This window comes from Methylobacterium platani, assembly GCF_001653715.1.
GTDB lineage: Bacteria > Pseudomonadota > Alphaproteobacteria > Rhizobiales > Beijerinckiaceae > Methylobacterium > Methylobacterium platani.
The window spans coordinates 56,540-111,488 of sequence record NZ_LWHQ01000016.1; the positions used below are offsets into that span (position 1 = coordinate 56,540).

Genomic DNA, 54,949 nt, shown 5'->3' on the forward strand with positions numbered 1-54,949 from the left:
CGCCTGGACCAATGCGCCCACGACGTTCACGGGGATGATCGGGAGAGGGTGTTCGGTACGATCCGCGCATTCATCACCGCCATGCACCCGCCATCCGCCTAGGGCCGAAATCCGCTCCCGACGCGGTCACGCCCGTCGCATTTCGGCCCGGGCCGGGCGGCGTGAGGCAGGTCCCGCCCTCGGCGGGGCGCGATGCCGGCTCCTGCTGCCGGGTGGACGCGCCGCGGACTTGCCGCCCGGGGGCCGCTCCCGTAAGCTCGCAAGTCGTTGCGTGCAAAGAAGAATTAGTGTGATTCCAAACTACCGGACCGTCGGGACCGCCCGCCGGTGACGCAAGCCCTGGCGACCCGCGGGGCCCCGAGCCTCGCCTCCTTACGGCCGCTCGCCCCGTTCTTCTGCCTCTACGTCACCTTCGGGGCGACGCTCGGCTTCCTGTCGGGCGGGGCGCCGCTGATCCTGCGGGCGCGCGGGCTCAACCTCGCCGAGGTCGGGCTCCTGCAGCTCATCAACCTGCCGGTCGGGCTGACCTTCCTGTGGGCCGCCCTCCTCGACCGGGTGCGGCTGCCGTTCCTCGGCCGGCGCCTCGGCTGGATCGTCGCGGCGCAAGGGATGACGGTCGGGCTGCTCGCGGTCATGAGCCTCGGCGAGCACTGGCCGCTCGGCGCGCTGCTGGCGCTGGCCGTCGCCACCTGCGCGGGCATCGCCACGATGGACATCGCCCTCGAGGCCCTGGTGGTCGAGACCGTGCCGCCGGAGCGGCGGGCCTTCGTCGCCTCGGCCAAGCTCTGCGGCGCCTCGCTCGGCGGCATCCTGGGGGTCGGGGTGCTGGTCGGCTCCTACGATCTCCTCGGCTGGCGGGCGGCGGTGCTCGCCTGCGCGGCCCTCGACGCGCTCTGCCTCCTGCCGATCCTCGCCTATCCGGAGGCGCGGCTGCAGCGCCCCGGCGGGGCGCCGGAGAGCCGGTCCGGCTCGCTCGCGCGGCTGCGGGCGCTCGCCGGCCCCATCGCGGCGCTCGGCGCCTACTTCGCCGCCGCCTACCTTCTCGCCGGCCCCAACACCCTGGCGCTCCTCGATCTCGGGGTGCCGCTGTCCCGGGTCGGGGCGCTGACCGGCACCGTCCTGCCGGCGGTCAACCTCGTGATGGCGCTGGTGGCCGGGGGCCTGGCGGCGCGCTTCGGCACCGTGCGGCTGGTCGTGCTCGGCGGGGCCGGGGTGCTCGCCGCCGGCGGCCTGATGGCGGCGGCCTGCGCGGCCCGGTCGCAGGAGCTGGCGGTGGCCGCCACGGTGCTGAACTTCGTCTTCGGCGGCTTTCTCGGAGTGCCGGTGTTCAACATGATCTATCGCTGGGCACAGGGGCCGCGGCCCGCCACCGACTACGCGCTGCTGTTCGGCGCCGCCTTCTTCGCCGCGATGCCGCTGCGGGTCGCCGCCCCGGCGCTCGCAGCTTGCGCCGGCTGGCCGGGCTACTTCGCCGCCGCGATGCCGCCCTACGCCGCGGCGCTGGCGTGGCTCGCCCTCCGGATCGCCCGCACCCTGCGGGACGACCGGCGATGATCCCGGAGATCGCCGCCGCCGTGCCGGCCTCGCTCGGCACCTACCGCGCCGGCGTGGCGGCGGGCCCGGGCGGGCCGGCGGCGACGCCGCTCACGGCGCTGCACGACCCCGCCGTGTTCGATGCCGCGCTCGCGGCCTTCGAGGCCGGGCTCGGGGCGGCGCCGGGCACGACCGACCGACGCGCCCTCGTCTCGTACTGGAGCCAGTTCTACCTCGCGCCGCTCGCCACCCCGGCGCTGACGGCGCTGGTGCGCCTGCGCCGGCCGCTGCCGCTCGCCTTCGCGACGACGAGCCTCGAACTCGACGCCGCCGGCCGGCCGGCCCGCTTCCTGGTCGAGCCCGAGGCGGCGTACCGGATGCCCGGCCGCTCCGCCGGGCTGATGGGCCTCGTCGAGGACCACCTGCGGCCCTTCGTCGAGCTGTGCCGGGCCCGCTGCGGCATCGCCCCCCGGGTGATCTGGGGCAACGCCGCGGTGATCCTCGACCACGTCGCGCGCGAGCTCGGCGAGCCCGAGACCCTGGCCTGCCCGGAGGTCGCGGCCTGCCTCGGCTGGTGCGGCGGAGCGCCTTGCGCCGGGAATCCCCTCGCCCAGGCCCTGTGCGCGGCCGGCGGCAGCCGGCGCCGCCGCGTCTGCTGCCTGCGCCGGCGGCTGCCGGGGGTGGCCTCTTGCGGGGCGCTGTGCCCGGCCGGGCGATGCCGAGGCTGACAGATCGCCCGGACGATGCCAGGCCGCACCCGGCGGCGCGCGTCATCGCGGCGAACGGTTCAGGAAGATGCGCGTCTCCTCCTCCGTGACGTGCTCGCACAGTCCGAGCACCCGCAGAAAGCTCGGGATCACGGACACCTCCCGCTCGACCGCGTCGTCGTAGTCGATCGACACGACGTGATCGCAGCCGAACCGTTCCCTGAAGGGGGTCAGGCGCTCATCGTAGTCCAGGAGCCATGTATCCTCGTTCGTATAGGCGACGGAGTCACGGCAGTCGCTGCCGGACAAGCCGTGTTTTTCCATTTCGCCCTTGTACGACCGCAGAAAATCGACCCGGTTGCGCAGGTAGACGACGATCAGGACAGGCGCTGGCATGAGGCCCGCCAACCAATCGAATTCATCTTCGTATCGCAGATACGACAGACCTTCAGCCGAGAATATCAATCTATTTTCTTCGTTAGCCGCCGCAAATTCATCGACTCTGCGCCGAACATCATCCTTGTAGGCTTGATCGCAAAGCAACTTTGTCACATGCCGGAACGGGGAGTTGCGATGCGCCCGCATGGCGGAGGCATGGAGTTCCGCATGGTTGTCCCCGATATGCATGCCTTGGTAGAAGGCGTAACCGTGATCGCGCAACCACTCACGACGCTGCCAGAGGAAATTCTGGATCGATGTCGTGCCGGTCTTGTGCGTTCCGATATGCACGATCGATTTGTAGTGTGCCATACTTCACATCCGAGGCGATCCGCAAAACGCCGCGGACGGCGCTTCACGCAAGACCAGGGACCCCTCTTCACGCAAACCGGAAAGACGACGACCGCGACACGATCGTCGTTCACGGCCCGACGGCGTCGTACCGCACGCAGTATCACATAACTAATCCAATGCGATGATTTGATAGATTTCATCGCTAATCTCGGCAACGTCGACGAAAATCGCATGTCGCGTCTGCCGGTCGTAGACATGAATGCCCGGACGTTGCACGGGGTGCTGGCTCTCGCCGCCGGACAACAGGATCTCGCTGTTGGCCAGATTGTTCTTACGGCTGATCGTCCGCCGTCGGCTGCTTCCGATCAGCATGAACCGGTCGGTCATGCAGAAGCCCCTGGCATAGCCATCGACCTTGAGAACGGGTTTCGGCCCGAAGGCCGAGCCTTCCCGAAACTCGATCACGCTCCCCGTCAGCGAATCGACGACGTACACGTTGCCTTCACAGAAGGAGACGCTGTGCGGTTGATTGAGACCGTCAAACAGCACCTCTCCGGTTTTCACGTCATAGACGCAACCGTTTCGGAGGCCGTTCCTGCGACGCGGCCCGAACTTCGAAGCGATCAAGCGGCCATTCGCCCAGCAGATGTCGTTGATATGCTCGATGTCCGATCCGAATGCATCGAAGCTTGTCTGGCAAGAATATAATTCGCAGTTATCTTTAAAAATAAGATTATTTGCCGTAGAAACACAAATCAGATCAGGGCCGTCAAGGACAATTCCATGAATATCCTTAACATCTGGAATATTTTTATATTTCAAAATATTATATGACCTATCGAGGTAGGCGATTTGATCGGAGGAGCCCTGTAGGGCCATCACGATCCGGTCCCCGTCGACGACGACTCCGGTCGTCCCGAGGAGGTCAGGCCGATTCAGTCCGAAGCCGGCGAGCGTGATGTTCACGATCGCCTCCTGCGAGCAAGTGACCGTCAACTCCGCAAAATTGTTTGGCGACCTATGACCATTGTTGCAAAACGTTACCAGAAATTTCGAATCTTTCATCGACGATTTTACCTTAGCACGCTAGATGAGGACGAGTCTTCAAGACGAATTCTGCACTGTTGTATCCCACCTCCGTCCGATGACGGCGGCGGCCCGGCGCATTACGTTTCATAACCGGCTACGGGATGCCAGCAGCAATCATGAGAGGCGTCGGACCGTCCGCCGGGCGCAGCGCACGTCCTTCGCCCCGCCCGAACCGGGTCCAGTGCTCGAAGCAGGAGGTGAGCTCACCTCGTCGCAACGCATCCTCGACATCCGGATTGGCGGTCATGTAGGCGATCTCGTTGAATGACTCCGCATTTGTGTCGATATCGAGGTACGCCTTGAGAAACCCTCGCATCAGCGAGCCGACGACCGCATCCGACACATGTAAGCAATCCTGCGCGTAAACATTTGCCCTCGGCGACATTGTCACAATCTCATACGTAGGGTAATAAACAACATTGTCGTTCGATCTGGCGAAAACTTCTGCGGCAGCACGCAACGTCGATTTAGAATACATATTTGCGACGAATATATCATCCCCTGAAAAAGTTTCACTTAGCGGAACAGGTGATACGGTTACGACGATGTGAGCGTGAGGGTTGATTTGGTTGATCAGCCCATGAATTTCGTGGAGCTCAGACAGATTGTCTGCAAAATCCGTCGACTGCAGCTCGTATCGGTCGGGCTGGCGCCGAACCGCGTAGAAGCTCGGTGCTGCATTGAGATGTCGCCCGAGCGCACGATCGAACCAGACCTCGTTGAGGCCCAGCGTCAGAACAATGACGGATACGCCTCGAACTCTAGAAAAGTACTCATCAGTCAAGTAGGCCCGCCGCTCGATCGCACGCTCCAATGTAACCGGCTTGATTCCCGGTGACAGCTGCAGGTCGACCCATCCGTCCGCGCGCTCCTCGAACATCGTCTCATCGATATGTGGACGATTGATGACCCATTCGATTTCATTCCGGATTGAATGAGTCGTGAACTTGTTGGTAAAGCCGTTGGGTCGCGCCGACCACTCGGTCTTCGGAGAGACGATCCTACGACTCTGGACTGCGATACCGTTATAAATCAGATGCTCTTCTATGTTACGAGCAAAACACGATCCGATGCAGAAAAAATCATCCCCGATGTCGATCTTGAATTTTGCATCGTGACGAATGTCGACCAACGGCTCGGAGAAGCGGCCGATCTGCCCGTGCCATTGCGACGCCGGCGCCTTCATAATATTAGTCCAGGCCGAAATTCCATTCAATTTATGCATGTCAACCAGCGCCCTGCATTGCCAAAATTGCTAAATCGTTCCTGCGCGGCCTAACAAGATTAATCTTGTCAGCACGAGCGACATCTCTACTCATCGCTTATAGGAGATCGTCACGAACTTGTCCACGATTACGCTGCGCAGTTGCCACGGTGCGATGCAATGTGAATTTTGTCGCATATCGAGTTGGCGTCCGGGATTGAAATTTATCTCGATTCATTTGATAAAAATACACGCTCCTCTCGTCCATCGTATTCGCAGTTTTGGCAAGCCAATCGGCAGATTAATCAGACTGCATTGCACTGAACCACTTTAAACAACCGACATCGACCCCAGAATATTTTGACATCTTGCAGTTATTTAGCATAAAAAAATCTGCCTTATAGTTTTTCATGCAGATGTCGTTCGAAAAACTGAACAAATCTTCGATGATCGCGGCTCGAACTCCGAAGTCGTGGCCAGGTGCGATCCGGATCGCCGCCGCTGGACCGGCGGAGCGGCCTCGCCTCATGGTCCGTCAGGCGCGCGCGATGCAGCGCCACATCCGCGACCTCGGCCGCTCTTCGGTGGCCTCGACGGTGTCGGCGTGCCGGCCCGTGACGGCAAGGGCGCATCCACGCCGCTCAGCGACGGGCGGAGAGGGTCGGGTATCGCGCGGGCGATGCAGGCCCGGGCGATGGCGGCGTCGCGCTCCTCACCCCTCGACCGGCGGCAACGCCGCCACCAGCGCCGCCACGAACGCCGCCACCGCCCGCGGGAGGCGCCGGTCGCGCATGGTCTGGACCTCGATGCCGCGGGCGAGGCTGCGGCGGGACCGGATCGGCAGGGCCCGGAATGCGTCGCGCGCGACCTCGCCCTCGAGCGCGATCGACGAGACCAGGGTCAGCCCGCGGGTGCGGCGCACGAAGGGCAGCAGGGCCGAGAGGGCGTTCGCGGTCAGCACCGGCTCGATCGCGATGGTCTCGACCGCGCAGGCCGCGTCGAGGATGGTCCGCAGCGTCGTGTCGCGCGGCAGGAGCGCGACCGGGTAGGCGGCGACGTCGGACAGGCCGATCAGCCGGCGCCCGGCGAGGGGATGATCGGGCGCGCAGAGGGCCACCATGTCGAGGCTGGTGCGGTACGCGACCGCGACGCCGGCGCTCGGCACGAGGCTGAAGGTGATGCCGATGTCGACGTCGCCCTGGACCACCCGGTGGGTGACCTGGGCCGGCGGCAGCACGCTCAGCTCGAACCGGATGCCCGGATGGCGCCCGTGGAACGCGGCGATCAGACCGGGGACGAGGTCGACCGCGAAGGCGTCGGTACAGGCGATGCGCACCGATCCCCGCCACAGGCCCTCCAGCTCGCGGATCTCGGTGACGACCTGCTCGGCGCTCGACAGCACGTGGTGGGCGTGGCGGGCCAGGAGCTCGCCGGCCTGGCTCAGCACCATGCCGCGCGGCCGGCGCTCGAACAGCGGGCAGGCGAGCTCGGCCTCGAGATTGGCGATCTGCCGGCTGATCGCCGAGGGCGCGACGTTGAGGCGGGCGGAGGCCGCCGCGATCGACCCGTCCCGGGCGACCGCCAGGAAGTAGCGCAACGCCGTGGTCTGCATCGCGGGCCCCCATTTGCCTTGCCGTTTCGGCAACGACCCTATCGCCAAATTCGTCTTGCTGCGATCGGATCTGCGCAACATCCTGGCAGGGCGAATTTTGCGGCAGTGCAACATGACGGGCCGAGACGCCCGCGCTGCCCCGGACGAGGCGGAGCCGACATGCCGACACGGATCGACGCGGACCGGATGCGCCGGGTGGGACGGCTCGGGCTGGCGGGCCTCGCGCTCGCGGGGCTCCTCGCCGGGGCGGCCGGCCCGGCGCTCGCCGGCAAGGCCAACGACACCCTGGTCTACGCCTCCGACAGCGAGCCGGAGAATCTCAGCCCCTACCACAACAACCTGCGCGAGGGGGTGATCCTGGCCCGCAACGTCTGGGACACGCTTCTCTACCGCGATCCCAAGACCGGCGCGCACCAGCCGATGCTCGCCACCGCCTGGACCTGGGTCGATCCGGTCACCCTCGATCTCACGATCCGCGACGGCGTGACCTTCCACAACGGCGATCCCCTGACGCCCGAGGACGTCGCCTTCACGTTCAACTACGTGCTGACGCCGGAAGCCAAGATCATCACCAAGGGCAACGTCGACTGGATGAAGTCGACCGAGGTGACCGGCCCGCACGGCGTGCGCATCCACCTCAAGGCGCCGTTCCCCGCCGCCCTCGAATACCTGTCGGGCCCGACCCCGATCCTGCCCGCCGCCTACTTCAAGAAGGTGGGCCTCGACGGCTTCAGCAAGGCCCCGGTCGGCACCGGCCCCTACCGCATCGTCTCGACCGAGAGCGGCAAGGGCGTGAAGATGGTGCGCAACGACAAGTACTGGCCCGGCAACCCGGCGGGCAAGGCGAAGATCGGCAAGCTCGAATTCCGCATCATCCCGGACGGCGACAGCCGGATGGCCGAATTGATGACCGGCGGCGTCGACTGGATCTGGCGCGTGCCGACCGACCAGGCCGAGCAGCTGAAGAACGACCCGACGCTCACCGTGGTCTCCGCCGAGACGATGCGGGTCGGCTTCCTGCAATTCGACGTGCTCGGCCGCGCCCAGGAGAAGTCCCCGCTCAAGGACGCGCGGGTGCGCCAGGCGATCTCCTACGCCATCGACCGCAAGGTGATGGTCGACAACCTGGCGCGCGGCGGCGCCCGGGTGATGAACGCGATGTGCTTCATCGAGCAGTTCGGCTGCACCGACGAGGGCGTGCCGCGCTACGCCTACGACCCGGCCAAGGCGCGGGCGCTGCTCAAGGAGGCCGGCTACGGAAACGGCTTCGACATCGACCTCTCGGCCTATCGCGAGCGCGACTACGCCGAGGCGGTGATCGGCTACCTGCGCGCCGTCGGCATCCGGGCGAAGCTCAACTACCTGCGCTACGCCGCGATGCGCGACGCGATGCGGGCGGGCAAGACCTCGATCGGCTACCAGACCTGGGGCTCGTTCTCGATCAACGACGTCTCGGCCTTCACCGGGATCTACTTCCGCGGCGGCGAGGAGGACCTGGCCCGCGATCCGACCGTGATCGCCGACCTCCAGGCCGGCGATACCAGCACCGATCCGGCCACCCGCAAGGCGAAGTACGCCGCGGCGCTGACGCGCATCGCGGCGGAAGCCTACGCCCTGCCGATGTTCTCCTATCCGTCGAACTACGCCTTCACGGCGGACCTGAACTTCACCGCGCAGACCGACGAGGTGCCGCGCTTCTACGCGGCCTCGTGGAAGTAGGAGGGGCGGCGCCATGCTCCGCTTCGCGCTGCGGCGCATCCTGGTGGCGGTCGGCGTCGCGCTGACCGTCTCGGTGGCGAGCTTCCTGCTCCTCCACCTGTCCGGCGACCTCGCCACCGCCATCGCCGGCCCGGAGGCGACCGGCGAGCAGATCGCGGCGATCCGCGCCCAGCACGGGCTCGACCGGCCGCTGGTGGTCCAGTTCGGCGCCTGGGCCTGGCACGCGCTGCACCTCGATTTCGGGCGCTCGTTCTACTTCCCCGAGCAGGTGACGGACCTCCTCGCCGCCCGCCTCCCCGTCACCCTGACCCTCGGGGTGATCGCGCTCGCCGTCGCCCTGCTGGTGGCGATCCCGCTCGGCGTGCTGGCGGCGTTCCACCGCGACACCTGGATCGACCGGACGGCGCTCGCCGTCTCCGTGCTGGGCCAGGCGATGCCGAGCTTCTGGTTCGGCCTCACCCTGATCCTGGTCTTTTCGGTCAACCTGCGCTGGCTGCCGGTCTCCGGCAACGCGACCTGGAAGCACTTCGTCCTGCCGGCGGTGGCCCTCGGCTACTACGCGATGCCGGCGGTGATGCGGCTCACCCGCAACGGCATGCTGGAAGTGCTGTCCTCGGACTACGTCCGCACCGCCCGCGCCAAGGGCCTGCCCCTGCGCAAGATCCTGGTCCGCCACGCGCTCCGCAACGCCGTGATCCCGGTGATCGCGCTCGCCGCGGTGCAGTTCGGCTTCATGCTCGGCGGCTCGATCGTGATCGAGGCGGTGTTCTCGCTCCAGGGCCTCGGGCAGCTCGCCTGGGAATCGATCGCCCGCAACGACTTCCCGGTCGTCCAGGCGATCGTGCTGGTGCTGGCGATGATCTACATCGCGCTGACCCTCGCCGCCGACCTCCTCAACGCCCTCCTGGATCCGAGGCTGCGCGCATGACCGTCCGGCCCGCCTCCCCTCTCGCCCCGGCCTCCGCCGAGGTCGTCCTGCCCGAGACGGCCCTGCCCCCTTCGCGCTCGCCCGCCGCCATCGCGCTCCGGCGCGGCCTGTCGCATGGCGGGTTCCTGATCGGGGCGGCCATCGTCGGGGTGATCGTGCTCGCGGCGCTCGCCGCGCCGCTCATCGCCCCGCACGACCCCTACGCCCAGGACGTGTCGCGCCGGCTGATCCCGCCGTTCTGGCACGCCAAGGGCAGCGCCGCGCACTGGCTCGGCACCGACAAGCTCGGGCGCGACTATCTCAGCCGCCTGATCTACGGCAGCCAGATCTCGCTGCTGATCGGCCTCTCGGCCGCCGTGATCTCGGGGGTGATCGGCACCACGCTCGGGGTGCTCGCCGGCTATTACGGCGGCCGGGTCGACGCGCTGGTGAGCTACGTCGTCACGACGCGGCTCGCCATGCCGGTGGTGCTCGTCGCCCTCGCCATGGCCTCGCTGGTCGGCGGCTCGCTCAAGGTCGTGGTGCTGGTGCTGGGCCTCCTGCTCTGGGACCGTTTCGCCGTGGTCACCCGCGCGGCGACCCGGCAGGTGCGGGCCCAGGACTTCGTCGCCGCGGCGAAGGCCTCGGGCTTCGGGCCGGTGCGGATCCTCGCGCAGGAGATCCTGCCCAACATCCTCAACGCGCTGATCGTGGTGGCGACCCTCGAGATGGCGCACGCGATCCTGCTCGAGGCGGCGCTCTCCTTCCTCGGCCTCGGCGTGCAGCCGCCGCTGCCGTCCTGGGGGCTGATGATCGCCGAGGGCAAGCAGTACATGTTCTTCCAGCCCTGGGTCATCACCATCCCGGGCGTGGCCCTGCTGGTCCTGGTGCTCGGCATCAACCTGCTGGGCGACGGGGTGCGCGACATCACCGCGCCGGAGGGGCGGAATTGACGGCGCACCCGGCGATCAAGAACTAACAATCACCCCTCCACCCGCGCACAGGAAATCCTCCCCATGTCGCGACGCGACGCCATCGCGCTGGCTCACCGGCACTTCGACGACGGCGGCTTCCTCGCCGTGCTCCGCGAGGCGGTCGGCCTGCCGACCGAGAGCCAGGCCCCGGGCCAGGGACCGGCGCTTACGGCCTACCTCACGCAGTTCATGATCCCCCTGGTGAAGCGGCTCGGCTTCGAGACCCGGATCGTCGACAACCCCAAGGCGGGGGCCGGGCCGTTCCTGATCGCCACCCGGCACGAGGGCGACGCCCTGCCGACGATGCTCACCTACGGCCACGGCGACACGGTGCGGAACTACCCCGAGCAGTGGCGCGAGGGCCTGCACCCGCTCGCCGTCACGGTCGAGGGCGAGCGCTGGTACGGCCGCGGCACCGCCGACAACAAGGGTCAGCACCTGATCAACCTCGGCGCGCTCGCGGCGGTGATGCAGGCCCGCGGGGGCAAGCTCGGCTTCAACGTCAAGCTCTTGATCGAGATGGGCGAGGAGGCCGGCTCGCCGGGCCTGCGCGAGGTCTGCCGGGCGGAAGGAGCGGCGCTTGCGTCCGATCTCCTCATCGCCTCCGACGGGCCGCGGATCGAGGCGGCGCGCCCGACGATGTTCCTCGGCTCGCGCGGCGGCTACACCTTCGAGCTCGTGGTGGACTTGCGCGAGGGCGGCCACCATTCGGGCAATTGGGGCGGGCTCCTGCGCAATCCCGGCACGGTGCTGGCGAGCGCCATCGCGAGCCTCGTCGACGGGCGCGGCCGCATCCTCCTCGACGGCTTGCGCCCGCCGGCGATCCCCGAGGGGGTGCGCGCGGCGCTCGCCGACATCACGGTCGGGGGCGATCCGAACGCGCCGTCGATCGACGAGGGCTGGGGCGAGCCGGGCCTGTCCCCGGCCGAGCGGGTCTTCGCCTGGAACACGCTCGAGGTCCTGGCCTTCAAGTGCGGCGATCCGGACGGGCCGCAGAACGCCGTGCCGCCGTCGGCCAAGGCGACGATGCAGCTGCGCTTCGTCGTCGGCACCGACTGGCAGGGGCTGCTGCCGGCGATCCGGGCCCATCTCGACGCGCAGGGCTTCCCGATGGTCGAGGTGCGCGAGACCCGCACCGAGGTCTTCCGCGCCACCCGCCTGCCGGTCGAGGATCCGTGGGTGGACTGGGCTCTGGCCTCGATCGCGGCGAGCACCGGCAAGCGCCCGGCCCTGCTGCCCAATCTCGGCGGCTCGCTGCCGAACGACGCCTTCTCGGAGATCCTCGGGCTGCCGACGCTCTGGGTGCCGCATTCCTACCCGGCCTGCTCGCAGCACGCGCCGGACGAGCACCTGCTCGGCCCGTCGACCCGCGAGGCCCTGGGGCTGATGGCGGGGCTGTTCTTCGACCTCGGCGAGACCGGGCCGGCGGTGCTGGCGAGGCGCAAGGCGGCGGCGTGATCCGATTGGCGCTTGCCCCATACGAACAAGAATAGAGCACGCCTCCCCTCTCCAGGCGATGCCGGGCTTGCCCGGTATCGCTGCAAGGTGTGGGAGAGGGGATCCCGCGTTTTACTGGTGTCACGGCAAATCCGACTGGCTCGTAACCGACGTGACGTCATGGACTTCGCCTGATCGGCGGGCGCGAAGGGGAAGACGATGAGCGAACCGATCGTCCGGATCCGCAACCTGACCCTCGCCCTGCCGCGGGGCGCCGACCGGCCGCACGCGGTCGAGGACCTGAGCCTCGACCTGATGCCGGGAAAGATCCTCTGCGTCGTCGGCGAATCGGGCTCGGGCAAGTCGATGAGCGCCTACGCCCTCACCGGGCTCCTGCCCGAGGCCCTCGCGGTGGCGGGCGGCGAGATCCGGTTCGAGGGCCGGGACCTCCTTCGCCTCGACGAGCGCGCCTGGCGCGACATCCGCGGCCGGCGGATCGCGATGATCTTCCAGGAGCCGATGACGGCGCTCAATCCGGTGATGCGGATCGGCGACCAGATCGCCGAGATGTTCGAGGCCCACGACCTCCTGACCCCGCGGGAGCGCCGCGAGCGGGCGGTGGCGCTCGCCGGCGAGGTGGGCTTGCCGAACCCGGAGCAGATCGTCCGCTCCTATCCCCACCAGCTCTCCGGCGGCCAGCGCCAGCGGGCGATGATCGCGATGGCGCTGGCGCTGGAACCCGCCGTGCTGGTTGCCGACGAGCCGACCACGGCGCTCGACGTCACGACGCAAGCCCAGATCCTGAAGCTGGTCCGCGACCTTCAGGCCCGCCGTGGCATGGCGGTCCTGTTCATCACCCACGATTTCGGCGTGGTCGCCGACATCGCCGACCATGTCGCGGTGCTCCAGCGCGGACGGCTGGTCGAATCCGGCCCCGCCGAGACGGTGCTGCGCCGCCCGCAGGCCGCCTATACCCGGGCCCTGCTCGCCGCGGTGCCGAGCCTGACCCCGCCGGAGCGGGCGCCGGTCACCGGGGCGCCGGTGGCGCTCGCGGTCGCGGGCCTCGCCAAGACCTACGCGACCGCCGGCGGGCTGTTCGGCAAGCCGCGGGTGGTGGCGGCGGTCAAGGACGTCGGCTTCGACCTGCGCCGGGGCGAGACCCTGGGCCTCGTCGGCGAATCGGGCTCCGGCAAGTCGACCACCGCGCGGCTGGCGATCCGCCTGATCGAGCCCGACCGCGGCACGGTGCGCCTCGGCAGCCTCGACTTCACGGCGCTCGGGCCGACACGGCTCCGCGACGAGCGCCGGCGGATCCAGATGATCTTCCAGGACCCCTTCGCCTCGCTCAATCCCCGCCGCACCGTCGAGCAGATCATCGCCGGCGGTCCGATCGCCCACGGCACCCCGTCCCGCCGGGCGAAGGCGCGGGCGCGCGAGCTCCTCGACCTCGTCGGCCTGCCGCCGACCGCCGCCGAGCGCTACCCGAACGCCTTCTCGGGCGGCCAGCGCCAGCGCATCGGCATCGCCCGGGCGCTCGCCATGGAGCCGGACGTGCTCGTCGCCGACGAGGCGGTCTCGGCCCTCGACGTCTCGGTCCAGGCGCAGGTGCTGGCGCTGCTGGAGGACCTGAAGACGCGCCTCGGCATCGCGATGCTGTTCATCACCCACGACCTGCGGGTCGCGGCGACGATCTGCGACCGGATCGCCGTGATGCATCGCGGCGAGATCGTCGAGACCAACCGGACCGCGGCCCTGTTCCGGGCGCCGGAGCATCCCTACACGCAGAGCCTGCTGGCGGCGGTGCCGGGGGCGTCCTTCGCGGCCGGGCCGGCGTGATCGGAGCCGGACGACCACAGACGCGCGCCCGGTGGTAGACGGTCGGGATCGCCCGGGATAACCGCCCCGAGCCCCACCCCGAACCCGCGAGCCGACCCCATGGTGCCGTCCCCTCCCCCGCCCGCCGCCGCGACGCGGCCGGCCTTCGCCCGGTGGATGGGCACGACGAACCAGGTCACCCGCACCTTCCTGTCGGCCGGGGCGATTCCCGGCCTGATCAACCTCGGCGGCGGCCTGCCCGATCCGAGCATCTTCCCGACCGGGCGGCTCGCCGAGTTCGCCCGCCGGGCGGTGGCCGAGCATCCGGGCGAGGCGCTGGGCTACGGGCCGATCGAGGGGCTGGCGCCCCTGCGCGACGCCGTCGCGCGCCGCTTCAGCTCGCCCGCCCTGCCGCTGACGCGGGCCAACGTGCTGGTGACGACCTCCGGGATGCAGGGGCTCGACCTCCTCGGCAAGGTGCTGCTGGACGAAGGCGGGCTGATCGCCGGCCAGTACCCGACCTATCTCGGCGCCCTCGATGCCTGGCGCCCGCGCGCGCCGTCGTTCCGCAACCTGATGCTGGCCGCGCCGGGCTTCGACGCCGAGGCGGCGCTCGCGGGGGCGCAATTCGCCTACGCGGTGCCGAACTTCTCGAACCCCACCGGCCGCCTCGTCGACCTGGAGACCCGCCGGGCGCTCGTCGCGGCGGCGCACCGGACCGGGACCTGGCTCGTCGAGGACGACCCCTACGGCACGCTGCACTACGACGGCGCGCCGCTGCCGCGGCTGATCGACGTGTCGGCGCAGGCCGCGCCGGGCGAGTCCTATGCCGGCCCGGTGATCTACATGGGCACGCTGTCGAAGGAGATCGCCCCGGGCCTGCGCATCGGGTGGATCGTCGCGGCGCCCGCGATGATCGAGGCGCTGACCCTCGCCAAGCAGGGCTCGGACCTCTGCACCAGCGGCGTGACCCAGCGCGTGGCGCTCTCGGCGATCGAGACCGGCCTCGTCGACGAGATCCGGCCGGCCCTCGTCGCGCTGTACCGCGAGCGCCGGGACGCGCTCTGCGCGGCGCTCGGTGCTCACCTTTCCGAGTGGTTCGACTGGGAGGTGCCGGTCGGCGGCATGTTCGTCTGGGCGCTCGCCAAGGACCCGGGATTCGACACCGACGCGCTGCTGACCCACGCGCTCGCGGCCGGGATCTGCTTCTCGCCGAGCAGCGTCTTCGACGCGACGGGGACGAACCGGCGGGGGATGCGGCTCAACTTCACCCTCAATCCACCGGAGCGGCTCGACGAGGGGATGCGGCGCCTGGGGCTGGCCGTCGCGGCCTATCGGCACGGACGCGACGGCGCCTGAGGGCGCTCACGCCACCGACCGCTCCGGCGCCCGCATCCGGGGCGCCTCGCCCCCCGCGCGGCGGACCTCCGCCTCGCGGCACAGCATCCCGGCGAGCACCCGCGCCCGCTCGGCCCAGTGGTCGCGCTCGGCGCGCAGGGCCGCGAGGTCGTCGCGGCCGACCGCCAGGGCGACCGCGAGGTCGTCGACCTCGGCCGAGAGGGCGTGGGCCCGGTCGCGCTCGCGGGCGAGCGCGGCGCGCAGCACCGCGAGCGCCGCCGATTCCGCCTCCGGCGGGGTGATCTCCGGGCCGGCCGGCGCGGCCGGGGCCGGGGCCGGGGCCGGACGGGCGGGGGCCGGATCGTCCGCCGCCGGCGCGGGCTCGGCCGCGGCGACCAGGGTCGGCACCGCCGCCACCGCGATCGGGGTCCCCTCCTCCTCCAGCACCAGGCCGTGCAGCATCGCGAACACCCCGTCGCCGTCGAGGCGGGCGAGGTCGAAGCCGCTCTCGGCGGCGAGCCCGCACCACAGGGCCTGGCCGCGGGCGGACTGGCCGACGAAGGCCATCGACCAGTCCGGGAAGCCGCGGGCCTCGACCGGGCCGCATTGCAGCACCGTCACGTCGCCGTGGCGCTCGTCGCGCTGGATGCGCTCGAAGGTGTCCTCCACGCCGCTCCGCGGCCCCTCCAGCACCTGCGCGAAGGCGCCGCCGTTGAACATCAGGGCGCCGGTGACGCCGACCCGGCGGTTGTTGGCCTGCGAGGCGGCGAGGATCTGGCGGACCGCCGCCGTGACCTCGTGGTCGGGACCCTGGAGCAGGTTCTTGCTGGCATAGACCAGCCGGTACAGGTCGCTCATGCGCGGGCTCCGGAGAAGGGCGCGTCGGGGGCGCCGAGGAGGCGCAGGAGGTCGTCGGAGGCCAGCGGCTTGCTGATGAGGTAGCCCTGGACGTCGGTGCAGCCCTCGGCGCGGATGCGGCGCAGCTGCTCGGCCGTCTCGACGCCCTCCGCCACCGTGGTCATGCCGAGGCTGCGGCCGAGGCCGGCGATCGCCCGGATGATCGCCTCGCCGTCGGCCTTGGCCTCCATGTCGGCGACGAAGGAGCGGTCGATCTTGATCTTGTCGAACGGGAAGGCGCGCAGGTAGCTCAGGGACGAGTAGCCGGTGCCGAAATCGTCCATCGACACCCGCACGCCCAGGTCCCGCAGGCGGTGGAGGGTGTGCAGGGTCTTCTCGTTGTCCTGCAGCAGCACGCCCTCGGTGATCTCGATCTCGAGCCGCGCGGCCGGCAGGCCGGTATTGGCGAGCGCCGACACGATGGTCTCGACGAGGCGGTCGCTCTTGAACTGCGCCGGCGAGACGTTGACGGCGACCGCCAGGGGCTGCGGCCAGCCGGCGGCGTCGCGGCAGGCCTGGCGGATCACCCACTCGCCGATCGGCACGATCAGGCCGATCTCCTCGGCGAGCGGGATGAAGTCGAGGGGCGAGACCAGCCCGCGCTCCGGGTGGCGCCAGCGGATCAGGGCCTCGCAGCCGACCAGGCGCTCGTCGGCGAGGTTGAGCTGGGGCTGGTAGTGGAGCTCGAACTCGCGCCGGGCGAGCGCCTGGCGCATGTCGAGCTCGAGGCGCCGGCGCGCCTGCATCCGCGCATCCATCGCCGGCTCGAAGAACCGGAACGTGCTCCGCCCGTCGAGCTTGGCGCGGTAGAGGGCGAGGTCGGCGTTCTTCAGGAGGCGGTCGGCGTCCTGGCCGTCCGCCGGCGCCAGGGCGACGCCGACGCTCGCCCCGATCGAGAGCAGCTGGCCCTCGATCATGTAGGTGCGGCCGACGAGGTCGACGACGCGGCGCGCCAGCGCCTGGGCCTCGCCGGGCGTCGACACGCCGGCCTGCAGCACCACGAACTCGTCGCCGCCGATCCGCGCCACGGTGTCGCCGGCCCGGACCATCGCGCGCAGGCGGTCCGCCACCTTCTGGAGGAGCGCGTCGCCGACCGGGTGGCCGAGGGTGTCGTTGACCGGCTTGAAGCGGTCGAGGTCGACGAGGAGCACCGCGCAGCCCTCGGCGTTGTGCTCCAGGCGGGCGAGCGCCGCGTCGAGGTGCTCGCGCAGCTTGAGGCGGTTCGGCAGCCCGGTGAGCGGATCGAGGCGGGCGAGGTCGTGGGCCCGGCTCTCCGCCGCCCGGCGGGCGCTGACATCCTCCAGCACCAGGGCGACGCCCTCGCCCGGGACCGAATGCATCTCGACCTGGACGCGGTGGCCGTCGAGCGCCACGTCGAGGCCGAGCGGGCCGCGCAGGCGGGCGACGATCTCCCACGCGCCGAGGCCGGTCCCGGCGCGGGCGAGGCGCAGGAGCCGGCGGACCGTGGGCGCGCCGGAAAGCCCGGACCGGCGCAGCAGCGCGAGGGCCGGCGCGGAGCCGTGGGCGACGCGGCCGTCGGGATCGACCAGCAGGACCCCGTGCCGGACGGCGTCGAGGCCGCGGGCGAGGCGCTGCGGCGCGGTCGCGTCCGGCCCGCACACCGGCCCGGAACACGGCGAAGGATCGGGCAAGGGGTCCGGCATGACCCGCAGGGCGGCGGAGAGGGAGGCTGTCATAGGAGGCGGGCTCCGCGCGGACGCCGACTCGGCGCCGGTGCGATACTGGATAGGACTATATTGCTGCGATTAATGCTTCGTCTCTCCCAGCCGGGACCGGATCGATTTTCCGACAGATCCGCCGTTGGCTGGGAACAATCCGTGCGATTACGTCACCGCATACGATCGTAACCGCCCGACGCATGAAGGGCTCCGACATCGTGTCGTCACATGACTAACGGATCGCCGACGGACGATCATCGATGAAAGCGATGACCTATAGTCATGTGATCAGACGATCCGGGCGGCTCCACAGGAACGTCGCAGCGGGCAGGTTTCGTCCCCGATCCGAAGACGACCATGCCGATCCGCCCCGCATCGGTTCGCCCCTATCCCCGCAGCACGTCGAGCCGGTACGCCCCGGTCCGGATCTGCCGCTCGACCGCGAGGGGGCCGCGGGTCTCGCGGATGAACAGGTCGGCGGCCTCGTCGCCGGTGAGCGGATAGTCGGTCTCGCCGGTCCAGTGCACCAGGACGACGTCGCCGCCGGGCGCGAGGCCGGCCCGGACACGGGCCGCGAGGCGGGCGACGTCGGCGGCATCGAGATAGTAGACCACCTCCGACAGGAGGATCAGGTCGAAGCGGCCCTCCGGCCAGGCGCCCGGCACCTGGGCGCGGGCGAAGCGGACGCCCGGGAGGTCGCGGCAGCGGGTCCGGGCCCGGTCCAGGGCGGCCTCGGCGACATCGAGGCCCAGCAGGGCGTCGCAGCGGTGGGCGAGTGCCGCCGTGAGCACCCCGATCGAGCAGCCGACCTCCAGGGCGGCGGCGTAATGCGGGCGGGGCAAGGCCGCGAGGGTGGCGGCGTACTTGTCGCGCTCGTAGGGGCTGGCGGCGAAGTTCCACGGGTCGGGATCGGCGGCGTAGGCCGCGTCGAAGTAGCCCGGGGGCAGCGAGGTCGTGTGGCGGCTCATCCGGTCATCCTCGTCTTCCGTCCTCAGGGGGCGACCTCGAGGAAGATCTCGTGGCGCTCGGTGAAGCGGGCGATCATCGCCGGCTCCAGGCGGAAGCCGGCGGGATCGTCGGCGATGAGGTCGGTGGTCTGCGAGCGGTGGGCGGCGATCGCCGCCGCCTTGGCGGCGCGGTGGCGCGCGGCGTCGAGGCGGGCGCCCCGGGGCGGCCCGCCGACCTCGGTCTCCGGCGGCAGGGTCCAGCCCCAGACCGGGTAGGCGTGGAGCCGGATCCCGCCGAGGCGGTCCCGGGCGCGGCCGGCGATGGCCGCGCTCGCCCGGTGGTCGCAATGCGGGTCGTGGGCCCAGGTCACGAACAGGGCGCCGGCGCCGCAGGCCCGGGCCGCCGCCGCGACCAGCTCGGCCGCCGCCTCGGCCGCCGGGCCGGAATCCGGCACGAACCGGTCCGGCAGGCGCAGGAACGTCACGTGCTCGCCGGCCAGCCCGAGCCGGGCCGCCGCCGCCAGGGTCTCGGCTTCGCGCAGAGCCCGCAGGCGCCCGGGCGGGTGGCTCGGGGAGTTCGGGTGCGAGCCGACCCCGTCGCTCACCACGACGAGGCGGACCGGGATCCCGAGACGGCAGGCCTCGGCGATGAGCCCGCCGCAGCCGAGGCTCTCGTCGTCCGGGTGCGGCGCCACCACGACGATCCCGCCCGCCGGCACGATCGCCCGCAGGTCGCGCACCGGCAGCGCCTCGGCGGCGCGGAGGAAGGCGTCGGCCCGCATCAGCGCGGCGCCCGGAAGAGCGCGGCGACCGGCCCCTCGGCGGCGAGGATCGTCGCGGCGGCGCCGGTGAGCGCCCGGTCGGGGGCGGGCTGGCGCAGGTAGGTCGCGAGGTCGCGCGACAGCCGCTCCAGCGGATGCCCGCGCAGGAAACCCTGGAGGCCGACCGAGCGCTGGGCGAGGCCCAGCACCTCGAGCCCCGCCCGCTCGACCGCGAGGCGCGTCAGGTCGACGAAGGCGACGATGCGCTCCGCCGGCAGGGCGCCGTCGGCGACGAGGCCCGCCGCCCGCGCCACGAACAGGCGCGCGCCTTCGAGGGCGATGGCGCCCTCGCCGAGGCGGGCGAGCTGATGGGGATCGTCGCCACGCCCGGTCCGGGCGAGGTGGCCGCGCCAGGCCTCGAACACCGCCTCGATGCCGCCGAGCTGCACCGCCGCGAAGCGCCAGGCGCCGCCGGAGAAGTGCGGCTGGCGGTGGTAGTCGTCCGGGCCGCCGACGAGGCGCAGGGGCGCGAGGCCGGTGAGGTCGACGGTGCCGGTGGCCGAGGCGCGCATCCCCTGCGCGCGCCAGGCCGAGAGGTCGGCCCGCGCGCCTGGCTCGAGGGCGACGACGAGCATCCGGGGCGCCGTCTCGCCCGGGCGGCGCGCCGTCACCAGGGCGCGGGTGACGTGGCCCGCTCCCGACGCGAAGGTCTTGGCTCCGGTCAGGCGCCCGTCCGCGCCGAGGACAAGGCCCCCCGGCGACGGCTCGGTGTTCCAGACCCCGAACAGGTGGCCGGCGCGGGCCTCCGCGAACAGGGCGCGCCGCGCCTCGGGGTCGGCGAAGCGGGCGACGAGCTGGAGCGCGTTGACGTGGCCCTCATAGACCCGGCCGAGCGCCAGGCTGCCGGACCCGACGAGGCGCAGCACCTCGGCGAGGTCGGCGGCGCCCGGCGCGTCGCCGAGGCCGGCACCGCCCTCCCCGGCGGGGACCGGGGCGGCGAGGAGGCCGCCCCAAGCGAGATCGGCCACGTCCTCGGCCGGGAAGCCGTCGTCGCGGTCCTGCGCATCGGCCCGCGACGCGGCGAGGCCGGCGACGCGGCGGGCGGCCGCGACCGGATCGCGGCCCGGCTCGGACGGGGTGGCGGCCGGCCGGGACGGGATCCGGAGGTCCATCGCCGGCAGAGGAGCGCGATCAGGCATTGCGGGCCTCCTCCGGCGCGGCGGCGAGGGCGGGCCGGGCCCGGCCGGCGGCGAGGACGCGCAAAGCCCGGACGGCCTGGACCCCGCACCGGAGGCCGGCGAGCAGCCGGCCGGCGCGCCGGGCCTGCCGGGGCAGCGCGGCCGGGTGCAGGGGCCGGCGGGCGAGGAGCGGGCTCGCCGCCTCGATCGCCGCGAGGCGCGCGCCGAGGGTGGGCAGGCCGGCGATGCGGCGCGCCTCCCCCGCCTCGATCCGCAGCCAGGGTGCCCAGAGCCGGGTGCGGTGCAGCCGCCCGGCGGCGTGCAGGCGCCGCAGCCGGCGGCCCCAGGCGAAGCGGAACACGGCGCGGCTCACCGGTTCGAGGCGCGGGTCGCAGGGGCTCTCGGGCGCGGCGCAGAGCCGGCGCATCGTGTCGGCCGCGCCCCCCGCGGCGCGGCCGTCGAGCCGCCCCGAGGTGACGACGACGATGTCCGGGGCGTGGCGCACCCGGGCATCGACATCCAGGAGGGCGGCGACGAAGGCGCGGTCCTCGCCGAGCGGGATCGCCGGCATGCCGCCCGCGGCGCGGTAGGCGGCGAGGCGGACCGCGAGCGTCGCACCCGAGCGGGTGGCGTGGCGCGGCCAGGGATCGTGCGCGACCGGGTCGACCAGCGCTTCGAGCTCGACGAGCCGCGCCTCGTAGACGTCCTCGAGCCGGCCGCGGGCGTGCAGCGCCTCCGGCAGGCGCGCGGCCTCCGCGTCGTCGAGGGCGATGCGCCCGGCCACGGCGTCGGCGCCCCGCGCCAGGGCGGCGAGATTGCGCGCCACCCAGTCCGGCGGCACGCGGCTGTCGGCGTCGGTGGTCAGGATCACGCCGTCGGACGACGTCTCCTCCAGCCACGCGGCGGCGGCCTCCATCGCCTCGCGCCGGGCCCAGCCGGCATGGGCGTCGGGACGGTCGCGCGCGATCACCCGCAGCGGCAGGCGCAGGTCGGGCGCGAGCCCCGCCACGGCCTGCGCCGTGCCGTCGGTGCAGTTGTTGAGGAACAGCACGATGCCGAGGGCGTCCGGCGCGATCCCTTCCTGCCCGGCGAGGGCGGCGAGGCAGGCGCCGATCCGGTCGACCTCGTTGCGGACCGGCACGGCGACGACCCAGCGCGGCGCGGGCGGGCCGCCCGGCCTCGACCCCGACCCCGGCCCCGGCCCCCGGGGGGGTCGGGCCAGGTCCTTCTCGTCTGGATCGGTCACGCGCAGGCTCCCCGGCGGCCGCGTCGCTCGTCGCGGCGGCCCTCCGGACGGAAGATAGGACATACTCCGCTGGAGTTATTGGGGGTGCGACCAAATCGACCGCGACCGCCGGGACCGGCCGGCCTGCTGCCCGCAACCCGCTGCAGCGGCTCCCGTCCTCCGGGGGCCGGCGCGCGCAGCTCGGCCGTTTGTCTCGCCCGCGCGCCTTCGGCTATCCTGCCGGCATGACCGGATGCGCCGATTCCCGCCTCCTCCGCCGCCTCGCGGCCTGCCTCGCCCTCGGCGCGTGCGCCCTCGCGCCGGAGCCCGGCGCGGCGCAGGGCCTCGCCGGCTTCGGCTTCCTGCCCGTCTTCACCTGGCCGGGATCTTGGCCGGGATCTTGGCCCGGATCTTGGCCGGGATCCCGGCCGGGAGAGCCCGGCGAGGACGGGCGCTGGTCCGGCTCCTACGCCCGGCTGTCGACGGGGTTCGAGGCGGTGTCGTCGCGGCGCTTCGGCAGCTATGCCGGCCCGACCTTCGGCTTCGAGGGCGGGCGGATGTGGCAGGAGGGCCGGTTCGTCTACGGCATCTCCGGCGGGTTCGACTACCTCGCCGCGACCTCCGGCGGCCTGACGCCCGGCTTCGGCGGCCTCAGCTACACCCGCGACTTCGCGGGCGCGGTGCAGGTGAAGGTCGGCACGCTGCTGACGCCGGACGTGCTGCTCTACGCCCGGGCCGGCGCCGCCGCCGTGCACGGCACGCTGCGGGCCGGGGCGACGCCGGTCTCGGGCCCGTTCTCGCGCGACGACATCGCGGTGCTGCCGAACGCCCATGTCGGGGTCGAGTGGGCGATCACCGACCGCCTCTCGGTCGCCGTCGAGGCCGGTGTGGTGGGCGGCGGCCTGCGCTGAGCCCGTCGCGCGCCGGCCGCCCGCTTCGTTGCCGGCAATATCTTGGCGCAATCGGAAACATCGTTCGCAACATTTACATTCAAAATAATCCCACCCTCTCGATAATCATCGACTATCGATCGAAATCGCCGCTAAATCAGAAGCTTGGCCGCGAGCCGGATCATCCGGCAGCCTGACCTTCTCTCGCGACACCGGGCATCTCTGCTCTCTTCCGGGCCGCCGACGCCGCAAAATTGCCTCGTTGGGGTCCGTACTCACGCTCTGGAAGTGGCCCAGCCCGGGCCGCAACCGGTGGCATCCTCGTCTCCCCGGGGACGCCGCTGCGGCGCGGGCGCACGAGGAAGATCGCATGATCCCGGTCGACCGGACGTCGCCGCGCACGATCCCGAGCCGCCTGCCGGGCCGGCGCCGGACGGCGCGACGCGGGGAGCGCTGATCCGCGATGCGCCGCGCCATCATCCATGTCGGCACGCCCCGCACCGGCACCTCGTCGCTGCAGATGCTGCTCCACACCCGCCGGGACGATCTCGGCCGGGCGGGCATCCTCTATCCCGCCCTGACGCCGGCCTCCGCGGCCGCGCCCCATGTCAGCCACCAGCATCTCGGCGAGACCCTGGACGGGCGCCGGCCGCGGCGCGAGCGGGGCAAGCTCCTCGCCGCCCTCGACCGGGCGCTGGCCGAGAGCCGGCACGACGTCGCCCTGCTGTCCTACGAGAGCCTGTGCCTGCTGCCGCCCTGGCACCGCGCGCCGAAGCTCCTCTGCGGCCTGTTCGAGCGCCGGGGCTTCCGGCCCGAGATCCTGATGACGGTGCGCCCGCAGGAGGCCTACCTGCAGTCGCAATATACCTGGCGGATCCAGTTCCTGCGCGAGGCCCGGGCCTTCGCGGCGGCGTTCGAGGCCGAGCTGCGGGCGCGCCGGTTCGACTACACGAGCGGCCTCGGGAGCTGGGCCCGGGCCGCCGCATGGCGGGTGCATCTCGTGCCGGTGCAGGACCGGCGCTCGCCGGCGCCGCTGGTCGAGCGGATCGCGGCCGAGCTCGGGCTCGCCGACCGGCTCCTGCCGCTCCTGACGCCGGCGGACCTCGCCTACCGCACCAACGAGAGCCTCGGGCCGGTCGGCGTCGAGGTGTCGCGCCGCCTGCGCGCGCAAGGGGCCGGCGGGGCGCAGGGCCTCACCCGCGCGGTCACCGCGCGCATCGACGCCCTGGCGCACGAGCGCGGCCTCGACGCCGAGCCGTTCCGGGCCCTCGATGCGGGCATGATCGAGCGGGTCCGCGCGCTCTACGGGCGCCGCAACGACGCCCTCGCCCGCCGGGTCTGGGGCACCGGCTGGGACAGCCGCGTCGCCGATCCGCCGGCCCGGGCGGTGAACGAGCTGGCGCGGCTCGGGCCCGCCACCGGGCCGGAATCGGCGGTGGCGGAGATCCTCGGCCTCGTCCGCCGCGAGTTCGCGGACCGGCTGCCGGCCGGACCGCCGGGCCTGCTCGGCCGGGCGGCGTCGCAGGTCGTGCGGTTCGCCCGGACGCTCGCGTAGCGATCCCCGCCCGGCCATTCTGCGAGCGCCTGGGACCGGATCGGGTCCCGTCGCGTTGAGGGCCGGGCGCCGGCCCGGCGCCCGCGATCCGGGAACAGGCATGACGTCACGTCCATCCGCAATCCGCACCGCCCTGTTGCTCGGCGCGGCGCTCGCCCTGCCGGCCCAGGCACAGAGCCAGGCCCCGAGCCCAGCCCCGACGGCGCCCGCCCCGCCCGTCGGCGCGGCGACGGCGACGCCGGACAACGCGGTGCTGCTCACCGTCTTCCTGCGCCACGACCAGTCGCGACCGCTCTCCGAGCTGAACGCACAGCTCGCGAAGCAGGGTTTCTACAAGGCCTTCCCGCCCCCGGGCATGGAGGTGGTGTCCTGGACGGTGGCGATGGGGATCGGCCAGATCATCGTCCTGCGCCTGCCGGCGACGCGCCTGCGCGAGGTCAACCGCGTCCTCGAGGACACCGCCTGGGGCGCCTACCGCACCGAGTTCTATCCGACCTACGACTACAGGGCGGTCGGGATGGCGGAGCACGACAAGGCGAGGTAGGGCGCACGCGGCCCGCCCGCAGCGAGGGGCACCGCCGCGGGCGCCCCTCCCACGATGCCGCGGAACGCCCGCCCCTACCGGTCGGCCTTCTCGCCCCGGGCCTCGCGGGCGACGTAGCCCTTCGTCACCGGCACGATCTGGGCGAAGACCGCCTCGGCCATGCGCTCCTCCTCCTCGAGCGACTGGCGCAGGGTCTCGACGTCCCGGGCCTGCCCGGCCTCCTCGGCGAGCGCGATCAGCGAGGTGTAGGCGGCGATCTCGTAGGTCTCGACCGAGTAGTCGGTGTAGAGGTTCTTCAGGACCTCGTCGCCGGTCACGCTGTGGACCAGCGCCGCGACGTTGCCGACCGTCTGGGTCACCACGTCCTTGAGGAGCGAGCGGTCCTCGCCGTGGCCGTGCAGCAGGTCGGCGAGGCGGGCGACCTGCTGGTCGGTCTCGCTCCGGTGCAGCCGCAGGGCCTGGGTCAGCTCGGGATAGTGCTCGTAGCGCTCGATCTGGCGCTGGATCATCTGCGCCGCCTGCTTCTCCAGGGCGTGGGTGTTGCGCAGGGCCGTGACGTAGATCGCGTGCGCGGTCTCGGTCGTCGCGGAACCGGCCTTGCTCGCGGTCGCGGTGGTGGTCATCGCGGAATCTCTCGCCTGGTGATGGGTGGCGGACAAACTGCTCGGGGGTATCCCGGGTTCGACCTCGGCCGTGCCGGCACGGGCGTGACGAAACCGCGCGCGGCTCCCCCGGGCGATGGGGAGTGGCAAGCCCCGATGGTTTCGTGTAGAGGTGCGCCACCCTCGCCCGCATACGGCGAGGTTTTTCGCCTTGGCAGACCGCGCTGGACGACATCCCGGCCCGGCCGAGCCGCGTGCGGAAGGCGGCCCCGAGAGGGCCGCGCCTCCTTCGACCCGTCACACTGAAAGGACACGCGATGTCGATCACGGCGGAGCGCAAGACCGCGCTCATCAAGGAACATGCCCGCGGCGGTACGGATACCGGCTCGCCGGAGGTGCAGGTCGCGATCCTCACCGAGCGGATCCAGAACCTCACCGGGCACTTCAAGACCCACACCAAGGACAACCACTCGCGCCGCGGCCTGCTCAAGCTGGTGTCGCAGCGCCGGTCGCTCCTCGACTACCTGAAGCGCAAGGACGAGGCCCGCTACCGCGCCCTCATCGAGCGCCTCGGCATCCGCCGCTAAGGCGGGACCCACGCGGTTCGGGCACCGGTCCGGGCCGCGTTTTCGCGGGTGAGCCTTGAGGCTCCCCCGTCCCGGGTGGGCCGGAATGGGTCCGGCCGCCCCACTCTGCCGGGACCCGCGCTCGAGGCGCGGGCCGCGACCGCCAGGGCAGGATCGCCGGTGGCTCACCCCCGAGCCCCTCGCCGTCTTGCGCTGGCGCCGCCCACCCGGACCGCAGGAAGGCATGACGACAATGTTCGACGTTCAACGCGAAGAGCTGCTGTGGGGCGGGCGCAAGCTCGTGCTCGAGACCGGCAAGGTCGCCCGCCAGGCCGACGGCGCCGTGGTCGCCACCTACGGCGAGACCTCGGTGCTCGCCACCGTGGTGTCGATGAAGGAGCCGAAGCCCGGCATCGACTTCCTTCCCCTCACGGTGAACTACCAGGAGCGGACCTACGCCGCCGGCCGCATCCCGGGCGGCTACTTCAAGCGCGAGGGCCGTCCCTCCGAGAAGGAGACCCTGGTCTCCCGCCTGATCGACCGGCCGATCCGCCCCCTCTTCGTCGAGGGCTGGCGCAACGACACCCAGGTCGTCGTCACGGTGCTCTCGCACGACCTCGAGACCGATCCCGACATCCTCGCCATGGTGGCGGCCTCCGCGGCGCTGACCCTCTCGGGCGTGCCGTTCATGGGCCCGATCGCCGCCGCGCGCGTCGGCTATGTCGGCGGCCAGTACAAGCTGAACCCGCCCATCCAGGAGATGGAGGGCTCGACCCTCGACCTCGTCGTCGCCGGCACCCAGGACGCCGTGCTGATGGTCGAGTCCGAGGCGCGTGAGCTGCCCGAGGACGTGATGCTCGGGGCCGTGATGTTCGGCCACAAGCACTTCCAGCCGGTCATCGAGGCGATCGTCCGTCTCGCCGAGAAGGCCGCCAAGGAGCCGCGCAACTTCCAGCCCGCGGACAATTCCGAGGTCGAGAAGGCCGTGCTCGAGGTCGGCGAGGCCGATCTGCGCGAGGCCTACAAGAACACCGTCAAGCAGGAGCGCTACGCCGCCGTCGACGCCGTGAAGGCGAAGGTGATGGCCGCGCTCGCGCCGCCTGAGGGCGAGGCCCGCTTCGAGGCCGAGAAGATCAAGGCCGCCTTCAAGGAGGCCCAGTCGAAGGTGGTCCGCTGGAACATCCTCGACACGGGGTCCCGCATCGACGGCCGCGACGTGAAGACCGTGCGTCCGATCGTGTCCGAGGTCGGCGTGCTGCCCCGCACCCACGGCTCGGCTTTGTTCACCCGCGGCGAGACCCAGGCGCTGGTGGTGGCGACTTTGGGCACCGGCGACGACGAGCAGTTCATCGACGCGCTCTCGGGCACCTACAAGGAGACGTTCCTCCTCCACTACAACTTCCCGCCCTATTCGGTGGGCGAGACCGGCCGCATGGGCTCGCCCGGCCGCCGCGAGATCGGCCACGGCAAGCTCGCCTGGCGCGCCGTGCACCCGGTCCTGCCGGCCGCCCACGAGTTCCCCTACACGATCCGCGTCGTGTCGGAGATCACCGAGTCGAACGGCTCGTCCTCGATGGCCTCGGTCTGCGGCGCCTCGCTGTCGCTGATGGATGCCGGCGTGCCCCTGCGCCGTCCGGTGGCCGGCATCGCCATGGGCCTCATCCTCGAGGGTGAGCGCTACGCGGTGCTGTCCGACATCCTCGGCGACGAGGACCATCTCGGCGACATGGACTTCAAGGTGGCCGGCACGGAGGAGGGCATCACCTCGCTCCAGATGGACATCAAGATCGCCGGCATCACCGAGGAGATCATGCGGGTGGCGCTCGCCCAGGCCAAGGACGGCCGCGCCACCATCCTCGCCGAGATGGCGAAGGCCCTGACCGCCGCCCGTCCCGAGCTCGGCGAGCACGCGCCGCGCATCGAGACGATGCAGATCCCGACCGACAAGATCCGTGAAGTGATCGGCACCGGCGGCAAGGTGATCCGCGAGATCGTCGAGAAGACCGGCGCCAAGATCGACATCCAGGACACCGGCATCATCAAGATCGCCTCGGCCGACGGCAAGGCGATCAAGGCGGCCTACAACTGGATCCGCTCGATCGTGGCCGAGGCCGAGGTCGGCATGATCTACGAGGGCACGGTCGTGAAGACGATGGAGTTCGGCGCCTTCGTCAACTTCTTCGGCGCCAAGGACGGCCTCGTCCACATCTCCGAGCTCGCCGCCCAGCGCGTCGCCAAGGTCACCGACGTGGTGAAGGAGGGCGACAAGGTGAAGGTGAAGTTCCTCGGCCAGGACGACCGCGGCAAGATCCGCCTCTCGATGAAGGTCGTCGACCAGGAGACCGGCGAGGACCTGACCGAGAAGCTGAAGGCCCAGCGCGACGCCGACCGCTCCCGCGAGCGCCAGCCCCGCGGCGAGTGATCGGCTGACATCCGCGGCGGGGTCCCGACGGGTCCCCGCCACGCGCCCTGCGAAGCGCGGTCCCTCGGGACCGCGCTTTTTTCATGCGCGACGCCTTTGCGCGCAGACCGCCCGCCGCGCGATCGATGCGATCGCGTCGAGATGCGAATCCGAACTCTCCCGGTCGCCGTGGAACATCCGGTCCGGTCACCGGAACATGTTTGACGGGACATGCATCCGATACGCCGATGAGTCGGTCTCTGGCTCGCCCTGCGACACGGCCATCGTCGAGCCGGTTCCCGACGATTCGCACGGATGTATGGGTAAAATATTCATAGATTCCCATTACGTTAGGTTATCCGAGGAGATATGCACTCATGCTGGCAGCGCGTAGCCCTGGATCGACGGATCTCGACCCAGGGAAACGGGGCTGTGCCGGTCCGCGCCGGCCCGCTGCCGCCGCCACCCTCGACGAGGCTCTCCAGCGGATCGAGGCGGAGGGCCTGTGGGCGGAGGTCGACGCGAAGCTCAAGACGACGGGCCGGCTCCTGACCAACTCGCCGCAACTGGAAGATATCTGCCGTCTGATCCTGTGGTCGGAAAACCGGCGCATCGCGACCAACTGGCTCTGGGGCGTCACGCTCATCATGTGGCTCTCGATCCCGTTCGACGGCCTCGTCGTGCCCGATGCGCTCCCGGCGATCGTCGCCGGACATGCGGTCCTGACCACGCTCGCCCTCGTCCCGGCCCTGAGGGCCTGGAGGCAGCCCGGATCGGACACGGCCCAAGGGGTGACCGCCTGCCTGTTCGTCTCCATCGTCATGCTCGCCGCCGTCCTGACCGGCAGGCAGGCGGGCGGCACGAATTTCGAGCGTTTCGTCATGGTCGGCTTCTTCGGCATGGCGACGGCGGTCGCCCTGCTCCCGTTGCGTGTGCGCTGGACGGCGCTGACCGTCCTCGTCCTCAACGCGAACTTCGTGATGTGCCAGTTCATCAACCCGGCCGTGGACGGTGCGGCAGGCGTGCTGTTCACGCTGTACTTCTGCGCCATCAGCGGTGCTCTCGTCGCGGCCCGCGCGGCGATGAACAGCCGGCAACGGCGCTCCGCCCTGCTGTGGTTGAGGGAAACGCGCAAGACTGCCCTGCTGAAGGAAAGCCACGACCGCCTGCACGTCATGGCCTACACCGATGCGTTGACCGGCCTGCGCAACCGGCAGGCGATCAGCGAGGATTTCGCCGGCCTGCTCCGGGACGCCCCGGCCGGCGAGGCCCTGTCCGTCGGCATGATCGACATCGACGACTTCAAGCGCCTGAACGACAGCCGGGGCCACGCCGCGGGCGACCAGGCGTTGCGTGCGGTCGGGTCCCTGCTCCTGGACTTCTCGACCGCCCACGGGGCGATCTGCGGCCGGATCGGCGGCGAAGAGTTTCTGGTGCTGATGCCGCGCATGGCGACCGAGGACGCCCTGGCCCGGGTCAAGACCCTGATGGAGACCCTGCACCGGATGAACGTCCCGAATCCGGGCTCGCGCGTGGCCGACCGGGTCACCCTGAGCGCCGGCCTCGTAACGGTGATCGCGGGCGAGACCGAAGGCTGCCATCCGGAATTCGTGATGCGCCGGGCCGACGTCGCCCTGTACGATGCCAAGAACCGCGGCCGCAACCGCGTCGTCGCGACGACGCTGTCGCCCGCGCCGGGCGTCAGGGAGCTGACGGCCCTCGTCGAAGAGGCGCAGCGGCGCCCGGCGGCGGCGGGGAATCGCGGATGTCGGGCGTAGGGACGCGGGATGCGTCGATGGGGATGTGCGCCCACCGGTGAGAGCCGGCCGCCGATCCGCGGGTGCTCGCCTGGATCGATGCCCGGGCGATCGAGACCCTGTACCTGTCGGCCGTCACGGTGGCCGAGCGCCGGTTCGGCATCGTCACCCTGCCGTCGGGCAAACGACGCGACATCCTCCACCGGCGTCTCGAGGCGCAGGTGCTGGCGTTGTTCGCGCACCGCGTCCGGCCCTTCGACCTCGATGCCGCCACGGCCTGTGCCGGCCTCATGGTCGCCATCCGCGACACGAGCCCGTTCGAGGCCGCCGGGTTGCGCACGATCGACCCGTGGGACGCGGTACGGGAACCGAAGGCCGGTCGGTCGTAGCGACGGCTCGACCGTCCCGCGGCCTTCCCGGTCAGTCCCGACTCTGGTTCAAGATCTGTCACGGGCCGAAGCCGATTCGCCCGCCCGGGAGGCAGCGCATGAGCGACGATCTCGTCTTCTACACCCACCCGATGTCCCGCGGCCGCATCGCCCGCTGGATGCTGGAGGAGGTCGGGGCGCCCTACCGCACCGAGATCGTCGGCTACGGCCCGGCGATGAAGGAGGCGGCCTACCGGGCCGTCAACCCGCTCGCCAAGGTGCCGGCCCTGACCCATCGCGGCGTCACCGTGACCGAGACGGCGGCGATCTGCGCCTACCTGGCCGACGCTTTCCCCGACGCCGGCCTCGCTCCGGCCCCGGGCGATCCGGAGCGGGGCGCCTATTACCGTTGGCTGTTCTTCGCCGCCGGGCCGGTCGAGGCGGCGGTGACCGACAAGGCGCTGGGCGTCGTGGTGCCGGAGGAGCGCCGCCGCATGGTCGGCTACGGCAGCATGGCGGAGGTGCTCGACGCGCTCGAAGGGGCGGTCTCGGGCCGCGAATACCTCGCCGGCGGGCGCTTCTCGGCGGCGGATCTCTATGTCGGCTCGCACCTGATGTGGGGGATGCAGTTCGGCGGGATCGAGCGGCGCCCTGCCTACGAGGCCTACGTGGCGCGCCTCGCCGGCCGCCCGGCCGCCGTCAGGGCGCGGGAGATCGACGACCGGCTCATCGCCGAGTCGCCGCAGGGCTGAGCGGGGTCTGCCCCAGGGAACGTCCGGCCTCCGCCCGCGTTCGCACCGCGACGTGAGCGGACACTCGTCCGCCCCTCGAGCCTGACGGAGATCCCATGGCCAACGACCTGATGCACGACGTGTTCGGCGGCGAGCGCAACCTGACCACCAAGGAGCGCACCATCTCGGTCGTGCTCGGGCTCGGCCTGGCCGCCGCCGCGGCCCAGCCGCGGCCGAACAAGTTCCTGAGCCTCGCGGCCCTGGTCGCCGGCTCGCTGCTGGCGATCCGCGGCGCCACCGGCCATTGCGCCGCCAAGTCGCTGATGAACGGCAGCTCGCACGCGCCGGCGCGGGTCTGAACGACGGACGGGGCGCCGCGAGCGCCCCGCTCCCGACCCGACGGTCGATTTCGCGAAAAAGACAAGGCCCGCGCCGGCATCCCGGGGCGGGCCTTTCCGTAGGGGGAGGGGGGACCGGCGGGACCCGCCGGCCCGGACGATCAGAGGGCCGTGGTGCGGCGGCGGCCCTGGATGAAGCCGAAGATCGCCAGCACGATGACCGCGCCGACGACCGAGGCGATCAGGCCCGCGCCCTGGTTGGGGGCGTACCATCCGGTGACCTGGCCCAGGAACGTCGCCACGAAGGCGCCGACGATGCCGAGCAGGGTGGTCATGATGAAGCCGCTCGGCTCGTTGGCCGAGCCGGGCATGATGAACTTGGCGATGACACCGGCGACGAAGCCGATGATGATGGTCCACAGGATCGCAAGCATTGGGGTCTGCCCTTCGGCTCCGCTTCGATGCAGGGCAAACGCACGAGGTTGGGCCGTGGTTGCTTGTCGATCCTCCGGCGTCTCGCAGATCCTCGATACGGGAGCCCGGCCGCCTTCAGGCGTAGCGGAACACCGGCACCCGCTGGGACGGGATCAGCAGATCGCGCAGCCCCTGCCAGCCGGCCTGGATCTGTTGCAGGATCTCGACCGACAGGACCGACCACATCGCCAGGCTGAGCACGATGTTCGCGCCGGCGACGACGAGAAGCCAGGTCGGAAACGGCCCGGCGCGGGCATCCCTGCGGTGCCGCATGACCGCGAGCGCGGCAGCCGCCAGGGGCGGGCCGACGAGGAGCGGGACGAGCGCCATGATCCAGACCAGGGCCTCGCCCCGCAAGGCCAGGAGGCGCCCCGCTGCCACGGCGGCCAGGATGCGGACGGAGCGTCGAAACCGCCCGGCCGCGGCTTCGACCGGGATCAGGCAGCCGCAGCTCGTGCAGACGAGGCGACCTGCCCGGACCGGCAGGCGGCAGGCCGGACAGGGGGCGCCGAACGCCGCTCGGCGATCGGGCGGGCGATCGGGCGCGAGGACCGTCCTCATGCGGCCAGTCCGGCCGCGCGCAGCCGGAACATGCGGGCATTGATCGCCTTGGCCGTCTGATAGGCGTCGATCATCGACCAGATCCATACGATCCAACCCAGCATCACCAGCCAGAGCAGGATCGAGCCGAGCAGCATCAGGATGCCCTTGGCGACCTGGCCGTTGTACATCTGCCCGATTCCGCAGATGACCAGAGACAGCACGAGGGCGATGCCGGGCGATTTCCCGCCCGAGAGCTCGATGTCGCCGGCGAAGGCGGCAGGCGTGATCTGGTTCGTCACCTGGACGACGGTGGCGCCGGCCTCGGCCGTCACGCGGGGCGGAGCCGGCCTTGCCGCCTCGCGGAAGATGGCGGCGAGGCGCGGCTCGTCGGCCGCCGCCACCCACCGCTCGCTGCCGACGGCCATCACGGTCGAGCTCGCCATGACGCGGCCGTCCCGGGCGTAGTCCTTGATCTGGTGACCCGAATAGGGACCGTAGGTCTGGCCCTCGGCATGCAGGTACCACTGTCCGTCGAGAGGATGCGGCGGCGGCCGCGTGTCGGCGGTGGCAGGAAGAGACGCCTGTTGCTGCGGCACGGCGCCGAGGCCGGGCATGGTCGGGCGTTCGTCGGCCTGCATCGTCGTCAATCCTCAATGGTATGGCCTGCACGCATCGCCGTGCGACGCCCGGACCCCGGCGCGCATGCGCCGCTCCTCAAAGGAACACAAAAAGATCAGAAGCGATCACAGGGCCGGAAACTATTCGCATCCGGCTCCTGATCGCACCTAGACTATGGCAGATCCAGTCCTCCGGTTGCAATCCGGATCCTGAAATTTCCCCCGAGGTTGCCGCCCGGCCGGCGTCCACGTCGTTAAGATTGTCTGACGGAGGACGTCGAGCCGGGCGGCGCGGCGGCGGAGCCCTTTACGCGACCCACGGTTCGGCGGCACAAGGCCTCGGCGCGCGGTTCCAGCGCCCCGAGGAGTTCCCGATGAGCATCACCCGTTTCGAGACCGGCCCCCGGATGAGCCAGGCGGTGGTCCATAACGGCACCGCCTACCTCGCCGGCCAGGTCGCGGACCAGGTCTCGAACAACGAGGGCGTCGAGGCGCAGACCAAGGACATCCTCGCCCAGATCGACGCGCTGCTCGCCAGCGTCGGCAGCGACAAGACCCGGATCCTCTCGGCCACCATCTACCTCGCCGACATGTCGACCTTCGCCGAGATGAACCGGGCCTGGGACGGCTGGGTCGCGGCCGGCCACGCCCCGGCCCGTGCCACCGTCGAGGCGAAGCTCGCCGCCCCGCAATACCGGGTCGAGATCTCGATCATCGCCGCGACCGGGGCCTGACGACGATGCGGCTCCTCCGGCGCGGCTTCCTGCGGGCGACGGCCTGCCTCCTCGCCCTCGCGGCGGCGCCTGCCGGCACCGCGGCGGCCGCGCCGGAGCGGGTCGTCAACGTCTACAACTGGTCGGACTACGTCGACCCGAAGATGCTCGACGCCTTCACGCGCGAGACCGGCATCAAGGTCGTCTACGACACCTACGACACCAACGAGATCCTCGAGACCAAGCTGCTCGCCGGCCGCTCGGGCTACGACATCGTGGTGCCGACGGGGCCGTTCCTGCAGCGCCTGATCAAGGCCGGCGCGTTCCAGCCCCTCGACAAGGCCAAGCTGCCCAATCTCAGGAACGCCTGGCCCGAGGTGACGGCGCGGCTCGCCGCCTACGATCCCGGCAACGCCTACGCGGTCGACTACATGTGGGGCACCACCGGCATCGGGGTGAACACCGCGCTGGTGCGCGAGCGCCTCGGACCCAACCAGCCGCTCAACACCTGGGACATCGTCCTGCGTCCGGAGCTGATCGCCAAGCTCAAGGATTGCGGCGTCACGATGCTCGATTCGCCGGACGACATATTTCCGAGCGTGCTGCAGGCGCTCGGCCTGAAACCCGATTCGCGCCGGATCGACGACCTCGACCGGGCCGGCGACGCGCTGTTCCGCATCCGCGGCGCGGTGCAGAAGTTCCACTCCTCCGAGTACATCAACCAGCTCGCCAACGGCGACGTCTGCCTGTCGGTCGGCTATTCGGGCGACGTGCTGCAGGCCAGGCGGCGTGCCCGCGAGGCCAAGAACGACGTCGACATCGCCTACACCATCCCGCAGCAGGGCGCCCTGATGTGGTTCGACGCCTTCGCGATCCCCAAGGACGCACCGCACGCGGCGGAGGCCCACGCCTTCATCGACTTCATGATGCGGCCCGAGGTGGCGGCGGCCAACACCAACTTCGTCTCCTACGCCAGCGGCAACCTCGCCGCGAAGGCGCTGGTGAAGCCCGAGATCCTGTCCGATCCCGGCATCTACCCGGACGAGGCCACCTTCCGCCGGCTGTTCACCAACACCGCCTACGACGACCGGACCCAGCGGGTGGTGACGCGGCTGTGGACGCGGGTGCGCACGGGACGCTGACGCGACCCGGTACGCCGCAGACCCACGGCCACGCTTCGGCCTAACGGCCGATGCAGGCGCGGCGGCGCCCATGCTACCCATGGGGCATGGGCGATCCCTGCGAACCCGTCCTGATGCTGCTCCGGACCGCCGACGAGGCGGTGCCGCCCCTCGCCGGATCCCTGGCGGCCAAGGGCTACGGCATCGTCGATGCGGGCGGCGGCGAGCTGCCCGCGGGACCGCTGCAGGCCGGGACCCGGGTGGTCGATCTGGCGCTGGTGAGCGCGGGCCTGTCCGCCTCGCCGGATCTGCCGGGGGTCGCGACCCGGCTGCGCGCGGTCTGGCCGCGCCTGCCGCTGGTCGGCCTGCCCGGGGCCGCGCCCGCATCCGGCCTGCCGGTTCTGCCCGGCGACCTGAGCCTGCCTGAGATCTGCGAGCGCCTGGACGAGATCGTGCTCGCGGCGGCGCAGAGCCGCGCCGATGCCGCCGCGCTGCGGCGCACCAGCCTCGGCCTCGTCGCGCAGCTGCGCCAGGCGAGGCTGGGGCTGACCGATGCGGTGGCGGATGCGCGCCGCCTCCTGGCCGAGGCGCGGCGCCTCTCCGCGAGGGACCGGCCCGGCGACCGCCGGTCGTGAGGTCTTCCGCGAGGCCGGCCCGCTCGCGGCGGGGCGGACCGGCCGTCCCGTGCATCAATCCTTGAGGTCGTCCGGCACCTTGCCGCCGTTCTCCTCGAGCTTCTTGATGACCTGCTTGTGCAGCCACACGTTCATGGTGGCCGAATCCTCGGTGTCGCCGGTGTAGTTCAGCTCCTTGGCCAGCTCCTTGCGGGCCGACAGGCTGCTGTCGAGGTGGAGCAGCTTCATCAGGTCGACGATCGAGGTGCGCCAGTTGAGCGGCTGGCCGGCCTTGGAGGCGAGGTCGTTGAGCACCGCCTCGACGTCGACCTTACCGTCGACCTTCGGCACCGTGCCGCCGGAGGCCGCGCCCGAGCCGCCGCCGAGGGCGCCGCCGGCGGAAGTGGTATCGGTCTTGGGCGCCTCGCCCGGCGTCTGCGCCTGGGCCTCGCCGCCGCCGAAGGGGTGCAGGATCTTGCTGACGATCGTCCCGAGCAGGCTCATCGTGTCATCCTCCGTCAGGGGCTCTAGCGTGGGGGGCCGCGGGCGGCCGGAACAGGATCTAGGGCGCGCCTCTTCCGCGTGGCCGCGCCGGCACGGTAACGAACGGCCCCGCTCGACGTTCCTCGCCGGCACGGGAGGACGGCCCCGACACTGCTCAGCCCGACTTGCCCGGCCCGACTTGCCCGGCCCGACTTGCCCGGCCCGACTTGCCCGGCCGCGACCGATGCGCCGCGCGCGCAGGGTCCGCGCATCCCGGCGCTTCACGGGCCCGCAGGATCGGGTAAGGACTGCCCGGGGCATCACGACCGTGGAAGAGGCATGACAGGGGATCCGATCCGCCGGGCGCTCGACGACGTCTGGTACTGCGTCGGCGAGAGCCGCAGCGTCCGGCCCGGCGGGATGCGGGCGGTGAGCCTCGGCGAGGAGGCGATCGTGGTCGGGCGCGAGGAATCGGGGGCGCTGTTCGCCCTGCGCGACCGCTGCCCGCATCGCGGCATGGCCCTGTCGGCCGGTCGCCTCGTCGACGGCAACCTCGTCTGCCCGTTCCACGGCTGGCAGTTCCGGCCCGACGGCGCCTGCGCGGCGATTCCCGCGCTCGCCCGCCGGGACGACGCCAACTTCGCCTCGGTCCGCCTCGCCCGCTTCGCGGTGGCGGAGCGATCCGGCCTGATCTGGGTGCACGCCGCGGCGAATCCGAACGCGCCCGCCCCGGAGGCGGCGCCGCCGATCCCGGAGGTCGACTTCGCCTATTGCGGCCAGCTCGTCGAGATCCTGGAGGTCGAGGCCTCGTTCGACCTCGTGGCGCTGAGCTTCGTCGACCCGGCCCACGTCGCCTACGTGCACGATTCCTGGTGGTGGCGCCCGTCGAAGACGATGAAGGAGAAGGTGAAGCACTTCGCGCCCTCGCCCTTCGGCTTCACCATGACGAGCCACACGGCCAAGACCGCCTCCCTCGCCTACCGGCTGCTCGGCTCGATCCCCGAGGTCGAGATCGAGTTCCGCCTGCCGGGCGTGCGGCTGGAGCGCATCACCGCCGGCGAGAAGCGGCTGGCGAACTACACCTTCGCCTCGCCGCTCGCCAACGGCCGCACCGCGCTCATCAACGCGATGTACTGGAACATCTCGGGCCTCAACCTGCTGAAGCCCGTCGCCCGGCCGCTGATGCGCCAGTTCCTCGGCCAGGACCGGGACGTGCTCCAGATCGCCCAGCGCGGCCTCGACCGGAAGCCCGCCATGGTGCTGATGGGCGAGAGCGACGTGCAGTCGCAATGGTACTTCAGCCTCAAGCGCGAGTTCCTGCGTGCCCGCGAGGCCGGCGCCACCTTCGTCAACCCGCTCGAGCCACGGGAGCTGCGCTGGCGCAGTTGAGGCGCCGGTGCCGATGGGGCGATGCCTGGGAATTCCATCCTGAGTGGCGCAGCGGACGCAGAAATTCTTCCGGTTACGCGTCGCCGCGCTATCGCGCTCCAGGGGCTTTGGCCTATGCAGGCCGGATTGCTGCCCCGGAGATTCGGATGTCGGAGGACATCTTTCGCATCGTCTACAAGAGCAAGGCGGCCCACCCGGCGGAGGTGATGCTGGGGCAGGGCCACGTCGCCGCCCTGCTCGCCAGTGCCCGGCGGCGCAACCTGGCGGCCGACGTCTCCGGCGTCCTAGTCTATACGGGGCTCGGCTTCTTCCAGGTGCTGGAGGGACCGCGATCCGGCGTCCAGCCGATCTTCGAATCGATCCTGGTCGACCGGCGCCACCATACCCTGGCGGTGATCGAGATGGACGTCGCGGCCGAGCGCCGCTTCCCCGGCTGGTCGATGGGCTTCCTCGGCACCGACCGGGAACTCGACGACCGGCTCAACCGCAGCGGCCTCGGCGCGGCCGGCGCGCCCGAGACCTTCGACCAGCTCCTGCGCCGGGCCCTGCTCGTCCTCGTCGACAGCCCGATCAGCATGCCGTGGCTCGGCGCGCGGGCGGCGTTCGACGAGGCCTCGGGCTCCGCCCGCGCGCGGTGGCCCTGAGGGCCGCTCAGCCCGCCGCCGGCACCGCCGCCAGCAACCCCACCGCCAGGGCCGGGCCGCAGGTCGACGCGAAGGCGGCGGCCTCCGGGGCGAGGCGCGGCGCGACGAGGTCGGCCAAGTCCTCGGCCGGGCGCCCGAGGCGACCGGCGAGGCGGGCGGCGACGAAGCGGCCGGCACCGCAGACCACCACGGGCGCCGCATCGGGCAGCTCGCCCCGGGACAGGATCAGGCCGGCGGCGTCGTGCAGCAGGCGCGCCTGCGCCTCGGCGAAGAAGCCGGCGAGCGCCGTCCAGTCGCCCCCCGTGCCCTCGTGCCGGTCGCGGCCGATCATCCGGGCGAGGCGGATCTCGGTCTCGCAGATCGACTTGCCCTTGAGGTCGGCGGTGTCCTGCTGGTCCTCGGCCTCCGGCAGGAGACCGAGCAGGCGGTAGATGTCGGCCGTGGTGGCGAAGCACTCGGCCATCAGCGCCGTGCGCCGGCCGCGGAACGGCGCGGCCCGCGCGAGCGCCAGGACCGGTGTGCGCACCACGCCGGTATAGACGAGTTCCCCCGTCTCGAGCCGCTCGGCGTCGCTGTAGCCGAGGGCGCACGGCCGCCCGCCGACGACCGGGATCAGGTCGGCGGTGGTCGAGCCGACATCGACCAGGAGGGCGTCCGGCCGCAGGGTCCCGACCAGGGCGGCGGTGGCGTGCCAGTTGGCGCTGGCGACGTCCGCCGCCTGCGCTGCGGCGGCCCCGGGCGCGACGAGGCCGGCGCGCCCGGCATAGATCGCGACCTCGCCGGGGAGCGTCCCGGCGGCCCAGCCGGCGAGCTGCGCCACGCCGTCGGCGCGGTCGGAAAAGCAGTCGGTCAGCTCGCCGGTCATCGTGACGGCGTGGCGGGCGGGCTCCCGGACCCAGTCCGGCAAACCGGCGAAGGTGGCGTCGAGGGCCGGCAACCCGTTCCAGAGCGGGCAGCGCGCCTGCACCACCGCCCGCACCCGGCCGTCCTCGACCAGGGCCGCCTTGACATGGACCCCGCCGAGGTCCCAGCCGATGACGCGACGGAGCGGAGCGGAGGAAGGGCGATGGGTCACGGTGGAATCCCGGTCACGATGCGGCGGGTCCGGGTGGCATGAGCGGCGCCCCTTCCGCAACCCGGACAGAGGTGGTGCCGGTCCTCGACCTGCGCGGCGGCCTCGTGGTGCGGGCCCGGGCCGGCGACCGCGCGCGCTACGCGCCGATCGTCACCCCGCTCTCGGGCAGCCCCGCCCCCGCCGACGTGGCGCGCGGGCTCCTCTCGGCCTGGCCGGCGCGGCGGCTCTACGTCGCCGACCTCGATGCGATCGTCGACGGGGCGCCGCCCGACCTCGCCGCGCTGCGGGCGATCGCCGCCGCCTGCCCCTGGGTGGAGCTGTGGGTCGATGCCGGCTTCGCGACCGCGGACGACGTCGAGGCGTTCCTGGCAGCAGACCTCGGCCGGCCGGTGCTCGGCAGCGAGAGCCAGGCCGATGCCGGACTGGTGCGGCGGGTCGGCGCCCGGGCGGTCCTCTCCCTCGACAGCTGCGACGGCACCCCGATCGGTCCGGCGGAACTGCACGAGGATCCCTCGGCCTGGCCGCCGGAGGTGATCGTGATGACGCTGTCGCGGGTCGGCAGCGGCGCCGGGCCGGACCTTGCCGGGCTCACGGCCCTGAAGGCGCGTGCGCCGCAGACTGCCTTCTACGCCGCCGGGGGCTTGCGCGGGCCGGAGGACCTGCCGGCGCTGGCGGCGGCGGGCGCGGCCGGGGTGCTGGTCGCGAGCGCGATCCATGACGGGCGGCTGCGGGCGCGGGCATGAAAAAGGGAGGGCCCGGTGGGGCCCTCCCGATCATCGGCTCAGCGTCCGAGAAAAATGGAGGCCAGTCGCTGGAACAGCCCCTGCGGCGGAGGCGGCGGGGGCGGCGGTGGAGGCGCCGCTGACTGTTCCGGACGGTTTCCTGTCTAGGCGACGTTCGCCGCGAAGGGGTGCTGGGCGGTCTTGTACTGCTGCGTGACCTCGGCGGCGGTCGGCGTGCCCTTGATGGCGCGCTCGATCGACAGCTTCGTGGCCTCGTAGTTGTACTTCTCGATCTTGGCGTCGTCCGCGGCTTCCCAGTGGATGAACACGCCGACCAGGATGTACAGGTCGTCGGCCTCGTTCGCCGGGATGATGCCCTCGGCCACGCAATCCTGCACCGCCTTGGCGACGGCGTGCTGGGCCGGGCCGAACATCTGGACGGCCTGGCGGGCGTCGTTGATGGTGACCTTGTTGAACAGCAGGGTGTTGGGCTTGCACGGCAGGTTCGGCGCGACCACCGCGAGCAGGCTGGTGAAGCCGTGCTTGTTGTTGGTCAGGCTGTTGCAGAACGCCGTCTCGGCGGCGCTGCCGCGCGGGCCGATGATGAGGTCGATATGCGCCACCTCGTTGCCGTCACCGACGAGGGCCTCGCCCACCATCACCTTATTGATCGTCGCCATGTGGGGGTTCTCCCAGGTGTCGATAAGGTTAGCCGGCCGCTCAATGAATGCGGCCCGGCTCCGCCATCCTTGCTGTCGGCGTTCAGCGCGAAGCCGAACCGGTTGTCCGGATAGCGGGCGGACACTACAGCGGCGCTGAACCGTGAACAAGCCGGCGAGGGCGGTACATTGGGCCATGCCGGGGCCGAAACGGCGCGGAAAGCCGCGCGGCGACTAGGACTTATTGGCAGCTTGCGGCCTGCCCGGCCGTCGCCTCCGCCTTCCTCTGATCGAGGGCGTCGAGGAACAGGGTCGCCACGGTGAGGTCGGCGCTGGTGCCCGGGTTGTGACCGGCCGCCTTGAGCGCCGCATCGCGGGCGAGCAAGGCCGCCCGCGCGCCCTCGCCGAGGGTCAGGCCGTGCAGCGCGGCCTTCGCCTCCGCCCGCACCCGCTCGGCCGTCTCGATGCCGAACTTGCGGGCGAGGTGGCTGTCGGGAAAGCCGGTCAGGAAGGCGAGGTGGACCGCCGTGGTGGTCCAGGGCTCGGACAGGCCGGCCGCGCGCGCCGCCGCCAGCGCCGGCAGCCCGGTCTCGAACAGGTCCTCGAAGCCGGTGACGTAGGCGCGCGCGATCCGGTCGCGCCCCGCGGCTTGCGCCATCGCGGCGAGCAGCGGCGGCGCGGGCGCGTCCGTCGTCACGTCGTGGCGCTCGGCCCGGCCGAGGCCGCCGGGCGCAGCGAGCCGGATCGCCGCGAAGACGCCGGCCGCATCCGTCGCGTCGAGCCCGGCCAGCACCGCCGCGAGGGCCGGCCGCAGGGGGCCGGGCCGCTCGGCCGCGGCGGCCAGCGGCGCGCAGAGCAGCACGATCCCCAGATTGGTGTTCTGGCCGACCCCGGCCCGGGTGGCCGACACGGCGCCCTCCGCCCGCGCCCCGACCCGGGCGCCGGAGGCCGCGAGGACGGGCGCGGAGAGCACCGCGCTCGCCTCGAAATCCGCCACCGACATCCGGTGCCCGGCGGCATGGACGTGGACGTTGCCGGGCTTGATCGCGGCGAGCTCCGCCCGGCACGCGGCGAGGTAGGCCTCGGCGATCGCCGCCGGAGACAGGACCGTCATCCTCCCGCCCCGGTCGCGGCGAGCCGGGGCGTCCGTCCCGCCCGGACCGCCGCCAGGAAGCCGGCCGCGACCTCGCGGGCGATGTCGACCCCCGTCACCTGCTGCAGGCCCGACCAGGCCGGCATGCTGTTGACCTCGAGCACCTGGAAACCGCCCTCGCCGTCCTCGACGAGGTCGATGCCGGTATAGCCGCAGCCGACCGCCGCGGCGGCCGCCTCGGCCAGCTCCGCCGCCCGGGCGGGCGGGCGCCAGGGCAGCGGCCGGCCGCCGCGATGGACGTTGGTGATCCAGCCGTCGCCCTCGCGGATCATTCCGGCGACCGCCCGGCCGGCGCAGACGAAGACCCGGTAATCCTGCCACGCCCCGTCCTGCCTGGCGACGTAGCGCTGGAGGTAGTAGACCCGGCCGACCAGCTCCTCGGGCGGCAGCTCGTCCGGGCTCGCGATCAGCTGCAGCCCCTCGCCTTGCGAGCCGAACAGGGGTTTCAGCACCAGCGGCCGGCCGGGCGCCGCCTCCCGGGCGATGACCTCGGCGGCGGCCTCGCGGCGCGAGAGCACGAAGGTCTCGGGCGTCGGGATGCGGCGGCGGGCGAGCAGCAGGCTCGTCATCGCCTTGTCGACCGAGCGCTCGATGGCGCCCGGCCCGTTCCACACCACGGTCCCGGCGGCCTCGAGCGCGTGGAGGGCGCCGAGCCGCATCGTCGTCGCCTCGAAGGTGCCGCCCGCGATGGTGCGCAGCAGGACCCCGTCCGGCAGGGCGCCGCCGAAGCCCGGTACCCGCAGGGGCTCGGCGTGCCCGGTCTCGACCGTGACGTCGGCGAGCGAGAACAGCACGGGCGCCGCGCCGAGATCGCCGAGGGCGGCCAGCAGCCGGGCCTTGTGCCAGGCGCCGTTGTCGGCCGCGAGCCCGATCCGCATGGGGGGTTCTCTCACGCGAAGGAGCGCGCCACCAGTTCCGGCACCAGCCGGCCGGCGCGGTGGCTGGCGCCGGAGCGGAGCGAGGTCACCACCACCTCGGCCGGGCTGAACAGGTGCTTGTCGATGGCGTAGAAGTCGCCGTTGAAGCGGGCGAAGATCTCGGCAAAGGGCGCGCCGTGGTCGCGCGAGGTGGTGCTCGGCAACGCCTCGGCCAGCCCCCTGGCGTCGGCATCGTCGGCGTCGACGAAGAGCTGGACCCGGCCGCCGTAGATGATGGCGTCGTTGGTGCGGCCCATCGCCTGGATGAAGTCCGGATGCGGCGGGCTCAAGGGGGCGGCGCCGATCCCGTCGACGATGGCGTCGAGATCGAACCCGACCGAGTGCGCCTTGTGCAGGGCGACCTCCAGCACCCGGGCGACCACCTGGGTCGCGCCGGCGAGGCTCTGGGTCGGGGCATAGATGAAGGTGACGTCGGCGGCCGCCACGCCCGCGGCCTGCGCCACCTTGGCGACGACCGAGGCCGGCGGCGGGCTGCCCGATTCGAGCACCAGGGCGATGCGGCCGGCGGGATCGCGGTAGGCCAGCTCCTCGAACAGGTGCTCGACCGCCGCCGCCGCCCGGCCGGGGCCGGAGCCGAGGGCGAAGAAGCCCGAATCGCCCTCCTCGTCGGCGAGGCTCCAGCCGGCATACTGGCTGCCGAGGCAGGCGAGCACCGGATCGGTGCTGTGCACGGTGAGCGTGAACGGCCAGGCCTCGAGCGGACCGGCGGGCCCCACTGTCACGGTGCCGAGGCCGCCGAGGCAGATCTCGGCGATGCGCCGCCCGGCCTCGATCGAGCCCCGTGCCCCGGCCCCGGCATCGATCAGCCGCGCCCCGTCCGGCGCCTGCGTCACGGCGAGCCGCAGACGGGCGGCGTCGTTCGCCAGGGCGTCGACCAGGGGGGCGGCCAGCGCATTGACGCTCGGGCGGGACGGGGTAGTGGCAACTGAACTCATCGGGTGGCTCCCTCGGGGGGTCGAATGGCGCCCCGGTATGGTCCGTCAGATCGGTCGGGGTCTTCACCGGCCCCGTTTGAACGAGAGGGACTAGATCCTCTCACTCGCGAACTCGCAAATTCACATGCCGGGTTGCGCGCATCCCCTCTCCCCGCGGGCGGGGAGAGGGCTCCGGCGACTTCATGGTCGACGGAGCGAGGCGGCAATCGAGGGTGAGGGGGTGTTTCCGGAGGGATCTCATCCGGAAACACCCCCTCACCCTCGCGGCGAACCTGCGGTTCGCTGCTCCCTGAGCCCCTTCGGAGCTCAGGCCTCTCCCCGCCCGCGGGGAGAGGAGGATCCTCGCGCTCGTCCTTCGAGGATGAAGCGGGGACCGGCGAAAGCCAATCCGGTATCGGCCGCGCCCTCCTCCAGCCGCACCCGCAACTCTGCGGCCCGCAGCCCGACGGTCCGCCGCGCCTCGCCCGCATCACCCCCCTCGGCGATCACCGTGCAGACCGGCGCCCCCGCCTCGACGCGGCTGCCGGGGGATGGGCGGTCCATCGCCCAGTCGGGCCAGTCGAGGGGCGGCACGGCGGGAATCGCCGACGCGGCGTACAGGATCTCGCTCGCGGCGGCCCCCGGGAGGCACGGGCGATGCTCCGGCAGCCGTCCGCGCGAGGCCGCGATGTGGGCGGCGAAGAGCGGGACCGGCCCGCGGTCGAGCACGTCGAGGGTGGCGCCGGGGCGCGGATTGACCTCGAGCAGCCACCAGCGCTCGCCCTCGACCAGAAGGTCGGCGCTGACGAGGCCGGAGAGGCCAGTCGCCGCGACGAGGGCGGCGAGCACCCGCTCGGCCGCGTCGCGCACCCGGGGCGGCAGGGCGGCCGGCCCGGCGGCGCCGGCGTAGCGGAACGGGCGGTCCGGCCCCGGCGCCGCCCATTGCTCCGTCACCGCCAGCACCGCGACGTCGCGCCCGTCGGCGAGCGCGGCGAGGGAGCGGGGCAGGCCCGGCATCCGGCGCTGGAGATAGGTGCCGGCCGGGAGCGGACCCGGCGCGGCCGGGCGGATGTGGCCGCCGCCCGAGGCGCCGCGCCCCTTCGCCAGCCAGGCCTCCGGATCGGGCACCGGCGCCAGAGCGATCTCGGGGTGCGGGATGTCGAGGCGCCGGCACAGGGCCGCGAAGCCGGCCGGATCCTTCAGGGCCGCGACCGCCTCGGGAGACGCGCCGAGCAGGGCGTGGCGCCCGGCAAGCGCGCGCATCAGCTCCGGCGCGCCCTCGAACCCCGAGCCGAGGACGAGGCCGATCGCGTTCTCCGCCTCCGCCGCGAGGCCGGCGAGCGCCGCCGCGACGCCCCGTGCACCGAGGCCGGTGCCGAAGCGGCCGGGCACGCGGCGGTAGCCGGCGGCGAGCGCGCGGGTATCGGCATCGCCGAACAGGTCGGCGACGAAGGGACGGTAGCCGGCGCGGCGCGCGGCGGCGGCGAGCGCCCGGCCCGACTGCGCCGCGATCAGGACCGCCTCGGGCCTCACGCCGCGGCCGGGCGGTCGGCCAGCTCGACGGCGAGGCGGTAGGCCTCGCGGAAATCGAGGACGAGGGGCCGGTCGGCCTGGAGCAGGCGGCGGAACAGGCCGGCCTGGGTCCCGTACTTCACGTTGCCGATGGCGAGCGCCCCGATGCCGACGCCCCGCCCGCCCGGCAGCGGCACCGCATCGGCGTGGACGTCGATCCCGGCGATGCCGGCCGGCGGCACGGCGTTGACGTCGGCGGCGACGAGGAGGCGGGTCGCCCGGGTCAGGTCGTCGGCGCTCAGCACCTGCACGCCCGCGGCGGCGGCGGACAGGATCACCTCCGCGTCCCGGGCCGCGTCGAGGCGCCCCTCCGGCGTCGCGCCGTCGGCGGCCTCGACGGCGACGCCGAAGCGCGCCCGCATGCCGTCGGCGATCGCCGCCACCCGCTCGCGGCCGTTATAGCCGACGATGACCGGCTGCGCGCCCTCCTGCGCGGCGATCACCGCGGCGCAATAGGCGACGACGCCGGTGCCGCCGAAGATCGCGACGCGCTTGCCGTTCAGCGCCTCGCCGAACTTCTCCTTCAGCGCCTTGCGCGTGCAGGCCACCATGGCGGCGCCGGTGGTGAAGGAGCCGGCCGGATCGGCGAAGACGTGGTTGGCGAAGGGCGGCACGAAGGCGCCGGTCGCGGCGTCGACCATGTCGAGGGCGGCTTCCGCGTTCTTGCCGCCGATGAAGATCGCCGTGCGGGTACCGTCCTGCGGCGCGCGGGAGAAGATCGAGTCCTGGACCAGCGGCACCACCTCGCCGGGCTCGACGCTCGTGTAGGTCGAGACGACGTCGAAGCCCGCATCCACCGCCATGTTCACGTCGAACGGGCTCATGTGCTTGAGCGGGGTCAGCATGTGCAGGATCGAGCGGCTCAAGCGGACCTCCTCACGGAACGACGGCGCGGCGGACCTCGCCCGAATCGCCAGGGAGGACGGCCGCGCCGCTTGTAAGCCGTGCGGCCCCGTCTGTGGCCTGTCCATTGGTGCAGTGCGCCGGAGGGGGCCGGCTGCCGCCTCGATCGGGTGCCGCGCCCCGGGGGCGTCCGGTCCGACTGGCTCGACAGTCTCGACGATCTCCTGGTCGTTCCGGGGCCGCGCAGCGGAGCCCAATCAGACAGGCCGCACATCGCAACTGACTTATACCACGAATCAATACATGATGATTTCCGAGCCGATCAGGCAGAATCGGCAGTGCGTGTCATCGACGCGGAGAATGTCGAACCGCACTGGACACGATTGACGTTTCCGGCGATCGTGCCGCACACGCCCGCATCATGGCTGAAGGGAATGTTCGACCATGCTCACCGGCTCCTGCCTCTGCGGCACGGTCGCGTTCACCGTCGAGGAGCCGCTGCCCGGCCTCTACCAGTGCCATTGCTCGCTGTGCCGCAAGGCGACCGGGTCGTCGAACAACACCGCCGCGATCGTGGCGACGTCGCGCTTCCGCTGGATGCGGGGCGGGGAGGCGATCCGCTCCTTCGTGCGCGACACCGGCTACCGCAACGATTTCTGCACCACCTGCGGCAGCACGGTCCCGAACCTGATGACGTCGGGCGAGACGATGTGGATTCCGGCGGGGCTCCTCGACGAGCCGACCGGCGCGGCCGTCACGACGCATCTGTTCGTGGCCTCCAAGGCGGAGTGGGACGAGATCGGCGGCACTGGGCAATCGTACCCGGGCATGCCCGACCGGCTGCCCTGACGATCGGCCGCTCGCGCGCCCTACGATGCGTCGACCTCCGCCCCCCGGTTGCGCCCGCGGGCGATGCGGAAGGCGAGGTCCGGGTGGCGGGCGCGCAGGGACGCGACGAGGGCCTCGGCCTCGGCCTCGTCGCGGGTCAGCGCGAAGCCGGTCGGCCCCCAGGAGCTCTGGCCGAAGCCGGCGATGCCGGCGGCCTCGACGTCGGCGAGCGCCGCCGCCACCGCCGCGCTGGCGTAGCGCCCGCCCTGATGGGGGGCGAAGTAGTCGCCGATCCGGCGCTGGATCTCGGTGATGCCGGCGCCGAACCGGGCCAGGTCCTCCGTGACCGCCGCCGGGAGCACCTGCATCAGCACCGTGCGGCAGATCTCGGCGGCCTCGGGGGCGGGGAAACGGGGGAGCTGGCGGAAGGCGCGGCGCTCCTCGGCGCCGTGCACGCCGGTGCGGCCGGCATCGAGGATCAGCACCACCCGCCACGCCTCGGGGAAGGGCAGCCGGGCGATCACCGGCGGCGGCGCGTCGCCGTCGTCGCGGCCGCCGTCGACGATCAGGCCGCCGGTGACGAAGGCGGCGAGGCCGACGCCGGAGCGGTTGCCGCGGTCGAGCACGTCGGCGAAGGCCGCCGGCGAGAACGGCGCGCCGTGCAGCGCGGCGAGTGCTGCGGCGACCGCGAGGGCGAGCTGCGTGCCCGAGCCGAAGCCGGCATGGGCCGGGATGGCGTCCGCGAGGTGGAAGGCGCCGGCCTCCGGCACCCCGAGATGGCGGGCGGCGAGGGAGGCGTAGCCGCGCACCCGCTCGCACTCGCCGGCGATGCCGGGCGCGTCGGCCCCGGTGACCGTCAGGCCGTCGGCCCGGGCGGCGGTAAGGTCGATGGCGGGGGCGTCGAGCCCGAGGCCGATGCTGCCGAAGCGCCGGCCGAGCCCGCCATGCAGGTCGAGGAAGCCGAAATGCAGCCGGGCCGGGGCGCGCACCCGCACCCTCGCCCGCGCCGTCCCCACCTCGTGCGCCAAACCGGCCTCGCTTCCTGCTTCCCGGGTGAAGCGGCTCCGCGGGAGCCGTTTCGGGGCCGGACTGTCCCACACCGGCCGCCGGCTGGGCAACTCGGGCACGGCGGATATTCGCCCGGCGGGAGGCCGGGCCGAAGCCGGACTTTCGGGGGACTTGCCTGGCCGGGGGCCCGGGTGCAACCGTCCCTGCGTGACGCAGCGCCCGGCGGGACGCCGCGCGGCAGGAACCAGCGAGGGCGGATGACGGCCTGGATCGACGGGCAGGCGGTGGAACGGGGCACGGCGGTCGCGGCGGCGGCGTCGCTGCTCGCGGAGGCGCACGGCCCGGTGATCGCCGGTCTCTGCGCCGAGGCCGCCGCCGTGCAGGCGGCGTACGACCTCGCCCGGGCGATCGGCGCCTCCCTGGATCCCGCCGCGGGCGCGGGCCTCTACGCCGATCTCGGGGCTCTGGCCTCGGGCGGCGCCATGACCACCACCCCGGCCGAGGCGCGGGGCCGGGCCGACCTGGTGCTGGTGCTCGGCGCCGCGCCGTGGGCCTCCGGGCTCCCGGGCGACCTGGCGGTGGAGGCGCCGGTGCGCGGCCGCGCGGCCGGGCAGCCCCGCGCGCTCCTCGCCCTCGGCGGCCCCGGCGACGGCGGCGTCCGGCACGTGGCGTACCCCGCGGGCGAGGCCGGGCTGCCGGCGGATATCGGGCTGCTGCGCGGCCTCGTCGCCGGCCGGATCGCCGGCCCCCATCCCCTCGCCGACCTCGCGTCGCGCCTGCGCGGGGCGCTCTACGGCGTCGTGGTCTACGATCCCTCCGAGATCGGCGCCCTCGCGGCCGAGATGCTGAACGGCCTCGTCAAGGACCTCAACGAGGTCACGCGCTGCTTCGCGCTGCCGCTCGGCGACCCCCATCAGGGCCGGGCGGTGACCCAGGTCGCCGCCTGGAGCACCGGCCAGGGACCGCGGGTCGGCTTCGGCCGCGGGCGCCCGGAGCACGATCCCTGGCGCTTCGACGCCGCGCGCCAGGCCGAATCCGGCGAGATCGACGCCGCGCTCTGGCTCGCCTCCCTGCCGGCCCCCCTCCCCGCCTGGACCCGCAGGGTGCCGACCGTCGCGCTCCTCGGCGCGCCGACGGGCGACGAGGCGCGGGTGGTGATCGGCGTCGGCGTGCCGGGCGAGGCCTTCGGCGCCGCCCTCTGGCACCCGCGCCGCGCGGCCATCGCGTGGCAGGAGGCGGCCCGGCAGGAGGCGCCCCGGCAAGAGGCGGCCCGCGGGGCGGGCGCGCCGCAGCCCGACGTCCTGCCGTCCGCGGCGGCGATCCTCGCCGACCTTCAGGCCCGGCTCGCGGCCTTCCCCGTCTCGAACCCGGAGCGCTCCGCCTCATGCTGACCCGCATCGCCGGCGGCCGGGTGGTCGATCCGACCGCCGGGCGCGACGCCGTCAGTGACGTCTGGATCGAGGACGGCCGCGTCGTCGCCCCCTCGGACCGCGCGCCCGACCGCACCATCGACGCCGCCGGCTGCATCGTCATGGCGGGCGGCGTCGAGGTCCACTCGCACATCGCCGGCGGCAACGTGGTGCTGGCGCGCCTGCTGCTGCCGGAGCTCGGCGTCTCCGAGCCCGACGCGCCGAACCCGCACGGGTCGGGCCGCGACGTCGGGATGCTCTACGCCCGGATGGGCTACACCACCGCGGTCGAGCCGGCGATGCCGCCGGTCAACGCGCTCGCGACCCAGCTCGAGCTCGCCGAGATCCCGCTCCTCGACCGGGGCGGGCTGTGCGTGATGGGCAACGACGACCAGCTGCTGCAGCTCCTGCGCGACCGCGAGAGCGCGGATGCCGTGCGCGACCTCGTGGCGCTCAACGTCGCGACCTCGCGGGCGCTCGGGGTCAAGGTCATCAATGCCGGCGGCGCCGACGCCTTCAAGGACGGGGCGGTCCGCTTCGCCCTCGACGACGAGGTGCCGGCCTACGGGCTGACCTCGCGCACCATCCTCAACGGGCTCCTCGACGCGGTCGAGGCGCTGAAGGTGCCGCACCCGCTCCACGTCCATTGCAGCAATCTCGGCCTGCCGGGGGCCGACGACAGCCTGATCGAGACGCTGGAAGCGGCGGAAGGCCGGCGGATCCACTTCGCCCACGCCCAGTTCTACGCCTACGCGGCGGTCGACAAGGACAACCCGCTGACCGGCGGCTTCACCTCGGCCGCGCCGCGCATCGCCGAGGCGCTGGCGCGCCATCCCAACGCTACCCTCGATATCGGCCAGGTGGTGTTCGGCCAGACCGCGACGATCTCGCTCGACATCCTGCGCCAGTTCTCCGGCCGCAAGGCGGCGAGCCCGAGGAAATGGATCGTCAATGCCGGCGACGCCGAGGGCGGCGGCATCGTGCCGTTCCGCTACCGCGACCGCGGCCCGACCTCGTCGCTGCAATTCGCCATCGGGCTCGAGATGATGCTGCTCTCGCCCGACCCGGAGCGCACCATCCTGACCACCGACCACCCGAATGGCGGGCCCTTCACCGCCTATCCGCGCATCCTCCACCTCCTGATGGACAAGGAGGCCCGCGACCGCGAGGTCGCCGCCCACCCGAAGGTCGCCGCCGAACGCTCGGGCCTGGCAGGCATCGAGCGCGAATACACCTTGTCGGAGGTGGCGCAGCTCACCCGCTCGGGCCCGGCGAAGCTCCTCGGCCTCGCCGATCGCGGCCACCTGCGCCCCGGGGCACGAGCCGACGTCGCGATCTACCGCGACCAGCCGGACCGGACCGCGATGTTCGCCCGCGCCCACCGGGTGCTGAAGGACGGCGCGGTGATCGTCGAGGACGGCGAGGTCGTCGCCTGGACCCGCGGCCATACGCTCAGCCTCTCCGTCGAGGCCGATGCCGGCATGGCGCGGCGGACCGATGCCTATCTCCAGGGCCGCTTCGGCGCCGGTCTCTCGAGCTTCACCGTACCCGATGCGGCTTTTCCCGATCGTGAGGTCTTCGAGGCGGTGTCATGCCGGACCTGATTCTCCACGGCATCCGGGTCGAGGACACCTTCGCGGAGGCCTTCGACATGGCGGCCACCGCCCTGGTGCTGACCGCCGAGACGCCCGAATGGGCGATGATCGCCGCGACCACGATGACGGGCTTCGCCACCTCGGTGATCGGCTGCGGTGCCGAGGCCGGGATCGATGCCGTGCTCTCGCCCGGCGAGACCCCGGACGGGCGCCCGGGCGTGCGGGTGCTGCTGCTCGGCTTCGATGCCGGCGGCCTCAAGGACCAGCTCCTGCGCCGGGTCGGGCAATGCGTGCTGACCTCGCCGGGCAGCGCGGTCTTCGCCGGGATCGCCTGGGACGACCCCAACGTCGGCAAGGCCCTGAAGCTCGGCGGCGCGATCCGCTATTTCGGCGACGGCTTCGCCACGGCCAAGCGCGTCGAAGGCCGGCGCTACTGGCGCACGCCGGTGATGGACGGCGAGTTCCTGTGCGAGCACTCGGTCCCGACGATCAATGGCGCGGTCGGCGGCGGCAACCTGCTGTTCCTCGGCCGGCGCTTCTCCGACACCCTGCGGGTGGCCGAGATCGCGGTCGCGGCGGCGCGCACGATCCCCGACGTGATCCTGCCCTTCCCGGGCGGCGTGGTGCGCTCCGGCTCCAAGGTCGGCGCGCGCACCAAGGGCATGATGGCCTCGACCAACGACGCCTACTGCCCGACCCTCAAGGGCCGCGCCGGCTCGGCCCTGCCGCCGGAGGTCGACGTGGTCTTGGAGATCGTCATCGACGGGCTGTCGTCGGCGAGCGTCGCGGCCGCGATGCGGGCGGCGCTCCACGCCTCGACCAGGGCCGGGGCCGATCTCGGCCTCGTCGCGGTCACGGCGGGCAATTACGGCGGCAACCTCGGCCGCCACCACTTCCACCTTCGCGACCTCATCGGGGAGGCCGCATGAGCACCCTCACGCTCCGCGAGGCGCCCGAGCGCCTGGACCTCGCCGGCCTCACCCCCGCCGCCCTCGCCGGCCTGTCGGAGGCGGAGGCCGCCCGCCTGGTCGTCGGCACCGGCCGGCGCGGCCTCACGCTGGGCGACTGCTTCGCGCTTCGGCTCGACGGCTCGGACGAGGTACGGATCGTCGGCGCCACCGACCGGCTCGACCGGGTCGGCGCGGGCCTGTCCGCCGGGCGGATCGTGGTCGAGGGCGATGTCGGCCAGCGCCTCGGCGCCGGCATGACGGGCGGGACGGTGACCGTCTCCGGCTCCGCCGGCCCCTTCGCCGGCACGGCCGCCAGGGGCGGCACGATCCGCATCGCCGGCGATGCCGGCGAGAGCGCCGGCGGCGCCCTCCACGGCGCGGCGGCCGGGCTCGACGGCGCGACGCTGGTGATCGACGGCACGGCCGGCGATCGCCTCGGCGACCGGATGCGCGCCGGGCTGATCGTCGCGACGGCGGCCGGCGCCCATGCGGGCTCCCGGATGATCGCCGGCACGATCGTGGCCGACGCGATCGGCGACCATCCCGGCTACGGCATGCGCCGCGGCACCCTGGTCGCCGCTCGCCACGGCGCCCTGCTGCCGACCTTCGTCGAGACCGGGCGGCAGGACCTCGTGGTGCTGAAGCTCCTGGCGAAGTCGCTGGACGCCCTGGCGCCGGAGGCGGCGTCGCTCCTGCGGGCGCCGATGCGCCGCTACGGCGGCGACCTCGCGACGCTGGGCAAGGGCGAGCTGTTCACGCCGGCGGGGTGAGAGCAACGACCACGGGCCGGGGTTGCCTCTCCGACGGTTCTCCCCCCCTCGATGTCATCCCGGGGCCGCACAGCGGAACCCGGAATGGCATGGGACATGGCAGAATAGCCCACCGTAGCTACTCAGCGACCATCCGATTCTCTGCGCGATCTTCGCCTTATCTATTTCTGGATCGATAAAGCACCGGATCCCCTCTCCCGTGTGGGAGAGGGGTAGGGGTGAGGGTGACACGCTTCAGGATCAATCTCTGGACGTCACGCTGCCAGCACGACGTTCAGCGCTCTATACTGAAGCGTGTCACCCTCACGCGGGATCTTCGATCCCCCGGCCCCTCTCCCACGCCTTGCAGCGATACCGGGCAAGGATCCTCCGGCAAGCCCGGCATCGCCTGGAGAGGGGAGTCGCGCTCTACCTTTTTCGAATTGAAGAATCGCAAATCGTATTACAACCTCGCCTGGATCTTCTTCGCGATCGCGCCCAGCCGCTGCTCCAGCAGGGTCGGCACCTCGCAGACATAGGTCAGCGACTGGCTGCGCTCCTGGAAGATGCGCTTGTCCCAGGCGAAGCGGGTCTCGAGCTCGGTCAGCTCCTTGGTGTCGGGCACGTCCGGCGCGGTCTTCACCTCGCTGATCTTCCCGGCCTCGTCGCGGATGCGCTCGGCCATCACCCGCTGGCCGCGGGCGTAGCGGCCGATGCCGGCCACCACCTTGTCGCGCTCGCCGTTCAGCACCTCGAACACGCCGGCGAAGACGCGGGTCAGGCGGGCGTCCTTCTCGGCCTTGTCCAGCTTCCCCGCGAAGGCGTCGAGGAGGCCGTCGACCTCCTCCAGCGGCAGCCGGCGCGACGCGATCTTCTGGGCGAGCAGGGCCGCGTCGGTGTCGTTGCCCCACTCGGCCAGCGCCTGGGTCGGGTCGGGCCCGGTCCAGACCGCGCCGGGGCCGAGGGTCGAGACCTTGCGCTGGGCGCAGGGCCAGTCGGGATCGGCCTTGGGCTGGGCGAGCGCCGGGGCGGCGCCGAGGATCAGCAGCGTGGCGAGAGCGGAACGGAGCATCATGGACATCTCTCTCACAGGCGGTCAGCCCGCATCTCCGGCCGGGCCGCCGCGCCGGGCGAGCAGCCCGCGGCCGGGATCGTAGGCGGCCACCGCCATGACGAAGAACGCGAGTCCGGTCCCGACCACGACCGCGCAGGAAACCGGGTTGAAGGCGCCGTAGAGCGCGAAGCGCACCAGCTCGACGGCGTGGGTGAACGGGTTGATCTGGCAGATCCAGTAGAGCGTCGCGCTCGATTCGTTGATCCGCCACAGCGGGTAGAGCGCCGAGGAGGCGAAGAACATCGGGAAGATCACGAAGTTCATCACGCTGGCGAAGTTCTCGAGCTGGCGCACGAGCGACGACAGGAACAGCCCGATCGCGCCGAGCATCAGCCCCGCGGCGAGGAAGGCCGGCAGGGCGTAGAGGTAGCCCATCCACGGGATGTCGGTCTCGAAGAAGCTCGCCACGGCCAGGAACACGTAGGCCTGGATCAAGGAGACGATCACCCCGGCGACGAGCTTGGCGAAGAGCAGGCTCCAGCGCGGATAGGGGCTGGTGAGCAGCACCCGCATCGAGCCGACCTCGCGGTCGTAGACCATCGACAGCGAGGATTGCATGCCGTTGAACAGCTGGATCATCACCGCGAGGCCCGGCACGACGTAGACCTCGTAGAGGACGTAGGTCTCGTAAGGCGGCGTGATCGACAGGCCGAGGGTGTTGCGGAATCCGGCGGCGAAGATGAACAGCCAGACCAGCGGCCGCACCAGCGCCGAGAAGAACCGCTCCTTCTGGTTGAAGAAGCGCAACAGCTCCCGGCGGACGATGCCGGCGAGCGCGATGAGGTAGCCGCCGGCATCGAGCCGTCCGCGGACCGGGGTGAGGCTCGCCCCCGCGCTCATGCGACCCTCCTCGGCTCGGGTCCGCGCGCGGCGGTCATCTGGCGGAACGCGGTCTCGAGGGAGCCGGAGGGCTCGCTCAAGGCCCCGGCGAGGCCGCGGGCGACGATGCGGCCGCGATGCAGCACCACGACCCGGTCGCCCGCGTCGACCTCGTCGAAGATGTGGGTGGCCCAGAGCACCGACAGCCCCTCCTCCCGCACCAGCGCGCGGACGATGGCGACGATGTCGGCGCGGGATTCGAGGTCGAGGCCGACGGTCGGCTCGTCGAGGAGCAGCAGGTCGGGGGCGTGGATCAGCGCCCGGGCGATCTCGATCCGCCGCGACTGGCCGCCCGACAGGGTGCGGATCTTGTCGTCGCGCCGCTCCAGGAGGCCGATGCGGGCAAGCAGCGACTCGATCCGCGCCAGAGCCGCCTTGCGGGGAATGCCGTGGAGCGCCGCGTGGTAGAGCAGGTTCTGGCGCACCGTCAGGTCGGT

55 protein-coding genes (2 of these 55 cut by a window edge) are annotated in these 54,949 nt (G+C 72.1%); 29 read left to right on the forward strand and 26 right to left on the reverse strand.

What is annotated here, in order from left to right:
* From A5481_RS09005 to fhuF, 3 genes are all read left to right on the forward strand, one after another.
* Positions 1–102 carry the 3' end of an alpha/beta fold hydrolase gene (locus A5481_RS09005; RefSeq protein ID WP_048435602.1) on the forward strand. 768 nt of this gene lie to the left of the window's left edge, so 102 of the gene's 870 nt are visible here — the last part of the coding sequence; its start codon lies off the left edge, out of view; it ends in the stop codon at positions 100–102.
* 225 nt (positions 103–327) lie between these two features.
* Positions 328–1,554: an MFS transporter gene (locus A5481_RS09010; protein WP_048435603.1), complete on the forward strand. Its 1,227-nt coding sequence runs from the start codon at positions 328–330 to the stop codon at positions 1,552–1,554.
* Complete coding sequence (gene fhuF, locus A5481_RS09015) at positions 1,551–2,261, forward strand: siderophore-iron reductase FhuF (protein ID WP_048435604.1); 711 nt, start codon at positions 1,551–1,553, stop codon at positions 2,259–2,261. The genes A5481_RS09010 and fhuF overlap by 4 nt, the downstream gene beginning before the upstream one ends.
* A 42-nt stretch (positions 2,262–2,303) precedes the next feature.
* Here the strand turns inward: fhuF and A5481_RS09020 are convergent, their stop codons facing one another.
* The 4 genes from A5481_RS09020 to A5481_RS09035 form a co-directional block, all read right to left on the reverse strand.
* Complete coding sequence (locus A5481_RS09020) at positions 2,304–2,990, reverse strand: sulfotransferase family protein (protein ID WP_048435605.1); 687 nt, start codon at positions 2,988–2,990, stop codon at positions 2,304–2,306.
* Between the two features lie 150 nt (positions 2,991–3,140).
* Entirely contained in the window at positions 3,141–3,938 is a 798-nt protein-coding gene (locus A5481_RS32265; RefSeq protein WP_167350081.1) for a DUF4915 domain-containing protein, read from the reverse strand.
* Between the two features lie 217 nt (positions 3,939–4,155).
* Entirely contained in the window at positions 4,156–5,247 is a 1,092-nt protein-coding gene (locus tag A5481_RS32270) for a GSCFA domain-containing protein (protein ID WP_167350082.1), read from the reverse strand.
* Between the two features lie 730 nt (positions 5,248–5,977).
* A complete protein-coding gene (locus A5481_RS09035) occupies positions 5,978–6,877 on the reverse strand; it encodes a LysR family transcriptional regulator (protein ID WP_048435608.1) in 900 nt (299 codons plus the stop codon).
* A gap of 186 nt (positions 6,878–7,063) precedes the next feature.
* Here A5481_RS09035 and A5481_RS09040 point away from each other — a divergent pair, with 186 nt between their 5' ends.
* The 6 genes from A5481_RS09040 to A5481_RS09065 all read left to right on the forward strand — a co-directional run bounded on the left by A5481_RS09040 (position 7,064) and on the right by A5481_RS09065 (position 15,088).
* Positions 7,064–8,596, forward strand: coding sequence for an ABC transporter substrate-binding protein (locus tag A5481_RS09040; RefSeq protein WP_048435611.1), 1,533 nt, complete (start codon positions 7,064–7,066; stop codon positions 8,594–8,596).
* A gap of 13 nt (positions 8,597–8,609) precedes the next feature.
* Entirely contained in the window at positions 8,610–9,524 is a 915-nt protein-coding gene (locus A5481_RS09045; protein WP_064503889.1) for an ABC transporter permease, read from the forward strand.
* Entirely contained in the window at positions 9,521–10,456 is a 936-nt protein-coding gene (locus A5481_RS09050) for an ABC transporter permease (RefSeq protein ID WP_048437304.1), read from the forward strand. Before A5481_RS09045 ends, A5481_RS09050 begins: the two co-directional genes overlap by 4 nt.
* Positions 10,457–10,519: 63 nt before the next feature.
* Positions 10,520–11,935, forward strand: coding sequence for a M20 family metallopeptidase (locus A5481_RS09055; protein WP_048437303.1), 1,416 nt, complete (start codon positions 10,520–10,522; stop codon positions 11,933–11,935).
* A 198-nt stretch (positions 11,936–12,133) separates the two neighbouring features.
* A complete protein-coding gene (locus A5481_RS09060; protein ID WP_064503890.1) occupies positions 12,134–13,750 on the forward strand; it encodes an ABC transporter ATP-binding protein in 1,617 nt (538 codons plus the stop codon).
* Positions 13,751–13,849: 99 nt separating this feature from the next.
* Positions 13,850–15,088 (forward strand): aminotransferase-like domain-containing protein, encoded by a 1,239-nt coding sequence (locus tag A5481_RS09065; RefSeq protein ID WP_053082636.1) that lies wholly within the window; start codon positions 13,850–13,852, stop codon positions 15,086–15,088.
* Positions 15,089–15,094: 6 nt separating this feature from the next.
* On the opposite strand, the gene A5481_RS09070 is transcribed toward A5481_RS09065, so the two are convergent.
* The 6 genes from A5481_RS09070 to A5481_RS09095 all read right to left on the reverse strand — a co-directional run bounded on the left by A5481_RS09070 (position 15,095) and on the right by A5481_RS09095 (position 21,670).
* The gene (locus tag A5481_RS09070; RefSeq protein ID WP_064503891.1) at positions 15,095–15,925 is read right to left on the reverse strand and encodes a BLUF domain-containing protein; all 831 of its coding nucleotides are present in this window, start codon (positions 15,923–15,925) and stop codon (positions 15,095–15,097) included.
* Complete coding sequence (locus tag A5481_RS09075; protein WP_082984910.1) at positions 15,922–17,661, reverse strand: putative bifunctional diguanylate cyclase/phosphodiesterase; 1,740 nt, start codon at positions 17,659–17,661, stop codon at positions 15,922–15,924. Before A5481_RS09075 ends, A5481_RS09070 begins: the two co-directional genes overlap by 4 nt.
* A 368-nt stretch (positions 17,662–18,029) precedes the next feature.
* Positions 18,030–18,611, reverse strand: a complete 582-nt coding sequence (locus tag A5481_RS09080) for a class I SAM-dependent DNA methyltransferase (RefSeq protein WP_048436501.1) — start codon at positions 18,609–18,611, stop codon at positions 18,030–18,032.
* A 23-nt stretch (positions 18,612–18,634) separates the two neighbouring features.
* On the reverse strand, positions 18,635–19,372 hold the full coding sequence (locus A5481_RS09085; protein ID WP_048436502.1) for a PIG-L deacetylase family protein: 738 nt from the start codon (positions 19,370–19,372) through the stop codon (positions 18,635–18,637).
* The gene (locus tag A5481_RS09090; RefSeq protein WP_048436503.1) at positions 19,372–20,523 is read right to left on the reverse strand and encodes an acyl-CoA dehydrogenase family protein; all 1,152 of its coding nucleotides are present in this window, start codon (positions 20,521–20,523) and stop codon (positions 19,372–19,374) included. Before A5481_RS09090 ends, A5481_RS09085 begins: the two co-directional genes overlap by 1 nt.
* 19 nt (positions 20,524–20,542) lie before the next feature.
* Positions 20,543–21,670: a glycosyltransferase family A protein gene (locus tag A5481_RS09095; RefSeq protein ID WP_048436520.1), complete on the reverse strand. Its 1,128-nt coding sequence runs from the start codon at positions 21,668–21,670 to the stop codon at positions 20,543–20,545.
* Positions 21,671–21,999: 329 nt separating this feature from the next.
* On the opposite strand from A5481_RS09095, the gene A5481_RS09100 reads away from it, so the two are divergent.
* The 3 genes from A5481_RS09100 to A5481_RS09110 all read left to right on the forward strand — a co-directional run bounded on the left by A5481_RS09100 (position 22,000) and on the right by A5481_RS09110 (position 24,743).
* The gene (locus A5481_RS09100) at positions 22,000–22,665 is read left to right on the forward strand and encodes an outer membrane protein (RefSeq protein WP_048436504.1); all 666 of its coding nucleotides are present in this window, start codon (positions 22,000–22,002) and stop codon (positions 22,663–22,665) included.
* 442 nt (positions 22,666–23,107) lie between these two features.
* Positions 23,108–24,199, forward strand: a complete 1,092-nt coding sequence (locus tag A5481_RS09105) for a hypothetical protein (protein WP_048436505.1) — start codon at positions 23,108–23,110, stop codon at positions 24,197–24,199.
* A gap of 100 nt (positions 24,200–24,299) precedes the next feature.
* The gene (locus A5481_RS09110) at positions 24,300–24,743 is read left to right on the forward strand and encodes a hypothetical protein (protein WP_048436506.1); all 444 of its coding nucleotides are present in this window, start codon (positions 24,300–24,302) and stop codon (positions 24,741–24,743) included.
* A gap of 74 nt (positions 24,744–24,817) precedes the next feature.
* On the opposite strand, the gene A5481_RS09115 is transcribed toward A5481_RS09110, so the two are convergent.
* Positions 24,818–25,366, reverse strand: coding sequence for a DUF892 family protein (locus A5481_RS09115; RefSeq protein WP_048436507.1), 549 nt, complete (start codon positions 25,364–25,366; stop codon positions 24,818–24,820).
* Between the two features lie 296 nt (positions 25,367–25,662).
* Here A5481_RS09115 and rpsO point away from each other — a divergent pair, with 296 nt between their 5' ends.
* The 6 genes from rpsO to A5481_RS09145 all read left to right on the forward strand — a co-directional run bounded on the left by rpsO (position 25,663) and on the right by A5481_RS09145 (position 31,527).
* Positions 25,663–25,932, forward strand: a complete 270-nt coding sequence (rpsO, locus tag A5481_RS09120) for a 30S ribosomal protein S15 (RefSeq protein ID WP_048427462.1) — start codon at positions 25,663–25,665, stop codon at positions 25,930–25,932.
* A 232-nt stretch (positions 25,933–26,164) separates the two neighbouring features.
* Positions 26,165–28,333: a polyribonucleotide nucleotidyltransferase gene (gene pnp / locus A5481_RS09125; RefSeq protein ID WP_048436508.1), complete on the forward strand. Its 2,169-nt coding sequence runs from the start codon at positions 26,165–26,167 to the stop codon at positions 28,331–28,333.
* Positions 28,334–28,689: 356 nt separating this feature from the next.
* Positions 28,690–30,090, forward strand: coding sequence for a GGDEF domain-containing protein (locus tag A5481_RS09130; RefSeq protein ID WP_053082555.1), 1,401 nt, complete (start codon positions 28,690–28,692; stop codon positions 30,088–30,090).
* A gap of 62 nt (positions 30,091–30,152) precedes the next feature.
* Positions 30,153–30,458: a PIN domain-containing protein gene (locus A5481_RS09135; RefSeq protein ID WP_048436509.1), complete on the forward strand. Its 306-nt coding sequence runs from the start codon at positions 30,153–30,155 to the stop codon at positions 30,456–30,458.
* 98 nt (positions 30,459–30,556) lie between these two features.
* Positions 30,557–31,189: a glutathione S-transferase family protein gene (locus tag A5481_RS09140; protein ID WP_048436510.1), complete on the forward strand. Its 633-nt coding sequence runs from the start codon at positions 30,557–30,559 to the stop codon at positions 31,187–31,189.
* Positions 31,190–31,284: 95 nt separating this feature from the next.
* A complete protein-coding gene (locus A5481_RS09145) occupies positions 31,285–31,527 on the forward strand; it encodes a YgaP-like transmembrane domain (RefSeq protein WP_048436511.1) in 243 nt (80 codons plus the stop codon).
* Between the two features lie 140 nt (positions 31,528–31,667).
* Here A5481_RS09145 and A5481_RS09150 read toward each other — a convergent pair whose 3' ends face one another.
* The 3 genes from A5481_RS09150 to A5481_RS09160 form a co-directional block, all read right to left on the reverse strand.
* Entirely contained in the window at positions 31,668–31,940 is a 273-nt protein-coding gene (locus A5481_RS09150; protein ID WP_048436512.1) for a GlsB/YeaQ/YmgE family stress response membrane protein, read from the reverse strand.
* 115 nt (positions 31,941–32,055) lie between these two features.
* Positions 32,056–32,541: a hypothetical protein gene (locus A5481_RS09155; protein WP_048436513.1), complete on the reverse strand. Its 486-nt coding sequence runs from the start codon at positions 32,539–32,541 to the stop codon at positions 32,056–32,058.
* Positions 32,538–33,161, reverse strand: a complete 624-nt coding sequence (locus A5481_RS09160) for a GYF domain-containing protein (protein WP_048436514.1) — start codon at positions 33,159–33,161, stop codon at positions 32,538–32,540. Before A5481_RS09160 ends, A5481_RS09155 begins: the two co-directional genes overlap by 4 nt.
* A gap of 353 nt (positions 33,162–33,514) precedes the next feature.
* On the opposite strand from A5481_RS09160, the gene A5481_RS09165 reads away from it, so the two are divergent.
* The 3 genes from A5481_RS09165 (at position 33,515) to A5481_RS09175 (ending at position 35,609) form a co-directional block, all read left to right on the forward strand.
* Positions 33,515–33,874 (forward strand): RidA family protein, encoded by a 360-nt coding sequence (locus A5481_RS09165; protein WP_048436515.1) that lies wholly within the window; start codon positions 33,515–33,517, stop codon positions 33,872–33,874.
* Positions 33,875–33,879: 5 nt separating this feature from the next.
* Positions 33,880–34,995, forward strand: a complete 1,116-nt coding sequence (locus tag A5481_RS09170; RefSeq protein ID WP_082173456.1) for a polyamine ABC transporter substrate-binding protein — start codon at positions 33,880–33,882, stop codon at positions 34,993–34,995.
* Positions 34,996–35,108: 113 nt separating this feature from the next.
* Positions 35,109–35,609 carry a hypothetical protein gene (locus tag A5481_RS09175; protein WP_156312072.1) on the forward strand — a complete coding sequence of 167 codons (501 nt, stop codon included), beginning with the start codon at positions 35,109–35,111 and terminating at the stop codon, positions 35,607–35,609.
* Positions 35,610–35,663: 54 nt separating this feature from the next.
* Here A5481_RS09175 and A5481_RS09180 read toward each other — a convergent pair whose 3' ends face one another.
* Complete coding sequence (locus A5481_RS09180; protein WP_048436517.1) at positions 35,664–36,092, reverse strand: DUF3597 domain-containing protein; 429 nt, start codon at positions 36,090–36,092, stop codon at positions 35,664–35,666.
* A gap of 318 nt (positions 36,093–36,410) precedes the next feature.
* Here A5481_RS09180 and A5481_RS09185 point away from each other — a divergent pair, with 318 nt between their 5' ends.
* Together A5481_RS09185 and A5481_RS09190 are read left to right on the forward strand one after the other, a co-directional pair.
* Positions 36,411–37,460: an aromatic ring-hydroxylating oxygenase subunit alpha gene (locus A5481_RS09185; protein ID WP_048436518.1), complete on the forward strand. Its 1,050-nt coding sequence runs from the start codon at positions 36,411–36,413 to the stop codon at positions 37,458–37,460.
* 146 nt (positions 37,461–37,606) lie between these two features.
* Entirely contained in the window at positions 37,607–38,104 is a 498-nt protein-coding gene (locus A5481_RS09190; RefSeq protein WP_053082556.1) for a BLUF domain-containing protein, read from the forward strand.
* 7 nt (positions 38,105–38,111) lie between these two features.
* Here the strand turns inward: A5481_RS09190 and A5481_RS09195 are convergent, their stop codons facing one another.
* Entirely contained in the window at positions 38,112–39,179 is a 1,068-nt protein-coding gene (locus A5481_RS09195) for a hydantoinase/oxoprolinase family protein (RefSeq protein ID WP_048436519.1), read from the reverse strand.
* A 38-nt stretch (positions 39,180–39,217) separates the two neighbouring features.
* On the opposite strand from A5481_RS09195, the gene A5481_RS09200 reads away from it, so the two are divergent.
* The gene (locus A5481_RS09200; protein WP_064503893.1) at positions 39,218–39,922 is read left to right on the forward strand and encodes a HisA/HisF-related TIM barrel protein; all 705 of its coding nucleotides are present in this window, start codon (positions 39,218–39,220) and stop codon (positions 39,920–39,922) included.
* Between the two features lie 143 nt (positions 39,923–40,065).
* Here the strand turns inward: A5481_RS09200 and fae are convergent, their stop codons facing one another.
* From fae to A5481_RS09230, 6 genes are all read right to left on the reverse strand, one after another.
* On the reverse strand, positions 40,066–40,581 hold the full coding sequence (fae, locus tag A5481_RS09205; protein ID WP_048436284.1) for a formaldehyde-activating enzyme: 516 nt from the start codon (positions 40,579–40,581) through the stop codon (positions 40,066–40,068).
* Between the two features lie 220 nt (positions 40,582–40,801).
* Entirely contained in the window at positions 40,802–41,674 is an 873-nt protein-coding gene (locus A5481_RS09210; protein WP_048436283.1) for a triphosphoribosyl-dephospho-CoA synthase, read from the reverse strand.
* On the reverse strand, positions 41,671–42,591 hold the full coding sequence (locus A5481_RS09215) for an ATP-grasp domain-containing protein (protein WP_048436282.1): 921 nt from the start codon (positions 42,589–42,591) through the stop codon (positions 41,671–41,673). Before A5481_RS09215 ends, A5481_RS09210 begins: the two co-directional genes overlap by 4 nt.
* 11 nt (positions 42,592–42,602) lie before the next feature.
* Positions 42,603–43,586: a methenyltetrahydromethanopterin cyclohydrolase gene (gene mch, locus A5481_RS09220; protein ID WP_048436281.1), complete on the reverse strand. Its 984-nt coding sequence runs from the start codon at positions 43,584–43,586 to the stop codon at positions 42,603–42,605.
* A gap of 306 nt (positions 43,587–43,892) precedes the next feature.
* The gene (locus tag A5481_RS09225; RefSeq protein ID WP_064503894.1) at positions 43,893–45,098 is read right to left on the reverse strand and encodes an ATP-grasp domain-containing protein; all 1,206 of its coding nucleotides are present in this window, start codon (positions 45,096–45,098) and stop codon (positions 43,893–43,895) included.
* Positions 45,095–46,003 carry an NAD(P)-dependent methylenetetrahydromethanopterin dehydrogenase gene (locus A5481_RS09230; RefSeq protein ID WP_048436280.1) on the reverse strand — a complete coding sequence of 303 codons (909 nt, stop codon included), beginning with the start codon at positions 46,001–46,003 and terminating at the stop codon, positions 45,095–45,097. Before A5481_RS09230 ends, A5481_RS09225 begins: the two co-directional genes overlap by 4 nt.
* Positions 46,004–46,424: 421 nt before the next feature.
* Between A5481_RS09230 and A5481_RS09235 the strand changes: the two genes are divergently transcribed.
* Positions 46,425–46,829: a GFA family protein gene (locus A5481_RS09235; protein ID WP_048436279.1), complete on the forward strand. Its 405-nt coding sequence runs from the start codon at positions 46,425–46,427 to the stop codon at positions 46,827–46,829.
* A gap of 20 nt (positions 46,830–46,849) precedes the next feature.
* Here the strand turns inward: A5481_RS09235 and A5481_RS09240 are convergent, their stop codons facing one another.
* Positions 46,850–47,836 (reverse strand): beta-ribofuranosylaminobenzene 5'-phosphate synthase family protein, encoded by a 987-nt coding sequence (locus A5481_RS09240; protein ID WP_048436278.1) that lies wholly within the window; start codon positions 47,834–47,836, stop codon positions 46,850–46,852.
* Between the two features lie 237 nt (positions 47,837–48,073).
* On the opposite strand from A5481_RS09240, the gene A5481_RS09245 reads away from it, so the two are divergent.
* From A5481_RS09245 to A5481_RS09260, 4 genes are read left to right on the forward strand one after another with little or no spacing between them, the layout of a single operon-like run.
* On the forward strand, positions 48,074–49,207 hold the full coding sequence (locus A5481_RS09245) for a molybdopterin-binding domain-containing protein (RefSeq protein ID WP_048436277.1): 1,134 nt from the start codon (positions 48,074–48,076) through the stop codon (positions 49,205–49,207).
* A complete protein-coding gene (locus A5481_RS09250) occupies positions 49,201–50,829 on the forward strand; it encodes a formylmethanofuran dehydrogenase subunit A (RefSeq protein ID WP_048436276.1) in 1,629 nt (542 codons plus the stop codon). Before A5481_RS09245 ends, A5481_RS09250 begins: the two co-directional genes overlap by 7 nt.
* On the forward strand, positions 50,817–51,749 hold the full coding sequence (fhcD, locus tag A5481_RS09255) for a formylmethanofuran--tetrahydromethanopterin N-formyltransferase (RefSeq protein WP_048436275.1): 933 nt from the start codon (positions 50,817–50,819) through the stop codon (positions 51,747–51,749). The genes A5481_RS09250 and fhcD overlap by 13 nt, the downstream gene beginning before the upstream one ends.
* Positions 51,746–52,540 (forward strand): formylmethanofuran dehydrogenase subunit C, encoded by a 795-nt coding sequence (locus A5481_RS09260; RefSeq protein WP_048436274.1) that lies wholly within the window; start codon positions 51,746–51,748, stop codon positions 52,538–52,540. The genes fhcD and A5481_RS09260 overlap by 4 nt, the downstream gene beginning before the upstream one ends.
* Positions 52,541–52,982: 442 nt before the next feature.
* On the opposite strand, the gene A5481_RS09265 is transcribed toward A5481_RS09260, so the two are convergent.
* The 3 genes in view from A5481_RS09265 to A5481_RS09275 are tightly spaced (at most 24 nt apart) and all read right to left on the reverse strand, a layout consistent with a single transcriptional unit that may run on beyond the window.
* A complete protein-coding gene (locus tag A5481_RS09265; RefSeq protein ID WP_048436285.1) occupies positions 52,983–53,591 on the reverse strand; it encodes a hypothetical protein in 609 nt (202 codons plus the stop codon).
* A 24-nt stretch (positions 53,592–53,615) separates the two neighbouring features.
* Positions 53,616–54,473, reverse strand: a complete 858-nt coding sequence (locus A5481_RS09270; protein ID WP_048436273.1) for an ABC transporter permease — start codon at positions 54,471–54,473, stop codon at positions 53,616–53,618.
* Positions 54,470–54,949, reverse strand: partial view of an ABC transporter ATP-binding protein gene (locus A5481_RS09275; RefSeq protein ID WP_048436272.1) — the 3' portion only. Its footprint extends 270 nt past the window's final position; only the last 480 of its 750 coding nucleotides appear in the window; its start codon lies off the right edge, out of view; the stop codon is at positions 54,470–54,472. The genes A5481_RS09270 and A5481_RS09275 overlap by 4 nt, the downstream gene beginning before the upstream one ends.

Excerpts from the sequence above, each read along its gene's own strand:
- fhuF (WP_048435604.1), top strand. The coding sequence starts at position 1,551 with ATGATCCCGGAGATCGCCGCCGCCGTGCCGGCCTCGCTCGGCACCTAC.
- A5481_RS09020 (WP_048435605.1), bottom strand. The coding sequence starts at position 2,990 with ATGGCACACTACAAATCGATCGTGCATATCGGAACGCACAAGACCGGC.
- A5481_RS32270 (WP_167350082.1), bottom strand. The coding sequence starts at position 5,247 with ATGAAGGCGCCGGCGTCGCAATGGCACGGGCAGATCGGCCGCTTCTCC.
- A5481_RS09035 (WP_048435608.1), bottom strand. The coding sequence starts at position 6,877 with ATGCAGACCACGGCGTTGCGCTACTTCCTGGCGGTCGCCCGGGACGGG.
- A5481_RS09040 (WP_048435611.1), top strand. The coding sequence starts at position 7,064 with ATGCGCCGGGTGGGACGGCTCGGGCTGGCGGGCCTCGCGCTCGCGGGG.
- A5481_RS09045 (WP_064503889.1), top strand. The coding sequence starts at position 8,610 with ATGCTCCGCTTCGCGCTGCGGCGCATCCTGGTGGCGGTCGGCGTCGCG.
- A5481_RS09050 (WP_048437304.1), top strand. The coding sequence starts at position 9,521 with ATGACCGTCCGGCCCGCCTCCCCTCTCGCCCCGGCCTCCGCCGAGGTC.
- A5481_RS09055 (WP_048437303.1), top strand. The coding sequence starts at position 10,520 with ATGTCGCGACGCGACGCCATCGCGCTGGCTCACCGGCACTTCGACGAC.
- A5481_RS09060 (WP_064503890.1), top strand. The coding sequence starts at position 12,134 with ATGAGCGAACCGATCGTCCGGATCCGCAACCTGACCCTCGCCCTGCCG.
- A5481_RS09065 (WP_053082636.1), top strand. The coding sequence starts at position 13,850 with ATGGTGCCGTCCCCTCCCCCGCCCGCCGCCGCGACGCGGCCGGCCTTC.
- A5481_RS09070 (WP_064503891.1), bottom strand. The coding sequence starts at position 15,925 with ATGAGCGACCTGTACCGGCTGGTCTATGCCAGCAAGAACCTGCTCCAG.
- A5481_RS09075 (WP_082984910.1), bottom strand. The coding sequence starts at position 17,661 with ATGACAGCCTCCCTCTCCGCCGCCCTGCGGGTCATGCCGGACCCCTTG.
- A5481_RS09080 (WP_048436501.1), bottom strand. The coding sequence starts at position 18,611 with ATGAGCCGCCACACGACCTCGCTGCCCCCGGGCTACTTCGACGCGGCC.
- A5481_RS09085 (WP_048436502.1), bottom strand. The coding sequence starts at position 19,372 with ATGCGGGCCGACGCCTTCCTCCGCGCCGCCGAGGCGCTGCCGGTGCGC.
- A5481_RS09090 (WP_048436503.1), bottom strand. The coding sequence starts at position 20,523 with ATGGACCTCCGGATCCCGTCCCGGCCGGCCGCCACCCCGTCCGAGCCG.
- A5481_RS09100 (WP_048436504.1), top strand. The coding sequence starts at position 22,000 with ATGACCGGATGCGCCGATTCCCGCCTCCTCCGCCGCCTCGCGGCCTGC.
- A5481_RS09105 (WP_048436505.1), top strand. The coding sequence starts at position 23,108 with ATGCGCCGCGCCATCATCCATGTCGGCACGCCCCGCACCGGCACCTCG.
- A5481_RS09110 (WP_048436506.1), top strand. The coding sequence starts at position 24,300 with ATGACGTCACGTCCATCCGCAATCCGCACCGCCCTGTTGCTCGGCGCG.
- A5481_RS09115 (WP_048436507.1), bottom strand. The coding sequence starts at position 25,366 with ATGACCACCACCGCGACCGCGAGCAAGGCCGGTTCCGCGACGACCGAG.
- rpsO (WP_048427462.1), top strand. The coding sequence starts at position 25,663 with ATGTCGATCACGGCGGAGCGCAAGACCGCGCTCATCAAGGAACATGCC.
- pnp (WP_048436508.1), top strand. The coding sequence starts at position 26,165 with ATGTTCGACGTTCAACGCGAAGAGCTGCTGTGGGGCGGGCGCAAGCTC.
- A5481_RS09130 (WP_053082555.1), top strand. The coding sequence starts at position 28,690 with ATGCTGGCAGCGCGTAGCCCTGGATCGACGGATCTCGACCCAGGGAAA.
- A5481_RS09140 (WP_048436510.1), top strand. The coding sequence starts at position 30,557 with ATGAGCGACGATCTCGTCTTCTACACCCACCCGATGTCCCGCGGCCGC.
- A5481_RS09145 (WP_048436511.1), top strand. The coding sequence starts at position 31,285 with ATGGCCAACGACCTGATGCACGACGTGTTCGGCGGCGAGCGCAACCTG.
- A5481_RS09150 (WP_048436512.1), bottom strand. The coding sequence starts at position 31,940 with ATGCTTGCGATCCTGTGGACCATCATCATCGGCTTCGTCGCCGGTGTC.
- A5481_RS09155 (WP_048436513.1), bottom strand. The coding sequence starts at position 32,541 with ATGAGGACGGTCCTCGCGCCCGATCGCCCGCCCGATCGCCGAGCGGCG.
- A5481_RS09160 (WP_048436514.1), bottom strand. The coding sequence starts at position 33,161 with ATGCAGGCCGACGAACGCCCGACCATGCCCGGCCTCGGCGCCGTGCCG.
- A5481_RS09165 (WP_048436515.1), top strand. The coding sequence starts at position 33,515 with ATGAGCATCACCCGTTTCGAGACCGGCCCCCGGATGAGCCAGGCGGTG.
- A5481_RS09170 (WP_082173456.1), top strand. The coding sequence starts at position 33,880 with ATGCGGCTCCTCCGGCGCGGCTTCCTGCGGGCGACGGCCTGCCTCCTC.
- A5481_RS09175 (WP_156312072.1), top strand. The coding sequence starts at position 35,109 with ATGCTGCTCCGGACCGCCGACGAGGCGGTGCCGCCCCTCGCCGGATCC.
- A5481_RS09180 (WP_048436517.1), bottom strand. The coding sequence starts at position 36,092 with ATGAGCCTGCTCGGGACGATCGTCAGCAAGATCCTGCACCCCTTCGGC.
- A5481_RS09185 (WP_048436518.1), top strand. The coding sequence starts at position 36,411 with ATGACAGGGGATCCGATCCGCCGGGCGCTCGACGACGTCTGGTACTGC.
- A5481_RS09190 (WP_053082556.1), top strand. The coding sequence starts at position 37,607 with ATGTCGGAGGACATCTTTCGCATCGTCTACAAGAGCAAGGCGGCCCAC.
- A5481_RS09200 (WP_064503893.1), top strand. The coding sequence starts at position 39,218 with ATGAGCGGCGCCCCTTCCGCAACCCGGACAGAGGTGGTGCCGGTCCTC.
- fae (WP_048436284.1), bottom strand. The coding sequence starts at position 40,581 with ATGGCGACGATCAATAAGGTGATGGTGGGCGAGGCCCTCGTCGGTGAC.
- A5481_RS09210 (WP_048436283.1), bottom strand. The coding sequence starts at position 41,674 with ATGACGGTCCTGTCTCCGGCGGCGATCGCCGAGGCCTACCTCGCCGCG.
- A5481_RS09215 (WP_048436282.1), bottom strand. The coding sequence starts at position 42,591 with ATGCGGATCGGGCTCGCGGCCGACAACGGCGCCTGGCACAAGGCCCGG.
- mch (WP_048436281.1), bottom strand. The coding sequence starts at position 43,586 with ATGAGTTCAGTTGCCACTACCCCGTCCCGCCCGAGCGTCAATGCGCTG.
- A5481_RS09235 (WP_048436279.1), top strand. The coding sequence starts at position 46,425 with ATGCTCACCGGCTCCTGCCTCTGCGGCACGGTCGCGTTCACCGTCGAG.
- A5481_RS09245 (WP_048436277.1), top strand. The coding sequence starts at position 48,074 with ATGACGGCCTGGATCGACGGGCAGGCGGTGGAACGGGGCACGGCGGTC.
- A5481_RS09250 (WP_048436276.1), top strand. The coding sequence starts at position 49,201 with ATGCTGACCCGCATCGCCGGCGGCCGGGTGGTCGATCCGACCGCCGGG.
- fhcD (WP_048436275.1), top strand. The coding sequence starts at position 50,817 with ATGCCGGACCTGATTCTCCACGGCATCCGGGTCGAGGACACCTTCGCG.
- A5481_RS09260 (WP_048436274.1), top strand. The coding sequence starts at position 51,746 with ATGAGCACCCTCACGCTCCGCGAGGCGCCCGAGCGCCTGGACCTCGCC.
- A5481_RS09265 (WP_048436285.1), bottom strand. The coding sequence starts at position 53,591 with ATGCTCCGTTCCGCTCTCGCCACGCTGCTGATCCTCGGCGCCGCCCCG.
- A5481_RS09270 (WP_048436273.1), bottom strand. The coding sequence starts at position 54,473 with ATGAGCGCGGGGGCGAGCCTCACCCCGGTCCGCGGACGGCTCGATGCC.